The organism is Marinobacter sp. MMG032, assembly GCF_040112695.1.
GTDB classification, from domain to species: Bacteria; Pseudomonadota; Gammaproteobacteria; order Pseudomonadales; family Oleiphilaceae; genus Marinobacter; species Marinobacter salsuginis.
Genome location: NZ_CP157802.1, coordinates 3,778,842 through 3,836,512, shown reverse-complemented (window position 1 = coordinate 3,836,512; position 57,671 = coordinate 3,778,842). Strand labels below are relative to the sequence as shown.

General features: G+C 56.4%; 50 protein-coding genes and 4 tRNA genes (1 of these 54 only partly in view). 19 read left to right on the top strand and 35 right to left on the bottom strand.

What is annotated here, in order from left to right; translation table 11 throughout:
- The first annotated feature begins 31 nt into the window (after positions 1-31).
- A complete protein-coding gene (locus ABNF92_RS17610; RefSeq protein WP_349342889.1) occupies positions 32-736 on the top strand; it encodes an SIMPL domain-containing protein in 705 nt (234 codons plus the stop codon).
- A 2-nt stretch (positions 737-738) separates the two neighbouring features.
- Here ABNF92_RS17610 and ABNF92_RS17605 read toward each other — a convergent pair whose 3' ends face one another.
- Together ABNF92_RS17605 and ABNF92_RS17600 are read right to left on the bottom strand one after the other, a co-directional pair.
- Positions 739-4,500: a translocation/assembly module TamB domain-containing protein gene (locus ABNF92_RS17605; RefSeq protein ID WP_349342888.1), complete on the bottom strand. Its 3,762-nt coding sequence runs from the start codon at positions 4,498-4,500 to the stop codon at positions 739-741.
- Entirely contained in the window at positions 4,497-6,251 is a 1,755-nt protein-coding gene (locus ABNF92_RS17600) for an autotransporter assembly complex family protein (protein ID WP_349342887.1), read from the bottom strand. The genes ABNF92_RS17605 and ABNF92_RS17600 overlap by 4 nt, the downstream gene beginning before the upstream one ends.
- A gap of 186 nt (positions 6,252-6,437) precedes the next feature.
- On the opposite strand from ABNF92_RS17600, the gene ABNF92_RS17595 reads away from it, so the two are divergent.
- Positions 6,438-7,445: a hypothetical protein gene (locus ABNF92_RS17595; protein WP_153633628.1), complete on the top strand. Its 1,008-nt coding sequence runs from the start codon at positions 6,438-6,440 to the stop codon at positions 7,443-7,445.
- A gap of 45 nt (positions 7,446-7,490) precedes the next feature.
- Positions 7,491-8,978, top strand: coding sequence for an amidase family protein (locus tag ABNF92_RS17590; protein WP_349342886.1), 1,488 nt, complete (start codon positions 7,491-7,493; stop codon positions 8,976-8,978).
- A gap of 54 nt (positions 8,979-9,032) precedes the next feature.
- On the opposite strand, the gene ABNF92_RS17585 is transcribed toward ABNF92_RS17590, so the two are convergent.
- Both ABNF92_RS17585 and ABNF92_RS17580 read right to left on the bottom strand, forming a co-directional pair.
- Positions 9,033-9,109 (bottom strand) — tRNA-Met (locus tag ABNF92_RS17585).
- Between the two features lie 99 nt (positions 9,110-9,208).
- On the bottom strand, positions 9,209-10,546 hold the full coding sequence (locus ABNF92_RS17580; RefSeq protein WP_349342885.1) for an acetyl-CoA C-acetyltransferase: 1,338 nt from the start codon (positions 10,544-10,546) through the stop codon (positions 9,209-9,211).
- A 321-nt stretch (positions 10,547-10,867) separates the two neighbouring features.
- Here ABNF92_RS17580 and ABNF92_RS17575 point away from each other — a divergent pair, with 321 nt between their 5' ends.
- Positions 10,868-12,274: a 3-oxoacyl-ACP reductase gene (locus ABNF92_RS17575; RefSeq protein WP_349342884.1), complete on the top strand. Its 1,407-nt coding sequence runs from the start codon at positions 10,868-10,870 to the stop codon at positions 12,272-12,274.
- A 41-nt stretch (positions 12,275-12,315) separates the two neighbouring features.
- Here the strand turns inward: ABNF92_RS17575 and ABNF92_RS17570 are convergent.
- The 6 genes from ABNF92_RS17570 to ABNF92_RS17545 form a co-directional block, all read right to left on the bottom strand.
- Positions 12,316-12,391 (bottom strand) — tRNA-Val (locus tag ABNF92_RS17570).
- A 22-nt stretch (positions 12,392-12,413) separates the two neighbouring features.
- Positions 12,414-12,490: transfer RNA gene (locus tag ABNF92_RS17565), tRNA-Asp, on the bottom strand.
- Positions 12,491-12,556: 66 nt separating this feature from the next.
- A tRNA-Val gene (locus ABNF92_RS17560) sits at positions 12,557-12,632 on the bottom strand.
- 162 nt (positions 12,633-12,794) lie between these two features.
- On the bottom strand, positions 12,795-13,040 hold the full coding sequence (locus ABNF92_RS17555) for a hypothetical protein (protein WP_069183164.1): 246 nt from the start codon (positions 13,038-13,040) through the stop codon (positions 12,795-12,797).
- 49 nt (positions 13,041-13,089) lie between these two features.
- Positions 13,090-13,962, bottom strand: coding sequence for a DUF2846 domain-containing protein (locus ABNF92_RS17550; RefSeq protein ID WP_349342883.1), 873 nt, complete (start codon positions 13,960-13,962; stop codon positions 13,090-13,092).
- 139 nt (positions 13,963-14,101) lie between these two features.
- Positions 14,102-15,073, bottom strand: a complete 972-nt coding sequence (locus ABNF92_RS17545; RefSeq protein ID WP_349342882.1) for a hypothetical protein — start codon at positions 15,071-15,073, stop codon at positions 14,102-14,104.
- Positions 15,074-15,368: 295 nt separating this feature from the next.
- Here ABNF92_RS17545 and purE point away from each other — a divergent pair, with 295 nt between their 5' ends.
- The 6 genes from purE to ABNF92_RS17515 all read left to right on the top strand — a co-directional run bounded on the left by purE (position 15,369) and on the right by ABNF92_RS17515 (position 22,811).
- Complete coding sequence (gene purE, locus ABNF92_RS17540) at positions 15,369-15,860, top strand: 5-(carboxyamino)imidazole ribonucleotide mutase (protein ID WP_349342881.1); 492 nt, start codon at positions 15,369-15,371, stop codon at positions 15,858-15,860.
- Positions 15,861-16,074: 214 nt separating this feature from the next.
- Entirely contained in the window at positions 16,075-17,193 is a 1,119-nt protein-coding gene (locus ABNF92_RS17535; protein ID WP_349342880.1) for a 5-(carboxyamino)imidazole ribonucleotide synthase, read from the top strand.
- 71 nt (positions 17,194-17,264) lie between these two features.
- Entirely contained in the window at positions 17,265-17,843 is a 579-nt protein-coding gene (gene sodB, locus ABNF92_RS17530; protein ID WP_136631545.1) for a superoxide dismutase [Fe], read from the top strand.
- A 288-nt stretch (positions 17,844-18,131) separates the two neighbouring features.
- Positions 18,132-20,192, top strand: a complete 2,061-nt coding sequence (locus tag ABNF92_RS17525) for an EAL domain-containing protein (protein WP_349342879.1) — start codon at positions 18,132-18,134, stop codon at positions 20,190-20,192.
- Between the two features lie 22 nt (positions 20,193-20,214).
- Positions 20,215-20,802 (top strand): LemA family protein, encoded by a 588-nt coding sequence (locus ABNF92_RS17520; RefSeq protein ID WP_069183158.1) that lies wholly within the window; start codon positions 20,215-20,217, stop codon positions 20,800-20,802.
- Between the two features lie 11 nt (positions 20,803-20,813).
- Positions 20,814-22,811 (top strand): M48 family metallopeptidase, encoded by a 1,998-nt coding sequence (locus ABNF92_RS17515; protein ID WP_349342878.1) that lies wholly within the window; start codon positions 20,814-20,816, stop codon positions 22,809-22,811.
- 8 nt (positions 22,812-22,819) lie between these two features.
- On the opposite strand, the gene gspD is transcribed toward ABNF92_RS17515, so the two are convergent.
- The 6 genes from gspD to ABNF92_RS17485 form a co-directional block, all read right to left on the bottom strand.
- A complete protein-coding gene (gspD, locus tag ABNF92_RS17510) occupies positions 22,820-24,772 on the bottom strand; it encodes a type II secretion system secretin GspD (RefSeq protein ID WP_069183672.1) in 1,953 nt (650 codons plus the stop codon).
- 32 nt (positions 24,773-24,804) lie between these two features.
- Positions 24,805-25,659: a type II secretion system protein N gene (locus tag ABNF92_RS17505; protein WP_069183156.1), complete on the bottom strand. Its 855-nt coding sequence runs from the start codon at positions 25,657-25,659 to the stop codon at positions 24,805-24,807.
- A gap of 1 nt (position 25,660) precedes the next feature.
- On the bottom strand, positions 25,661-26,452 hold the full coding sequence (gspN, locus tag ABNF92_RS17500) for a type II secretion system protein N (protein WP_349342877.1): 792 nt from the start codon (positions 26,450-26,452) through the stop codon (positions 25,661-25,663).
- A gap of 164 nt (positions 26,453-26,616) precedes the next feature.
- Complete coding sequence (gene groL / locus ABNF92_RS17495) at positions 26,617-28,269, bottom strand: chaperonin GroEL (RefSeq protein WP_153633641.1); 1,653 nt, start codon at positions 28,267-28,269, stop codon at positions 26,617-26,619.
- A 78-nt stretch (positions 28,270-28,347) separates the two neighbouring features.
- Positions 28,348-28,635 carry a co-chaperone GroES gene (gene groES, locus ABNF92_RS17490; RefSeq protein ID WP_008171363.1) on the bottom strand — a complete coding sequence of 96 codons (288 nt, stop codon included), beginning with the start codon at positions 28,633-28,635 and terminating at the stop codon, positions 28,348-28,350.
- A 193-nt stretch (positions 28,636-28,828) separates the two neighbouring features.
- Positions 28,829-29,377 carry an FxsA family protein gene (locus ABNF92_RS17485; RefSeq protein WP_349342876.1) on the bottom strand — a complete coding sequence of 183 codons (549 nt, stop codon included), beginning with the start codon at positions 29,375-29,377 and terminating at the stop codon, positions 28,829-28,831.
- 282 nt (positions 29,378-29,659) lie between these two features.
- Between ABNF92_RS17485 and ABNF92_RS17480 the strand changes: the two genes are divergently transcribed.
- Positions 29,660-30,421, top strand: coding sequence for an SDR family oxidoreductase (locus ABNF92_RS17480; RefSeq protein WP_349342875.1), 762 nt, complete (start codon positions 29,660-29,662; stop codon positions 30,419-30,421).
- A 41-nt stretch (positions 30,422-30,462) separates the two neighbouring features.
- On the opposite strand, the gene ABNF92_RS17475 is transcribed toward ABNF92_RS17480, so the two are convergent.
- The 3 genes from ABNF92_RS17475 to ABNF92_RS17465 form a co-directional block, all read right to left on the bottom strand.
- Complete coding sequence (locus tag ABNF92_RS17475) at positions 30,463-30,768, bottom strand: MGMT family protein (RefSeq protein ID WP_349342874.1); 306 nt, start codon at positions 30,766-30,768, stop codon at positions 30,463-30,465.
- Positions 30,768-32,105, bottom strand: coding sequence for an MFS transporter (locus ABNF92_RS17470; RefSeq protein WP_349342873.1), 1,338 nt, complete (start codon positions 32,103-32,105; stop codon positions 30,768-30,770). Before ABNF92_RS17470 ends, ABNF92_RS17475 begins: the two co-directional genes overlap by 1 nt.
- A gap of 78 nt (positions 32,106-32,183) precedes the next feature.
- The gene (locus tag ABNF92_RS17465; RefSeq protein WP_349342872.1) at positions 32,184-32,666 is read right to left on the bottom strand and encodes a YajQ family cyclic di-GMP-binding protein; all 483 of its coding nucleotides are present in this window, start codon (positions 32,664-32,666) and stop codon (positions 32,184-32,186) included.
- 111 nt (positions 32,667-32,777) lie between these two features.
- On the opposite strand from ABNF92_RS17465, the gene ABNF92_RS17460 reads away from it, so the two are divergent.
- Entirely contained in the window at positions 32,778-33,749 is a 972-nt protein-coding gene (locus ABNF92_RS17460; RefSeq protein WP_041645339.1) for a response regulator, read from the top strand.
- 298 nt (positions 33,750-34,047) lie between these two features.
- Positions 34,048-35,073, top strand: coding sequence for an AraC family transcriptional regulator (locus ABNF92_RS17455; protein WP_349342871.1), 1,026 nt, complete (start codon positions 34,048-34,050; stop codon positions 35,071-35,073).
- Here the strand turns inward: ABNF92_RS17455 and ABNF92_RS17450 are convergent.
- The 5 genes from ABNF92_RS17450 to ABNF92_RS17430 form a co-directional block, all read right to left on the bottom strand.
- The gene (locus tag ABNF92_RS17450; protein ID WP_349342870.1) at positions 35,070-36,281 is read right to left on the bottom strand and encodes an argininosuccinate synthase; all 1,212 of its coding nucleotides are present in this window, start codon (positions 36,279-36,281) and stop codon (positions 35,070-35,072) included. The two genes, ABNF92_RS17455 and ABNF92_RS17450, sit on opposite strands and share 4 nt — an antisense overlap.
- Positions 36,282-36,450: 169 nt before the next feature.
- Positions 36,451-36,849 carry a flagellar export chaperone FliS gene (gene fliS, locus ABNF92_RS17445; protein ID WP_349342869.1) on the bottom strand — a complete coding sequence of 133 codons (399 nt, stop codon included), beginning with the start codon at positions 36,847-36,849 and terminating at the stop codon, positions 36,451-36,453.
- A 36-nt stretch (positions 36,850-36,885) separates the two neighbouring features.
- A complete protein-coding gene (gene fliD, locus ABNF92_RS17440; protein WP_349342868.1) occupies positions 36,886-38,874 on the bottom strand; it encodes a flagellar filament capping protein FliD in 1,989 nt (662 codons plus the stop codon).
- A gap of 247 nt (positions 38,875-39,121) precedes the next feature.
- Positions 39,122-39,556 carry a flagellar protein FlaG gene (locus ABNF92_RS17435; protein ID WP_349342867.1) on the bottom strand — a complete coding sequence of 145 codons (435 nt, stop codon included), beginning with the start codon at positions 39,554-39,556 and terminating at the stop codon, positions 39,122-39,124.
- A gap of 70 nt (positions 39,557-39,626) precedes the next feature.
- Positions 39,627-41,018, bottom strand: coding sequence for a flagellin (locus ABNF92_RS17430; RefSeq protein WP_349342866.1), 1,392 nt, complete (start codon positions 41,016-41,018; stop codon positions 39,627-39,629).
- 384 nt (positions 41,019-41,402) lie between these two features.
- On the opposite strand from ABNF92_RS17430, the gene ABNF92_RS17425 reads away from it, so the two are divergent.
- The 4 genes from ABNF92_RS17425 to ABNF92_RS17410 all read left to right on the top strand — a co-directional run bounded on the left by ABNF92_RS17425 (position 41,403) and on the right by ABNF92_RS17410 (position 45,782).
- Positions 41,403-42,905, top strand: a complete 1,503-nt coding sequence (locus ABNF92_RS17425; protein WP_349342865.1) for a flagellin — start codon at positions 41,403-41,405, stop codon at positions 42,903-42,905.
- Positions 42,906-43,049: 144 nt separating this feature from the next.
- On the top strand, positions 43,050-43,289 hold the full coding sequence (locus ABNF92_RS17420) for a type II toxin-antitoxin system prevent-host-death family antitoxin (protein WP_349342864.1): 240 nt from the start codon (positions 43,050-43,052) through the stop codon (positions 43,287-43,289).
- A 1-nt stretch (position 43,290) separates the two neighbouring features.
- Complete coding sequence (locus tag ABNF92_RS17415) at positions 43,291-43,677, top strand: type II toxin-antitoxin system VapC family toxin (protein WP_349342863.1); 387 nt, start codon at positions 43,291-43,293, stop codon at positions 43,675-43,677.
- 104 nt (positions 43,678-43,781) lie between these two features.
- Positions 43,782-45,782 (top strand): hypothetical protein, encoded by a 2,001-nt coding sequence (locus ABNF92_RS17410; RefSeq protein ID WP_349342862.1) that lies wholly within the window; start codon positions 43,782-43,784, stop codon positions 45,780-45,782.
- A 76-nt stretch (positions 45,783-45,858) separates the two neighbouring features.
- Here ABNF92_RS17410 and ABNF92_RS17405 read toward each other — a convergent pair whose 3' ends face one another.
- The 4 genes from ABNF92_RS17405 to ABNF92_RS17390 all read right to left on the bottom strand — a co-directional run bounded on the left by ABNF92_RS17405 (position 45,859) and on the right by ABNF92_RS17390 (position 48,982).
- Positions 45,859-46,200, bottom strand: a complete 342-nt coding sequence (locus tag ABNF92_RS17405) for a HepT-like ribonuclease domain-containing protein (protein WP_349342861.1) — start codon at positions 46,198-46,200, stop codon at positions 45,859-45,861.
- On the bottom strand, positions 46,190-46,513 hold the full coding sequence (locus ABNF92_RS17400) for a nucleotidyltransferase family protein (protein ID WP_136632236.1): 324 nt from the start codon (positions 46,511-46,513) through the stop codon (positions 46,190-46,192). Before ABNF92_RS17400 ends, ABNF92_RS17405 begins: the two co-directional genes overlap by 11 nt.
- Before the next feature lie 96 nt (positions 46,514-46,609).
- Positions 46,610-48,055 carry an exodeoxyribonuclease I gene (sbcB, locus tag ABNF92_RS17395; RefSeq protein ID WP_349342860.1) on the bottom strand — a complete coding sequence of 482 codons (1,446 nt, stop codon included), beginning with the start codon at positions 48,053-48,055 and terminating at the stop codon, positions 46,610-46,612.
- A 48-nt stretch (positions 48,056-48,103) separates the two neighbouring features.
- Complete coding sequence (locus ABNF92_RS17390) at positions 48,104-48,982, bottom strand: hypothetical protein (RefSeq protein ID WP_349342859.1); 879 nt, start codon at positions 48,980-48,982, stop codon at positions 48,104-48,106.
- Between the two features lie 352 nt (positions 48,983-49,334).
- On the opposite strand from ABNF92_RS17390, the gene ABNF92_RS17385 reads away from it, so the two are divergent.
- Together ABNF92_RS17385 and ABNF92_RS17380 are read left to right on the top strand one after the other, a co-directional pair.
- Positions 49,335-50,363, top strand: coding sequence for a response regulator (locus ABNF92_RS17385; RefSeq protein ID WP_349342858.1), 1,029 nt, complete (start codon positions 49,335-49,337; stop codon positions 50,361-50,363).
- 3 nt (positions 50,364-50,366) lie between these two features.
- Complete coding sequence (locus ABNF92_RS17380; protein WP_349342857.1) at positions 50,367-51,320, top strand: diguanylate cyclase; 954 nt, start codon at positions 50,367-50,369, stop codon at positions 51,318-51,320.
- Between the two features lie 37 nt (positions 51,321-51,357).
- On the opposite strand, the gene ABNF92_RS17375 is transcribed toward ABNF92_RS17380, so the two are convergent.
- The 7 genes from ABNF92_RS17375 to pseF form a co-directional block, all read right to left on the bottom strand.
- Positions 51,358-51,726, bottom strand: a complete 369-nt coding sequence (locus ABNF92_RS17375) for a histone-like nucleoid-structuring protein, MvaT/MvaU family (RefSeq protein WP_014577682.1) — start codon at positions 51,724-51,726, stop codon at positions 51,358-51,360.
- Positions 51,727-51,903: 177 nt separating this feature from the next.
- A complete protein-coding gene (gene tviB / locus ABNF92_RS17370; RefSeq protein WP_349342856.1) occupies positions 51,904-53,166 on the bottom strand; it encodes a Vi polysaccharide biosynthesis UDP-N-acetylglucosamine C-6 dehydrogenase TviB in 1,263 nt (420 codons plus the stop codon).
- Between the two features lie 43 nt (positions 53,167-53,209).
- Positions 53,210-54,598 (bottom strand): MBL fold metallo-hydrolase, encoded by a 1,389-nt coding sequence (locus tag ABNF92_RS17365; protein WP_349342855.1) that lies wholly within the window; start codon positions 54,596-54,598, stop codon positions 53,210-53,212.
- Between the two features lie 70 nt (positions 54,599-54,668).
- The gene (gene pseI, locus ABNF92_RS17360; RefSeq protein WP_349342854.1) at positions 54,669-55,721 is read right to left on the bottom strand and encodes a pseudaminic acid synthase; all 1,053 of its coding nucleotides are present in this window, start codon (positions 55,719-55,721) and stop codon (positions 54,669-54,671) included.
- An 18-nt stretch (positions 55,722-55,739) separates the two neighbouring features.
- The gene (gene pseH / locus ABNF92_RS17355; protein ID WP_349342853.1) at positions 55,740-56,246 is read right to left on the bottom strand and encodes a UDP-4-amino-4,6-dideoxy-N-acetyl-beta-L-altrosamine N-acetyltransferase; all 507 of its coding nucleotides are present in this window, start codon (positions 56,244-56,246) and stop codon (positions 55,740-55,742) included.
- The gene (gene pseG, locus ABNF92_RS17350; RefSeq protein WP_349342852.1) at positions 56,239-57,354 is read right to left on the bottom strand and encodes a UDP-2,4-diacetamido-2,4,6-trideoxy-beta-L-altropyranose hydrolase; all 1,116 of its coding nucleotides are present in this window, start codon (positions 57,352-57,354) and stop codon (positions 56,239-56,241) included. Before pseG ends, pseH begins: the two co-directional genes overlap by 8 nt.
- A protein-coding gene (gene pseF / locus ABNF92_RS17345; protein ID WP_349342851.1) for a pseudaminic acid cytidylyltransferase crosses the window boundary here: on the bottom strand, positions 57,347-57,671 show its 3' portion. Its footprint extends 377 nt past the window's final position; only the last 325 of its 702 coding nucleotides appear in the window; its start codon lies off the right edge, out of view; the stop codon is at positions 57,347-57,349. Before pseF ends, pseG begins: the two co-directional genes overlap by 8 nt.

The following is a 57,671-nucleotide window of genomic DNA, read 5'->3' as shown; positions in this document are numbered from 1 at the left end:
TCCATCAACGGTTGCCAAAGGAGGCAATGTCATGAACGGAAGGAACCCCAAGCTCCGTTTTAACCTGAAATCCCGTTTCCTTATTGCCCTGGCCCTCACAGTGCCAACCCTGGCCATGGCGGGCGAGGTGACGCTCACCGGTGAAGGCAGTGTCCGATACGAGCCGGACAGCGCCAGGCTTCAGTTTACTGCCAGTGCCGAGCACGAATTGCCGCAGAAGGCTACTGAACGTGTAGCTGCGCTGATGGAGCAATGGCGGGAAGGGATTGGCAAATACCGTGACCAACTCAACGACTATTCCGACGCCACCGTGAACCTGTACACCCGAACCTTGCCTGCACCCGAGCGGGATGAGGAGCCTCGTAAACAGGCCGTGGCTTCACAAACCATCAGCTTCAGCATAAGCGACCTTAACCTGCTCAACCCCCTCCTCCAGCAAGCCCAGTCTCTGGGCCTGGATTACCATCTGGGCCCACACCAGTTCTTCCACTCGGATGAGACCGGGATGGAGCAGGAAGCACTTGCCAGGGCAATCGCAGACGCGAAGGCCCGGTGCCAATTCGTGGCCAATCAGCTCGACCAGACCTGCGGCGATGTTGTCACCATCAACATCAATGGCGGGCACCGCCCGGTTCCGATGATGATGGCCGAGGCCAAATCCATGTCGGATACAGTCGCAAGCGTGGGGGAGCGGGAAATCCGCGCTTCCGTGAGCGCGACCTTCGAACTCGACTGAGTTCAGAAATCCCGCGTGTAGAAAATATCCAGGGAGGCCGCCAGACCACTGGCCGCCTCCAGGTAGAAGTATCTGCCCAAGTCGTAGCGCAATGCAACGGTCGTGATCGGCTCGAAAATGCCGACACCATAGCGAACACTCAGCTCATCCGTCAGGTAGCCGCTGGCCACCACCGACGTCTGATCGCCCGAGCCCTCTGCCTCAAGTGTCAGTTGGCGGATACCGAACTCCTCACCAATCTGCCCGGTTACCTTGCTGGCCTGGGTCAGCCCCAGCGAAAGCGCAGCCCGGCTCATCTGGCCTTCGTCGCCCTGGCTTTGGGGGGGCCTGCCAAGAATCACGTAGGACAAAGCTTCAGTCTGCGGCATATCGGGATTGGAGAACACCTCGGTCTCCGGTGATTGCACCGGCCCCGTCAGACGGATACCGGCAACCACGGTATCAACCCGCCGCACGGCTTCAATATCCAGATAGGGCTGAGCAAGATTGCCAACGAACAGGAGCCTGGCACGCCTGAGTTCGAGTTCCTGACCGTAGGCCTCATACTGGCCATTAACCAGCTGGAGTGTTCCCCGGGTATCCATATCGTTGGTGATCCTGAGGGACCCTTCGAGATCGCCTGTCACGCCGAAGGCCGAAAACGTCACCTGATCCTCACCCACCAGGACATTCACATCCATGTTCAGTGAGCGAACTACGGGTTCCTCCTTCTCAACACCTACGATGACTTCGTCTTCAGAAACCGACACGGCCTGCTCAGGCAGCCCCTTTATCTCGATGTCCCCTCTTGGGACTGCAACCTGCCCGGTGATTTCCAGGGTGCCTTCACGGAAAACCAGGGTCAGGTCCGGCTCCACCTCAACCTGGGCATAGGGCTCCACACTGAACGGTACGCGCTCCCCGGAAATCGTGATTTTCCCCCGCGGCGCCTGTTGCCAGTCGACCTCGCCATCCAGGATGGTCTGACTCCGGGCATTGCTCTGGATCCTGCCGCTGATCTGTGCCGAATAGCCCGAGAATTCAATAGTGGCAATCATCTCCTCAATGGGCAGCGGCAACCGGGGATCTGAAACCCGTCCAGCCACCAGATGCAATTCGCCGGTCACAGCCGGCTTCATCAACGGGCCCGAAAGCTGACCCTGGCCATTCACTTTCCCCGCCACCTCATCAAGCCCGGACAGCAATCCTGCAAGGGCGATATCAAGCCCTTCCAAATTGAACGAACCCTCGACGTTGCGATTTTCGGAGTTCGGGTCCAGCCCCATGTCCAGCTCAAACCTGCCCAATTGGGGGCCAGCCAGACGAACGGCGACATCGGCCTGTCGAGGTTTGAGGGTGACCTCGGTGGTAAAGGCATCATAGTCGAGGTCTTCCCACTCACCATCGACCAACAGCTGGAATTCGCCATCACCGGCATCAAGATACACGCGACCATCCGGCCCTTCCGCCGTGGTGGTAAAATCGATCTCGCCATTTAACCGCGCATTCCAGCGCACGGTTTCCGGAAACAAGGGCGCCAGAGCGAGCGTTGGGAACCGGCTGATTCGGTAGGCGATATCGGGAACCGGAAGCAATGTCTGATCGTCGGCGCAAACGGTGCTCTGTTGCCAACGCCAGCAATGGTTGCCAAAGGTCAGTTCACCGTTGGCACCATAGGCGAGGGTCGCTGGTGAATCCAACTGCCATCGCTGCGACTGTTCAGGAACATTTATCACCCCGGTTGATAGCTGCCCCTTCCAGGTTTTCCATTCGGAACCAGCACCACCCTCGAAAGCCAGTTCCAGGTCGGCTTCGGAATGCTCAGCCCTCAGGCTCACGGTGTGCTGCCCCTGAGTGCCATTCGCCTGGAGCGTGAGCGTTTCAAGCTCCTGACCGCCCCCACCTATATTTTCCGCTTGCAACTGGCTTGTGAGCCTCAGCCCGTCGTCCAGCTCGGCCTCAAGGCTCAGGGTTTCAATGGTCAGCTGGTCGCGCCAGGCAATGTTTTGGCCGCCCGCTCTCAACTCTCCCACCGGACGCTCCGGCGTTCCTTCAGCCATCAGGGTCGCTTCCAGATTGCCGGTCAGGCCGGGGAGTACGATCTCGGGCTCAGGCAGGCTCATGGCCAGATCGCCCCGCAACAGCTCTCCCCAGGTACCACTCCCTTCTACCCGGTTGGCACCGATCGCCAGACTCAGCCCAGACAACTCCCAGCTACCGGATGAGGTATCAAGGCGCCCTTCGAGGGATGCAGGATTGGAACGCCAGTCACCCTCGAGGTTCCAGGTGGCGTTCATGGCAGGAATGGGACCGTCCCCGAGCTGCCCTTCGGTGGTGACATCGCCACTCAGGCTGGCTTCAAGAACCGGCACCCAGTATCCCGGATTGAAATTCTGAAGGGCCAGGGCTGCCTGCCAGGACAGCGGGCCGGCAAAGTTGACCGATCCGTTTCCGGTCAGCGACCCGGCGCCAGTGCTGATTCTCAGATCGGTCAGCTTGGTTTGCTCGTTGTCACCATCCACCGTGGTAGACAGATCAGCACGGCCCTGAGGGCCGTCAACGCCTGCTTCAAGCTCCGCATGGTAGCTTCCCTCTCGCCAGGACACCGTACCATCGAGCGACTGGAGCGTAACCGCCGGCTCTTCAAGGCCCGGGACCAGGGTGTACCAGGGAAACCCGCGCAAGCGGACATCGGCACTGGCCTCCAAGACCTCACTCCAGGCCACACGTCCGTTGGCCACCACCGTATTCCGTTCACTGCCATTTGAGCTATCCGTGGCCAGTTCAATACGGATGCCCTGAGCCGCCTGTGTGGTCACAAGGCCCTCAAGCGCCAGCTGCACCGGCCCGGTTGTGCCGGGCAGTCGTGCTCGCCCCTGTGCACGGAACCCCTTCTGCAGACTGCCACGGGCCTCCACAGACCAGTCGTTGAGCACCAGGGTCTCCGGCAGCGCCTCAGCTGCCCGGAACTGGTCCGAGGTTATCCTGAGTCTTGCTGGCAGGCTGGGATCGAGCGGCGCGACCTGCCCCGAGAGTTTGGCATTCAGATAGCCGCGACTCGTGGCTGCCACCATCAGATCCCGCACGCTGCCAGAGAGTGTTGCATCCAGCGTCCACTGGTCACCGTAGGGAGGTGGAACCTCGGCCCTGACCTCAAGATTGACGGGCCAGTCCCGTCGGGTTTCTATCCGTCCGTTGGCAGAAACCGTGTAATCACCCAACCGATACCAGGCGCGATCGATGGTCCAGTCAGCACCCGATCCGCCCGCGTCCAGCTCAAGCCGGTCCCAGACCCTGTTGCCATTGAAGGTGAAAGGGCCCATCCGGACGCCGCTGACATTCAGCGCCAGAGGCAAGTCGAGCCCTGGCAGCGTTATTGCACCGCCATCCCCGGATTTATCCGCCGGGGGCAATTGGGTAACCGCAAGAGAGTCTGCTTTCAGACCGTCAACACACAGCTGTTTCCTGAAGAGGCAGGAGGGTGACCAGTCCACGAAAGGCGATTCAACAATAACCTCTACCCCATAACCTCGCCATTGCAGACGATCAGCCTCCCACTGGCCAAACAATGAGCCACGGTCGTTTTCGACCTGTAGCCCCGGCACCTGTTCAATGACCCACGCGGTCCCGGTCTCGGAACGCAAGGCCAGCAGGACCGCTGTCAGCAACAAGATGGGAGCGAGGATCAACACCCCGAGACATACAATCAGCCAGAAGCGAAGCCGGTGTGAGCGGGCCGGCTGGTCCTGTTGGTTGTCTTCGTGTCTGTCCGGTGTCTGCGTCAAAGCTCGGGCCCCATGGAAAAGTGAATCCGCCACTCCCCGCCAAATTCGCGATCCAGCCCTTTGGCAACGTCGAACCGCAACGGGCCCACCGGGCTGATCCAACGAACGCCAATGCCGACGCCGGTTGCCAGGGGGTCGTTCAGATCGTTGATGGCATTGCCATGATCGACGAACACCGCAGCCCGCCATTGGTCGGCAAACTGGTACTGATACTCACCGCTGCCCACCATCAAAAAACGGCCGCCCACCGGCACACCATTTTCGTTTTCAGGCGAGAGTGTTTCATAACCATAGCCCCGGACGCTTTGATCGCCACCGGCAAAAAAACGGAGGGACGGCGGCACATCCGAGAACCGGTTTGTGGCAACGGCTCCTGCCTGAAACCGGCCGACAAATCGCTGCTTACCAGCTAAGGTAAACAAGCCCTTAACCAGCGCATTCACGTGCAGGATATCCACATCCGAGAGCACAGCCCGATGCGAGCCGGTAACATCAAACTGCAAACGATAGCCGCGGGAAGGGTCCAGGGGCGAATCCGCGTGAATCTTGGAGTAGCCTGCGCCCGGGAGCAGAAGCGTGCTCGTGCCCTTCTCGTCGTTGCCGATATTGAACCGTTCGCCCTCCCAACGTAGTGAGAGTACCTGGAGCCAGCCATTATCCAGCTGATGCTGCCACTGCTGGCCTAAGGTCAGAAGTTCCGATTCAACATTCTCGATATCCTCCCGCTGATATCCGGCCGTCAGACGGATCAGATCCGTCATGGGCGGGTCCAGAGGCAGTTCGTACCAGGTACTCAGATTCTGACGTGGCACCGAAAGCTCTGTCTCCGCACCCCGCTTGTGCCCCATGGGATTGATCCAGTGCTCTCGCCATGTGCCGCGGAACCGCGGACCCACGTCGGTCGAGAAACCGACGCCGGCCGATACCGAGCGTGCTTCGCGCCGAGTCAGTCCTACGCTAACGGGAATGACACCATTTTCGGCTTCTTGCGGTGAAATATTGATGTCGACATTGCTGAAATAGCCGCTGTTAAGCAGATCCTTGTTCAGCCGCGCAATCTCGTCGGCATGATAGGGGGTCCCCGGTTCAAAGGTGACGAAATCCCGCAGAAGCTCGATCTCGAACCAATGTCCCTCCTCGAAAGTGACCTCTCCCAGCTGATATCGCTGACCACTCTCATAAATGAGCGTGATTTCGGCGCTGCGCCTCGCCGGATCCACCTCCAGGGTGCGAGTGACAAACCTGCCGTCGAAATACCCCCTGCGCCGGGCACGGGTCTGGATGGTGTCTCTCAGGTTGGCGTAGTCGCCGTGATTGAGAATATCGCCCTCTGCCGGATGTGGCGGCAGATCAGAGGTAAGCCTTGCATCAGCCGCAGCCTCGCCCCGTATCTCCACGATCCGGGAGCTGACTCTCACCGGCTCACCGGGGGTAATGGACAGGGTGAGCGTCGCCGTTGTGCCCGAGTCGCCCTCTTCTATCCGCCAGTCAATCAGGGGCCTGTAATAACCCAAGGCACGCAGGGCTTCCCGGGCCTGATTGACAGCCGTTGGGGCATATCGCCTCAGATTGCCGGCGCTTCGGCCTTCAACCTCACCAATGAAAGCCTCAGCGTTGGATTTGAGCTCTGGATAGTCACCTTCCACGTTAACAACCACCTGTTGAGCAGAAACCCACGACGGCAGCCAGCAGAGCAGCAGGATCAGAAGCCGGACCCGGCCCGAATTCACGACTTGGTAGATTGATAGCATCCGGCTATTTCAGTGTTGGTGGTAACAAGAAGGATTTACGTTAAAGCGTGGGAGTTTAATGGCAGACGGTCAAGTTAATCCATGGTTGACCCTCAGGCACGCGTCAGGCGGCGCCAGGGCAAGTCGTTTGTGGCTTCGAAATAAGCTAACCTGTCAGATACTTAGCAACAGACCGGACCCAGGCGAATGCTGAAAATAAATCGAGAAAACCTGAAATCCAGTCACCAGCTTATCTGGTTCATCATTGATTTCCTGATGCTGGGGCTGCTGATCATCAACCTTGCCTTCATTATCTGGGACTCGATCTACAACTTTGTCGCGGTTCAGAATCTCCTGAAAGAACACGCCCCCGCTATTCAGTCCGCCTACCATCCCATTCATGAACGCTTCATCTTTTACGATCTGATCTTTGTCAGCATCTTCCTGACCGAGTTCTTTGTTCGGTGGGGTTATGCCATAAAGGCCAAGGTGTATGACCGCTGGTACTTCTACCCCTTCATCCACTGGTATGACCTGGTGGGCTGTATTCCCGTAGGAAGCCTGCGTTTCCTGCGTATTCTGCGGGTGATCTCGATCATCTATCGCCTGCACCAGTACAAGATCATCGATATCACCAACACCAAGATCTACCGGTTCGTAAATTTTTATTATGAAGCCTTTATGGAAGAGCTCTCGGACCGCATTGTGCTCAAGGTTCTGAGCGGCGTGCAGCAGGAGGTCAGACGCGGCTCACCGCTATTCGACAAGATCCAGGAGGACATTCTCTACCCCCGGAGGGACATGCTCTCAGACTGGATTTCCAAGCGCGTTGCTGAGGCAGCCCAGGAGGGCTACGTACCCAATCGCGGCGCTCTGCGCAGCTATCTGGAGGACCGAGTCGATAACGCCCTGAAGCAGAATCTTGAACTGTCGCGGCTGAAATACCTGCCGGTGGTCGGCCCCACCATTCAAGAGACCCTGGAAGAGGCCGTGGGAGACATCGTTGCCAACGTTATCCACCAGATTCTGGAAGACCTGGCCTCGGCTTCCAATCACGCCTTTATTGAAGACATCGTGAACGTGTTCCTGCCGACACCCGGCGAAGTGAGAGCCGACGAAACCCAGAACGAAGCACTGATCAATCTGATTATCGAGATCATTGATGCGATCAAGGGGCAGGTTAAAGTGAAACACTGGCGGTCCGAGTTGCCTTGACGAACCGGCGAGATTTTCCAGAAACCAACAACAAAGAGAACATCCATGGATGCATCGCACTTGCCACTGCACTACCAATCCGCCCATGACCTTTTGGCGCAGCTGGAGGCGGGCAGTCTGACCAGCGAAGCCCTCACTGCAGCTCTTCTGGACCAGATCCGGAAGCACAATCCGGCCATCAATGCCGTTGTGACCCTGGATGAACAGCGGGCACTCGCAAACGCCCGTCAGGCCGATGAACAACGGGCAGCTAACGCGGTGAAAGGCCCTCTCCATGGACTGCCGCTTACCCTCAAGGACACCTGGGAAGTGGCTGGTATGACTTGCACCGCAGGCGCGCTGGCCCTTAGAAACCACAACCCGGAATACCACGCTGATGTTGTGCAGAAGCTGGAAGACGCCGGCGCCATTATTCTGGGCAAGACCAATGTCCCCATCTACGCCACGGACCTCCAGAGCTACAACAAGCTGTTCGGGGTCACCAACAACCCCCACAACCCAGCTCACACTCCGGGGGGCTCCTCGGGCGGCGCAGCGGCTGCTCTGGCCGCTGGCATGACGCCGCTCGAAGTGGGCAGCGACCTGGCCGGCTCCATTCGCACACCGGCCCATTTTTGTGGTGTGTTCGGCCACAAGCCAACCCGCTCCCTGGTCTCGTTTCGGGGCCACATTCCCGGACCGCCCGGCACCCAATCCCGGCCCGACCTGGCCGAGGGCGGCCCAATGGCGCGCAGCGCCCGGGATCTGGAGCTTTTGCTAAAAGTCATTGCTGGGCCACGGCCAGCCGAAGAGCGAAGCTGGGCGCTTCACATGGCACCGTCAGTGCTCCAGAGACTCGACCAGGCGCGCGTCGGCTTTTGGCTTGAAGACCCACTGTGCCCGGTAGAGCAGGAACTCACCGAAGGCTATCAGGCCCTGGAAAAATCACTGGCAGAGCGGGGCGCACTCGTCACCGAAGTGAAGCATCCATTACTGAGCCTTGAGCATATCCTGCCCGCTTACTTCAACCTGCTCGGCACTCTGCTCAGTACCTCCCTGAAACCTGCGCAGCGCCGGCAAATGAAATGGATCGCGCGACTCGAACCCTGGCTCAAATTCCTGGGCCCGATGACACCATTTATTGGTGAATACGGTAGGGGCGTGAACCAGCCCGTTTACCAGTGGATGGCCTGGAGCGAAATGCGGGAGAAAATGCGCGCCGAAATCGAATCCCTGTTTCAGGAAGTGGACGTTCTGCTGACGCCGGTCACACCAACCACCGCCATCCGGCATGACCACTCCCACCCTGTCTTCAAACGCCGAATCACCGTCGCCGGCCAGCCACGGGCCTACATGGACCAGTTCTGCTGGATCGCCTTCGCCACTCTGCTGGGGCTGCCCGCCACCTCCGTGCCCATTGGCCGAACCCAAGAAGGCCTGCCTTTCAATGTTCAGGTAATCGGTGCACCGGGGATGGATCTGACTACGATCGGGTTTGCGGGACTGCTGGAAGACGCGGGACTGGCGGGATTTGTCCAGCCAGAGGGATTCTGAAAATGCGGAAGTAAAAACGAGAAAAGCCCGCAAAAGCGGGCTTGACTTCAATAGTGGTAGCGGGGGCTGGATTCGAACCAACGACCTCCGGGTTATGAGCCCGACGAGCTACCAGACTGCTCTACCCCGCATCAAACTGGTTGTTTCTCAGGGAACCCCTGATCAACGTGGCGCGCATGATAAGGGGTGTGATCGACACTGTCAAAGGAAAGTTCCGGGTTTAACCAAACCTACCTCTCCAGAATCGCAGTAACCCCCTGGCCACCCGCAGCGCAGATGGAAATAAGGCCCCGACCGCTGCCCTTCTCCTCCAGCAACTTGGCCAGAGTCGCAACAATACGGGCACCGGTGGCCGCAAAGGGATGGCCGGTCGCCAGGCTGCTGCCTTTCACATTGAGTTTGTCGCGGTCAATGCTACCCAGGGGCTTGTCCAGACCCAGGCGCTCCTTGCAGAAAGCCGGATCCTCCCAGGCTTTCAGAGTGCAAAGGACCTGAGCGGCAAAGGCTTCATGGATTTCATAGAAATCGAAATCCTGCAGTGTCAGCCCAGCCTTCTCCAGCATCCGGGGTACCGCATAGGCAGGCGCCATCAGCAGGCCTTCCTTCTTGTCCACGAAATCTACCGCCGCAACCTCCGAGAACGTCAACCAGGCCTTGACCTCATAGTTGTTGGCCTTGGCCCATTCCTCACTGGCCAGCAGCACGCAAGACGCGCCATCCGTCAGCGCCGTGCTGTTGGCCGCAGTCATGGTACCGTTTTCCCGATCAAAAACCGGCTTGAGCGTCGCCAGCTTCTCCAACGAGGTATCCGGCCGCAGAATGTTGTCCTTTTCCAAACCTGCCATCGGCGTCATCAAGTCGTTGAAGAAACCTTCCTCATAGGCCTTGGCCAGCTTCTGATGGCTCTCGAAGGCCAGCTTATCCTGATCCTCCCGGGCAATGTCCCACTCCTTCGCCGTCACCTGGGCATGCTCGCCCATCGACATGCCAGTGCGGGGCTCGCCATTTTCAGGAACCTCCGGCTTGAGATGCCCCGGCCGAAACCGCCCTAGAATCTTCAGCCGCTCGCCCGCCGTCTTGGCCCGGTTCAAATCCAGCAAAATCTCCCGAAGCCCCTCACCCACGCCAATCGGCGCATCGGACGTGGTGTCGGTTCCGCCAGCGATGCCGCACTCGATTTGCCCCAGGGCAATCTTGTTGGCCACCAGAATCGCCGCCTCCAGCCCCGTGCCACAGGCCTGCTGGATATCATAAGCCGGAGTCTCCGGAGCCAATCCACAGCTCATCACCGCCTCACGGGTAAGATTAAAATCCCGCGAGTGCTTGATAACCGCCCCGGCAGCCACCTCACCCAGCCGCTGCCCCTCAAGACCATACCTGTCCACCAGCCCCCGCAGAGCCGACGTCAGCAACTCCTGGTTACTGATCTTGCTGTAGGATGTATTGGAACGAGCGAACGGAATCCGGTTACCGCCCAGCACAGCCACGCGACGAATAGCCGAAGGGCCAGCACTGGTCTTCTTTGATGTAGCGGTTTTCTTACGTGGAGTATTCGATGCTTCTGCCATGATCAATTCATCCGTTTTGAAGTAACCGTGATGTCAGGGGGAACATTGGGGGAAGGCTTCCCAGAACCGTGGAGCGCCAAGGATGGCGCGACCGAGCCCTACATGGATGTATTCACGGGCGTGTTCTGGGAAGCCTTCCCCCAATGTTCCCTGCACCCAGGCTGAGTTGTTAATGTCGACAGTTTAGCGACAACCCGAAATGCCTCATTGGCACCCCTGACAACACCCTACAGGCATTGAGTCAATCCAAAAACTATCCGATTCTTTACCCTGTAGGACGATTCGCATCCAGCAACCCGAATGCAAAACAAGGAAGCCACCATGTCTGACCTCTATCTTAGAATAGTAAACACCCCGGTAGGTAAAACCGCCGCACAATCCCTCGGTCTGCCAGCGCCAGTACCCCTGAAACGCCTCAAACGCACCGACCAGCCCTTTATTGAGGGCGACGTGCTGATTGGTGCCGCAGCCGGTGGCAAAGCCATCGCAACCATTGGCAGCACCCTCAGCGCCAGTGCCGCCACACTGCACCATGCCAGCGGCAACGAGCGCCTGAACGATTCATCCAAAGCCGGCAACAAAGCCCGACCATTGGACCTGGGGTCGGACATCGACCACAAATTCTCGGCCCTGGTGTTCGACGCCTCTGGCCTGAAAGGCCCCGACGACCTTCGAGCGCTCTACGACTTTTTCCACCCCACCATCAAAAAGCTCGGCAGCAACGCTCGCGTTCTGGTCGTTGGCCAGACCCCCGCCACCTGCAGGAAAGCACCCCAGGCCGCGGCTCAGCAGGCACTGGAAGGATTTGTTCGCAGCTTAGGTAAGGAGATCGGCAAGAAAGGCTCAACGGCAAACCTGCTGTGGATGGCGCCCGGAGCAGAGAAGCAACTGGAGTCCAGCGTTCGATTCTTCCTGTCTGCCCGCTCTGCCTACGTGTCCGGCCAGGTCGTCAAGATCGGCAAAAGCGATGCGGCGCCGGCAACCAACCCCGTCGCCCCACTGACCGGCAAGGTTGCATTGGTCACGGGCGCCTCCCGTGGCATAGGCGCCGCCATCTCAGAAACGCTGGCACGGGACGGCGCGACCGTCATTGGTCTGGATATTCCGCCAGCCATGGAAGATCTTCAAAAGGTCACATCCGCCATCAAGGGCAAGGCCCTGGCCTGCGACATTACCGACGACAAAGCACCAAAACTGATCGCCGACTTTATCGACGAGCATTTCGGCGGGGTGGACCTGGTGATTCACAATGCGGGAATTACCCGCGACAAGACCCTGGGCAACATGCCTGAACACTTCTGGGATATGACCATCGCCGTAAACCTGACCGCCGAAGAGTTGATCGACGAGGAACTGGCCAAGCGTGAGCTTATGAAAGACAACGGGCGCATTGTCTGCATCTCCTCCATCAGCGGGATTGCTGGCAACTTCGGGCAGACCAACTACTCAACCGCCAAATGCGGAGTCATCGGATACGTGGAAGCCATGGCCCGGCAACTGAAAAACGGGGTGACCATCAACGCCATTGCTCCCGGGTTTATCGAAACCCAGATGACAGCAGCAATGCCGGTCACTATCCGCGAGGCAGGTCGCCGGATGAACAGCCTTTCCCAGGGCGGCCAACCGGTGGATGTGGCTGAAGCCATCGCCTGGTATTGCAGCCCGGCATCCAATGGAGTGAACGGCAATGTTGTGCGGGTTTGCGGGCAATCGTTGATTGGCAAATAAAAAAAGGGCCGATCCTTGCGGATCGGCCCTTTTTCGAAATTTGGTGGGTGGTACTGGGATCGAACCAGTGACCCTCGCCTTGTAAGGGCGATGCTCTCCCAGCTGAGCTAACCACCCGGGAATACTTTCTAAATAAAAATGGCGGAGCGGACGGGACTCGAACCCGCGACCCCCGGCGTGACAGGCCGGTATTCTAACCAACTGAACTACCGCTCCGCATCAATTCGGCCCTCGGGCTCGAACCTGAAACCGGATGGGGTGATCCGGTGATGCATTTGAAAGTGGTGGGTGGTACTGGGATCGAACCAGTGACCCTCGCCTTGTAAGGGCGATGCTCTCCCAGCTGAGCTAACCACCCACTTTCAAGCCTTTCAAAAGGCATTCACTTGCTTGGCAGCCGTGCTGTCTCAACCAAGTGAGAGGCGCATTTTAAGCATTTGGCTGGCGGTGTCAAATATTTTCCCGGAATTTTCTTTAAAAACCTGCAAGCCATTAAAAAGCGTACAGTTTTTAAGCAAATTCACTTCCGCCGCGAGGTTTTGACGGCTCGCACAACCGGACGATCCTGCCCCGCCTGCTGGGCTTTCTCCTGCAGGGACAACTCGCTGACACGGCTGCGCCTGTCTTCAGGCACGGCCCGATTGGCCAGGGAACAATTCAGGTCATCCAGCCTTTTTTGCAGATCGCCCCAGCTATCGAGAAGTTGGGGAACAACATCGTCCGCCAGCTTTTCAAATCTGAGTTTAAGAGAATCCTTGAGAGCCATTGTTTTCGAATTTCCCGCGTCTTTCACCTGACGTCAGTGTAGTCAGCGCTCAGAAAATCCACCAGCCACCTCCGGATTCTGCCTCTTCCCTTCGCTCACGCTCCTGCTCCAGTTCCGCGTACTCCTGCTCAAGCTTCTCAATCTTGCGATCTGTCTCCAGGGGAACAGTGGGGCCACCGCCGAATGGCCAGAACCAGGGAGCGGATTCGTATTTGCCTTCTTCCTTCATCCGCTCGATCTCAAGCTCCCGCTCCTCTTCCAGCAACACCAGTTGCCGCTCGTAATCCATGTCTTCATTCACTTCCACAATCGAGGTCGCAGCATGGTTCGGTGCCAAAAGATCACTGTTGAGGAATCGAGTGGAAACGATCTCCTCTGCCTGCATGGCATATTCCCGGGTAACCAGCTGCAAGTCACCCTGGGTCAGCGGGTGATCCGGATCCAGATCAGGATGTCGCTGGCCCGGCTCGGAGAGCTCGTTATAGCGCAGGTAATAAATCTTTCCGGGCTCAACTTCCAGCGTGGCATCGGCGATCAGGCTCAGACTGAAGGAGTTCATTCCCTCCAGCCCCAGCAGCGGCCGACGCATGGCGATATGGCGCTCCCCGGGGCTCACCTCCAGCCAGGTGAAGCTGTCGTTACGGATGTTGAAATAGTGGGTATCGTCTATGTAGACACTTGGGGCTTCGATCTCGTCTGCAGCCCACTGGGAATGGGTCCGATAGAAATACAGCACGGCGTTGCGCCGGTCCCAGCTGTCGTTATCAATGTGGACGAAATCATGGCCGGAAACCGGGTGCAGGAACGAACCGACGCTTTTACCAATGGACTGATAAACCGTACACCCGGACACCGCCAGCAACAGAAGAAACGCGACCAGCGGCCTGAGCAAGGGAAAAACGGAAGGCACTCGGGTTTTCATTGTTGTTAACTCTTCATCCTGATTGCGAGTTGCCTGATCATAACAACTGCAAATCCGCAGAAATGAGAGCTACCGCAAGGGATGGCTACAAACCGTTACAAAACCCGAAATGCGATGACCGAAACGCCTTGCGGGACAATTACTGCCCGCTGACCTGACTCCGCAGCTGGTTCACTTCTTCAGACAGCCGAACCAGGCGGGAAGTCAGCTGTGAACGGGAAGCATCGATCGACTCGACCGTTCGCTTCAGACTGGCCACCTCGTTCCGGAGTGCCTGAACCCGGCCATCGCCGGCCAACTCATCCGTCTCCCGCTCCAGAGCCGAAATCCGCCCCTCCATACCACTGATTCCAAGCTTCTGCTCCTGCTCGAATCGCCGGATACGGCTCTCGATCACCTGATCCACATCCGCCAGTTGCTGACTCAGTTTCGTCAACTGATCCGTTGCCTGCCGGTTCGCCTCCTGCAGTGCCGCAATCGACGTCTCCGTCTGCTGCTTCAGAGCGGCAATATCGGCAGAGAGCGATGACCGGGCCTTCTCTACCGATGCCTCAAGTGCACCAATGGCCTGTTTCCCTTCCGCAAGACCGGATTCCAACGCAGCAATCCGCTCCTGCTGATCATCCAGACGCTTCTTGTTGCGCTCATTTGCAATGGCCCAAAGCTTCCGGATCTCACTGTCTGCCGTATCCAGGCGCTTGGTGTGCGCCGCGATCTGCTCCTCCAGAGTCGCTCCCCGCTCCTGCAGGTTCTCCCCCGTTTCCGAAAGCTCCCCCTCAAACCGGGCCAGCGCCAGCTTGCTCTGACGAGCCCAGTAATCTGCCTCCTCAAGCTGCCCTTCCAATGCCTGAACCCGCTGCTCCTGCGAATACCAACCGGCACCGCCCGCCACGGCCAGCACGATCAAGAGCACCCAAAGCATGGCCGAGCTGCCACGACCACTGCCGCCGTTACCGCCTTTGCGCCCTTTGGGAGGCTTCGCTGGCGCCGACGGTTCGCCCTTCCCACCGGACGATGGCCTGGACTTTTTCTCCGCCGCTTTCTTCGGCCCGGCACTACCAATCGGTCGTTCAGCCCTCAGCTCATCATCATCTGGACGAATGGGTTCCATTACAGCTCCTGACTATGGACGGTTAAAACAATAAGGTCCGATAATACCTGTACTTACAAGCAGGGTGAAATAAAGGCGTGTTATTGGCGGACCACACTGAGCTAAGGGGCGTGGTTGGGATTTCTTTTCCAGAAATGTCTGAAGCCAGGGATGGCTTCAGTCAAGCGCACATGGAAGTGCTCGTAGCGGTTTCTGGAAAAGAAATGCCAACCACGACCTGCACCAGGCTTTGTTGCATGGTAGGTAGGCAAAACATACAATGGCCGGCTTTCCAATTATCACAGGACTGTTGCATATGCAGCCGCTTGTAGGACTCATCATGGGCTCCAAATCCGACTGGCCCACCATGGAACACGCCGCCGACATGCTCGAAAAACTCGGCGTACCCTATGAAACCAAAGTCGTCTCGGCCCACCGCACCCCGGATCTGTTGTTTGAGTACGCCAAAACCGCCGCAGACCGTGGTCTGAAGGTTATTATCGCCGGCGCTGGCGGCGCCGCGCATCTGCCGGGCATGGTTGCTTCACAAACCGCCCTACCGGTCCTGGGTGTGCCGGTTCAGTCCAAAGCCCTGAACGGTCTGGATTCGCTACTGTCCATCGTCCAGATGCCGGGTGGCATTGCCGTCGGCACCCTGGCCATTGGCAAAGCCGGGGCCACCAACGCTGGTCTGCTGGCGGCACAAATTATCGGCACCTCAGACGACAATGTTCGCAAGGCTGTGGAACAGTTCCGGGCCACACAGACCGAAACGATTCTGGACAATCCTGACCCTCGAGATCAATGATTCAAGTTGGGTGAAGGGAGCCTTCGACGGGAGCTTTTCCAAAACACGCTACAAGCACGTCCCTGTGCGCTTGTTTCGGGCCATCCCTGGCCCTCTACAGTTTTGGAAAAGCTCCCGCCAAAGGCTCCCCGGACTTTTGGTGGCATCCCCAAAATGGTCACTACCGCAGTGAGAAGCCAGAAGATTTAACGCCAAAACAGGCAGGAGAACACAAATGAGAATTGGTGTACTGGGCGCCGGCCAACTCGGAAGAATGCTGGCACTGGCCGGATACCCACTGGCCAAGACCTTTGTTTTCTATGACATGTCTGGCAGCCCCAGTGCCGGTCTTGGTGAGGTCATCATTGACCGGGACGGCGAGTACCTGGATGACTTCCTCTCTCGCGTCGATCGCGTTACCTACGAGTTTGAACACCTGCCGGTCGAGGTGGCGGAGAAGATTGCCGCCCACAAACCAGTGCATCCCTGCCCCCGGGCATTACAGGTGTGCCAGAACCGGGAAGCAGAGAAGACCCTTTTCGGCCAGCTGGGCATTCCCACGCCAGAGTGGAAGATTGCCGACGGCGCAGCCTCACTGAAAGCCGCTGCCGAGGAGCTTGGCTGCCCGGTGGTGGCGAAGTCCAACACCGAAGGTTATGACGGCAAAGGCCAGGCTGTGCTAAGAACGCCCGAGGAAGCAGAGGCTGCATGGGCGTCCATTGGCCACCCCCGCCTGATCGTAGAAAAGTTTGTCGACTTCCGCCGGGAAGTATCGATTATTGCAGTGCGCGCTGAGAACGGCGAACTCGCGTTCTACCCGATGGCCGAGAACACTCACCACGAGGGGATTCTGCGGTACTCGATTGCACCGGCGCCAAAACTCGAAAAGCATGTTCAGGAAGATGCGGAGCGCTACATAAAGGCACTACTGAACGAATTGGACTATGTCGGCGTATTAACTCTGGAGCTTTTCGAAACAGCCGATGGCCTGGTGGCCAATGAAATGGCCCCGCGGGTTCATAACTCCGGGCACTGGACCATCGAGGGCGCGATGACGAGCCAGTTCGAGAACCACATTCGTGCGGTCAGTGGCCACCCGCTGGGCAACGTGGCACCCCGTGGCCTCAGTTGTATGATCAATATTATTGGCGAGCATGGCGAGATCGATCGCATTCTTGAACTGCCCTATGCCCATGTTCACCTCTACAATAAAGGTGAACGACCGGGCCGGAAGTTGGGCCACGTAAACATTCTGGCCGACAGCTACGAGGAACTGGTTTGGCGGGTAAAGAACTGCGCGCAGTTCCTGCCCGGCAGCCCCGAGTTTAAAAGTTCTTTGACAGCAAAGGGTTGATATAGCTCAAAGCGCCCTTATATTGGGCGAGTGAACATCCACATAAACAGAGAGACAGGGAGAACGACCTCATGGCATTTGAACTTCCCGCACTGCCTTATGAAAAGAACGCACTGGAACCGCACATCTCTCAGGAAACTCTTGAGTACCATTACGGCAAGCATCACAACACCTACGTCACCAAGCTCAATGGCCTGATCGAAGGTACTGATAACGCCAACAAGTCTCTTGAAGACATTATCAAGAGCGCCAGCGGCCCGCTGTTCAACAACGCCGCACAGGTTTGGAACCACACCTTCTACTGGCACTGCCTGAGCCCGAACGGCGGCGGTGAGCCGACCGGCGCAGCCAAGGAAGCCATCGAGAAGGCGTTCGGTTCTTTCGAAGACTTCAAAAAAGAATTTAACGACAAGGCCGCCAACAACTTTGGTTCTGGCTGGACCTGGCTGGTTAAGAAAGCCGACGGCAGCGTTGCCATCGTTAACACCAGCAATGCGGAAACGCCGCTGACCGGCGCCGACAAGCCGGTGCTGACCGTCGACGTTTGGGAGCACGCTTACTACATCGACTACCGCAACTCCCGTCCGAACTATCTGGAAGCGTTCTGGAACCTGGTCAACTGGGATTTCGTGAACGAAAACCTGGCTTGATCGAAGCCCTGCTTCCAGACACAGACTGCAAACACCGCAGTGTGTTAAAACGCCCGCCCCTGGCGGGCGTTTTTGTGCCTGTCATACCTGAGCAATTACAATTTGATACAAGCACACCCTGAAATCTTTGAAAAAATCGCCGATACTCCATGAAGATATCGGAACTCTGAACCATACTTAGCACCAACAATCAGGGTGAGGCCCCAAGCACATCACCCGAAGTGCGACATTTTCGCCCTGAACAGTGCGGAACGCTCGCCCTGGATAACCGGAACAAGACAGGCTTGAATGCAAAAATCCTTCGAGGTTGAACATCGCCTGGGCTATCGAATCTTACGGTGGATTCTTGCCGTAGCCCTTGTCAGTGGCGTTATTGTGAGCACCATACAGGTCATCCTGGATGCCCAGCGCGTGTCCACGGGGCTGGACAGCGACGCTGAGCAGACCATTGCGATGGTAAAAGACGCCGCCACCCAGGCAGTATTCAGCATCGATGCCGAGCTCGCCCAACAGGTAGTTGACGGTCTCTTCGCCAAGGAAGCGGTTCACACGGCCCGAATCGTTCATCCAGACGGCGAACCACTGGGCAATCGCGACCGCCCGTTGCAGCAAACCGCGTTTCGCCCGGTTACTGACCCCTTCTTCGATGATGAACGCCTCTTCCGCGAACCCCTATTCCGGGAAGGTAATCCAGAAGACGTCTATGGTTATCTGGATGTTCACTACGATACAGCACCGGCAGCGCGCACCTGGCTGGACAGGGCGGCGGTCACCTTCGCTTCTGGCATAGCGACGGCCCTCATCCTCGGGATGGTGCTGTTTTATGTCTTCCATCTGCTCCTAACGCGCCCTCTGCTGCGGATTGTCAGTTCCGTGAAACAGGTAGACCCGGCACACCCGGACGACCGCCTGGTCACAACGCCACCCGGCCATCAGAGCGACGAACTGGGTCTGTGGGTAAACGCCACGAATAATCTTTTGGTCGCCATTGGTGACAGCCAGAAACGTCATCGCGAGGCGGAGGATCGGGTTAGCCGTCTCTCCCGCTACGATCAGCTTACCGGCCTGCCCAGTCGGGATACCTTTATGGAATTGCTGATACGGGACATTGAGGAGGCCAACAAGCGCCACTCACAACTGTCTCTGATTGTCTGCGGCATCGACGACTTCAAGTCGGTGAATGAGCAGTGCGGGTTCCGCTCTGGCGATCTGATCCTGCAGACTGTCGCAGACCGGCTGACCAACAAACTGGACAACGCCCGCTTTACCATTGCGCGTCTTGGCAGCGATCAGTTCGTAATTGTGCAGAAAGGACTCCGGGACGGCTTCCAGGCAGCAGACACGGCCGAGCGAATTCTTGCTTGCATCAGCGCACCCATGCTTGTGGAAGATCAGAGCATTTCCATGACGGCCACCATGGGGGTTGCACTGTACCCGTCTGACACCAACCAGGCAGACCGTCTGCTCCAGAGTGCCGAACAGACCATGACCCTGGCCAAGCAGAACGGCCATAACCACTTCCAGTTCTACGTCGCCAGCATTGACCAGGAAATCCGCGACAGGAAGCAGCTGGAAAAGGACCTGTCCCAGGCACTGGCCAACCATCAGCTGCATCTGGTTTACCAGCCCCAGATCAACCTGGAGAGCAAACGGGTGATCGGAGCTGAGGCGCTACTCCGTTGGGAACACCCGGCTCGGGGTATGGTGCCTCCCGACACATTCATACCTGTCGCCGAAGCGAATGGGTCTATCGTTGAAATCGGCCAGTGGGTCCTGGATCAGGCGTGCTGGCAGGCGGCTCGGTGGGCAGCCGATGGCACGCCACTGCGTATTGCCGTTAACCTTTCGGCAGTACAGCTGCGCCAGGAAACCATCGTCGATGACATCCTCGATACCCTGCGAAGACACAAGATTCCTGCCGGGCGGCTGGAGCTTGAGGTGACCGAAACCAGCTTCATGACCAACCTTTCTGATGCGGTGGCCAAACTCCACAGGCTGAACAGAGCCGGGATAAGCATCGCAGTGGACGACTTCGGCACCGGCTACTCTTCGCTCACCTACCTGAAGCAGATGCCAGTTCAACACCTGAAGATCGACAAACAGTTTATCCAGGATCTGCTTGTCAACGAAGAAGACACCCGAATCGCCAACACCATTATCGATCTCGGCAAGAGCCTGAACCTGTCGGTGGTTGCAGAGGGTGTGGAAACGGCAGAACAGGAATACTATCTGAGCCAGCGCGGTTGTCAGCTGGCTCAGGGTTATTTTTTCAGCAAGCCGCTGCCGCCGCGTGAATTTGAGACCTTCGTAAAAGGTTTCCACGAGCAAATCGTGGAGAATAACGCCTGACCCATTACCCTGAGGAGTTGCCATGGGAACCACCGTTATCGGCCTGATTGTCATTGCCGTCGTTGTTTTCTACCTGGTCTTTATCTACAACCGTCTGGTTTCCCTCCGTAACCAGTTCAAGAACGGGTTTGCCCAGATTGACGTTCAGCTGCAGCGCCGGCACGACCTGATCCCGAACCTGGTGGAAGCGGCAAAGGCCTATCTTACCCATGAGAAAACCACCCTCACCCAGGTGATGGAAGCCCGCAACAATGCGGTCAGCGCCCAAAAAGATGCCGCCAAGGATCCTGGCGATGGCACCAAGATCCAGCGACTTGGCAGCGCGGAAAACCTGCTGACCAAGGCACTTGCCAACTTTTACGCCGTGGCCGAGAACTACCCGGAGCTGAAGGCCAACGAAACCATCCAGCAACTGATGGAAGAACTCTCCAGCACCGAGAACCGTGTCGCCTTTGCTCGCCAGGCCTACAATGACGGCGTGATGAGCTACAACATCTTCCGGGAGCAGTTCCCCAACAACATCGTTGCCGGCATGTTCGCGTTCAAGGAAACGTCGCAACTGGAACTGGAATCACCGGAAGCCCGTCAGGCACCGAAAGTGGCCTTCTGAGGCCCTGAGGCATGGCTCATCCCGGTTTCTTTCAGCGCCAGGCCCATGCCCGGCGCAACACCAGTCTGCTGGTCTTCCTTTTCCTGACGGCGGTTGCGTTTATTACGCTCGCCGTCTGCCTCGTAGGGTATTTTGTAACCCGCAGTGAATCCTCAGGCCTCGCCTTCCACCACTGGCTGCTATCCAACCATGGCCTTTTAACGGCCGTTACCGTTGTCGGGCTGATTGTTCTTGGCTCTCTGCTCCGCTGGGTCGACCTTGCCGGCGGCGGCGACCGGGTTGCCAAAATGGTTGGCGCACGACCGATTGATCCGGATACCCGGGACAGTGACGAACGTAAACTGCGCAATATTGTCGAGGAAATGGCCATTGCCAGCGGTGTGTCTGTACCGGAACTTTACGTGATGGACCAGGAAACCGGTATCAATGCCTTCGTGTCAGGCTACACTCCCGGCGAAGCCGTCATGGTCGTCACTCACGGAGCCATCACCCAGCTATCCCGGGACGAACTGCAAGGCGTGGTCGCCCACGAGTTCAGCCATATTTTCAACGGGGACATGCGGCTCAACGTCCGGCTCATTGCTTTGCTCGCAGGCATCCTGATGATCGGTCAGATTGGCGGGTTCCTGCTTCGAGCTTCCTTTTATCGTGGCCACAGGATGGGTCGATCCCGAGACGGAAGGGCTCAGGCGGCCATGGGCATTATCGGCCTGGCGCTGTTCGTGATCGGCTATGTGGGAGTTTTCTTTGGCCGGCTCATACAGGCGGCCGTCTCCAGGCAGCGAGAGATGCTGGCCGATGCCTCGTCCGTGCAGTTTACCCGTAACCCCGAAGGCATCGCCGGCGCACTTTTCAAGATCGGCATGAAGGGCGGCTACCTGGACACTACCAGCCACGCCAGCGACATGAACCACATGTGTTTCGGCGAGAGTGCCCGAATGAAGTTTACCTCGCTGCTGGCCTCCCATCCGCCCATCGACGAGCGCATCAATGCCATCCAGCCCGGCATGCTGGCCAGATTGCGCAGCCGGCTGAGGGATACCGAACCCGGCGCCGACCTGTACCGCAGCTCCGCATCGGCGCCTGAAACCGGCGCATCGGGATTCACCGGGGCGGCATCCGACATCCTTGGACCGGTTACCAGCAAGAGCGGGAGAACCTCGCCCCTGGCGTCGAGCGCCGAGGCGCCGATCAAGCCGGGGCGGAAATTCTCAGACCAGGTTGGAACCATCAACCGGAAAAGTGAAGATTTCGCGCTGCGCTTCCTGGAACGCCTGCCAGCCACCTTCCGGAACCTGCTGTACACCCGGGCTGGCGCCTCACAACTTTGTTACGCCATGCTGATCTGTGAATTGCCGCGACCGCAGCAGGAGGAACGACTGAACCTGCTGCCGGCTCACCCGGTATTGGGCAGCCAGCCGGACCTGCTGGAAAAGCTCTTACCCGCACTGAAAACCATCGGGGAGGGCGTCCGTTTTCCTGCCCTGGAACTTGCCATGCCGGCGCTGCGCAAGCTGGATCCGGAAGAACGGGAGATGCTGATTACCAATGTCCAGAAGCTGGTTGCGGCGGATAATCGGGTCACCCTGTTCGAACTCGCCTTGACCAGTTTCCTGTCCCGCCATCTGGGCGATGAGGCAGCCAGAGTGGTTCCGGTTCGCTACAAGAGCTACAAACCGGTCATGCCGGCCCTCCAGCGACTTCTGAGCCTGATGGCAAGGGCGGGGTCTGCGTCCCAGGCTGACGCCGAGAAGCTTTATCGGGAAGCCATGGCAGGCTTCATGAATGCGAAGGATGGCAATGAGCCGGTTCTGGAGAAAGTCACCATGCGCCAGCTAAGAGAGGCCTTAACGGCCCTGAACGGCCTCTCGCCTTTGCTGAAACCGGCGATCATTGATGCCTGCGGGTACTGCATCACCCGCGACGGCAAGGTGGAAACGCGGGAGTATGAGTTGATGCGCCTGGTGGCGGATCAGATGGATTGTCCGATGCCGCCACTGGCTGTCTGAACGCTTACTTACTGTACGCGGGTGCTTTCGCCTTCAAACAGTGCGTCCACCGTCGGGCGCTGCTCTTCGGTAGGCATGCCCAGCTTTTCTCGGATATTCAGGTTAACGTCCCACAGCTGATTGAACTTGTCAGAGGTGGCCGCAACGGCTTCCTCTTTACCCAACATAATTTTCGGGCGCAGGAACACCAGCAGATTACGCTTTACCCGACGCTCCGATTCCGATGAGAACAGACGCCCGACGAACGGAATATCACCCAGCAGGGGCACCTTGCTCTTGTTGATCTGATAATCATCACGGGTCAAACCGCCCAGCACGATGGTCTCACCGTCATCCGCGAGCACCGTGGTCTTGATTTCCCGTTTGTTGGTAACGATGTCTGACGCATTTTCAATGCTGTCTGCCACGCTCTCCGTGGTCTGCTCCACCACCAGACGGACCAGGCCATCAGCACTGATGGTCGGGGTTACCTTGAGGGTCAGACCGATATCGCGACGCTCGATGGTGGTGAATGGATTGGTGGTGCCATCGCCGGTAACGGTGGACTGGCCTGTCCGGAACGGCACGTTCTGGCCCACAATAATTTCCGATTCCTGGTTATCCAGGGTGATGATGCTGGGCGTGGACAACAGGTTGGCTGCCGCAGAAGTGGACAGCGCTTGCAGCAGAATGCCCCAACTGACCCCGTTCTCGTTACGCTGGCCGGCGCCAATGGTGATACCACCTGTTGCCGGGGTAATGGCAGATTCAGTCAGAATCGCACTCAGCACCTCACCGAGGCTCCGGCCCACATTACCGAAGTTGGTGCCCGCAACCGGCGTCGATTCGCCGGACTCGTCACCCACGGCAACCTGAACGCCCAGATCCTGGCCCAGCTCGTCACTGATCTCGACAATGGCTGCCTCAATCATCACCTGGGCACGACGCACATCCAGCGCGGCAACAATCTGTTCGGCTTCCTGCATCAAAGAGGGCTCACCACGAACCACCAGCGCATTCAGACCCTCATCGGCGAAGACCGCGAAGCTACTCTGAGGCTTCGCGCCACCCCCGGCGCCACCCGAGCCAGCGCCCTCTTTAACCAGCTCGCCCATAACCCCCTTGAGAATCTCAGTGAGGTTTTTGGCGTCGGCGTGTTTGAGCCTCAGGACTTTGGTGGTACCGCCGGTTGCCGAAGGCTGATCCAGTTGCCGGATCAGGCCGCGCATCTTGTCCCGGAAGGTTTCATCGCCCCGCAAAATCAGCCGGTTACTGCGCTCATCGGCGGTTACACTGTATTTTCTGGCGGCATTTTCGCCGCCGGCCCGGCCCAATTCATCGGGAGCCAGTTCCTGCAGCAGAGTGACCATATCACCCACCCAGGCTTCCTGAAGCTGGATAACCTCCACTTCGTACTTGGAGGGGCTATCCAGTTCCCGTACAATCTGCTCGATTCGCTGGATGTTGGAAGAATGGTCGCTGATGATCAGCGCGTTGGCAGCGGCTACACCGGCCAGGTGGCCATACTTGGCCACCAGCGGGCGAAGAATCGGAACCAGCTCCAGGGCATTTGCGTTATCAATCTGTATGACCCGGGTGATCAGCTGTTCCGAGGGCGTTTCCGGAAACCGCTCCAGAATCTCCGCCGACTGCTTGGCGTCAACCTGCTGCACCACCTTGATCACTTCTTCGCCAGGAATGGCCGTAAACCCGTGGACGTTCAGAACCGCCAGGAACAGGTCATAAATCTCATCCTTGTTCATCGGCGCGCTGGAAAGCACGGTAACCTTGCCCTTCACCCTGGGATCCACCACAAAACTGTACCCGGTAATATCGGCCACCTGGGTCACAAAGGCGCGGATATCGGCGTCCTTGAGATTCAGCCGCCATGTCTCGGCTTCCTGCCCGTGCGCCATGGACATAAAGGGCAGGAGAACAAGCAGGACAATAGCCCGCAAAAGATTGATCTTGTGGTTATACATCTGGCGATTTCGTCCTGTTTCAATGAACCCGATCAGCGCCACTGTTCGGGTATGGCATAACTTATGGTGAGGATGGATCCGTCACGCTCGATTTCGATCTCCAACTGTGCCTGACCGCGCCAGTTCTCAAGCAGGGCCTTGTCCTGACTGATATCTCCCAGTCGCTGGCCGTTGATCGCCGTTATTACGTCACCGGCCTGCAGGTTGACAGCATTCAGCATGGCATTGGAGCCGTCGTATACGTACCCTGACATGCCGCTGTCATCCACCGGGCTCAACCCGAAAGGCGCGAGAGCAGCAATGCCCTGGCTATCAATCTGCTCGCGGGCGCTGGCCAGAAACTCATCAGGTCCTGATTCTGCCGGCTCGGCAGTTACTTCTGCAACCAGATCTGAAGACACCTGCTCCTCAAATGTCAGGGTCTCGTACTGTCCGCCCCGACGAATCAGAATTCGACCCGGCTCGACTTCGGCAAGCTCGGCGTTGCCGGGCAACATTTCCCCGACCCGGTAATACGCCGTTTCACCATTGCTTCCAGCAACTATAGCACCGGAGTCCTCCGGGCGCTGCGCTACCAGCACCCCTTCGAGCCGAAGTCGAAGGCGGGTTTCCGGAGCCGAGCGGCGAACGGCTTCCGCCACCTGAACCGGCTGCTCCGAACGCCCGAAGAAATCGTAAACGGCCATGGAAGTCGTCAGACCGCTGCTCCCGGCCATGTTCCCGGCACTGTTCGACGCTGGCGCACTTGGGACCGGCCTGTCCTCCCAGGCGAACAGCCAGGTCATCCGGGCGAGCGTGACAGCCAGATACACCACCAATACCAGCAACAACAGGTTCGCCAGAGTCCGCGAAATCCGGCGCTGGGCCGGGGTACTTAACATAGCCATACTATCGCGCCCCCGGGACAAGAGGCTGGCGCACCCGGAACACCACATCGCCGGGGCTGGCAGAATCCGGCCAGGGCTGACCTGCCAGGTCCACCATTCGCTTGTAGACACGCAGTTCCAGCATTCCGTTCCAGAACACCGTGGCATCTGCCGCCGGACCCTGTCCGCCCTGTTCGGAAACGCTCAGGGCAACGCCCCCCTGGGTGGTATCCATGGTCGCCTGCATGGGCGGAAACTCCGCCCGACCCCGCTGGTCGCCCATGGGCCAGGTCACCAGACCGCCATCCCAGCGCCCCAGGCCTTCAGCGCGTGTAATCCGGTTATCGGCCCAGGCCATAGTCAGCCGGTCGATCATCACCTCGCCTTCGATCATTGCACCGCCACTCTGGCGAATCAGGTCTTCAAACTCGGCTACCATAACCCGCCCACTCGCATCCAGCTGCGCACTGGCAGGCCAGCCAATCGTAACATCGCCATTAAGCGAGGATTGTGACGACTCGACAGAAATTGTCATTGGCCATTTCAGGCTGGTGACCTTTGGCATGTGAAGACGCCAGTCAACACGCAGCGGGAAGCCGGCAACCACAACCCCGGCCTCACCATCCCATACTTTTCCGGCAACCTGTCGCACCTGAACCTGGGGCGGCAAAGAAACGTGAGCAGAAGCCTGCTGCCAGACCCACCCAGCAGGTACCAGAAAGACCAGTGACAGCAGATAAACCAGAGCGCCCAGCAGCAGGAGCAGAAACACCTTGCCGGGGCGAAGAAAAGTTTTGGGTTCAGCGTCACTCATTCGGCGTTGCACAGATAATGGACCGGAAGCCGAGTCTAGCAAAGGCATTGCCCAAGTTCATGACAAAAAAACAAAAACCCCGCGTTGGCGTGAACCAACGCGGGGTTTTCAGTGGTGATCGGGCAGCGCCCCAAAACTTCGGAGCGCCTGGGATCAGGCCGGCATTACATCATGCCGCCCATGCCTCCCATGCCGCCCATGCCACCCATGTCCGGCATACCGCCGCCGGCTTTCTCGTCTTCCGGCTCATCGGCAACCATCGCCTCGGTGGTGATGATCAGGGACGCAACGGAAGCAGCTGCCTGCAGCGCGGAACGGGTAACCTTGGCAGGATCCAGAATACCCATTTCCAACATGTCGCCATACTGCTCAGTAGAGGCGTTGAAGCCGAAAGAGCCTTCGCCTTCACGAACCTTGGCAACCACCACAGAAGACTCACCGCCTGCGTTGTACACGATCTGGCGCAGCGGAGCTTCCATGGCACGGCGCAGGATGTTCACACCGGCTTTCTGCTCTTCGTTGATGGCATCTACCTTGTCCAGAGCCGCAATAGCGCGGATCAGGGTAACGCCGCCGCCCGGCACAATGCCCTCTTCAACCGCAGCGCGGGTGGAGTGCAGTGCATCTTCAACGCGGGCCTTCTTCTCTTTCATTTCCACTTCGGAACCGGCACCAACCTTGATGACGGCAACACCGCCAGCCAGCTTGGCAACACGCTCCTGCAGCTTCTCCTTGTCGTAATCGGAAGAGCTGTCTTCGATCTGCTTGCGGATCTGCTCAACGCGAGCTTCGATGTCCGCCTGTGCTCCTGCACCGCCGATGATGGTGGTGTTTTCCTTGGTCACGTTGACACGCTTGGCTGTGCCCAAGTCATCCAGGGTGGTGTTCTCGAGAGTCAGGCCGACTTCTTCGGAGATCACGGTACCACCGGAGAGAATCGCGATGTCCTGGAGCATTTCCTTGCGACGATCACCAAAGCCAGGCGCCTTAACAGCGTTGACTTTCACGATGCCACGCATGTTGTTCACGACCAGAGTTGCAAGCGCTTCGCCTTCGATGTCCTCAGCGATGATCTGCAGCGGCTTGCCAGCCTTGGCTACAGCTTCCAGCACCGGCAGCAGCTCTCGGATGTTGGAAATCTTCTTGTCGACCAGCAGGATGTAAGGGTCTTCCAGCTCGGCAGACATGTTGTCCTGGTTGTTGATGAAGTACGGAGACAGGAAGCCACGGTCGAACTGCATACCTTCAACCACATCCAGCTCGTCTTCCAGGCCACGGCCTTCTTCAACGGTAATGACGCCTTCCTTGCCAACCTTTTCCATCGCGTCGGCGATGATCTTGCCGATGGTCTCGTCGCCGTTGGCAGAGATGGTGCCTACCTGGGCAATCATCTTGCTGTCGTCGCAGGGCTTGGCCATCTCGCGGATCGCTTTGACCGCTTCGGTCGTGGCCTTGTCGATGCCGCGTTTCAGATCCATCGGGTTCATGCCGGCAGTAACGGCCTTCACGCCCTCGTTAACGATGGACTGGGCCAGAACAGTTGCAGTAGTAGTACCGTCACCAGCCGTGTCGTTGGCCTGGGAAGCCACTTCTTTCACCATCTGGGCGCCCATGTTCTCGAACTTGTCAGCCAGCTCGATTTCCTTGGCCACGGAAACACCATCTTTGGTGATGGTCGGCGCGCCGAAGGACTTTTCCAGAACCACGTTACGGCCTTTCGGGCCGAGGGTCACTTTAACCGCGTCTGCCAGAACGTTGACGCCCGCGACCATGCGCTTCCGCGCGCTATCACCGAATTTAACGTCTTTTGCTGCCATGTCTTCTATTCCTGTTCGTTAAACCGAAGTAACTGAATTAATCGGATTAATGAGAGTTCGTGCGATTCGCCTCAGCGATCACTCAAGCACGCCGTAAATATCGCTCTCGCTCATGATGAGGAGCTCTTCGCCGTCGATCTTGACGGTGTTACCGGCGTACTGGCCGAAGACCACGGTGTCACCCACCTTGACCGCCAGTGAGCGGGTTTCGCCGTTTTCCAGAATGCGACCGTTACCAACGGCAATCACCTCACCCTGGGAAGGCTTCTCTTTGGCGTTACCCGGCAGCACGATGCCACCCGCAGTTTTCTCTTCTTCTTCCTTACGGCGCACGACAACACGATCGTGTAGCGGACGAATTTTCATTGCTCGGTTTCTCCAATAGTCAGATTAATGTGGCAATGACATTGTTGATGTTGGTCGGATCGGCAAAACCGGACCCGACAAATTGCCCGGCTGGATAACCAACTGTTTTCAGTGGAAATCAGCCTGCAGCGAACTTGTGGTTCCTATTTGGGGTAGCGGGTAGGTGTTTTCAACACCCCGGAGAGAAATTTTTTCACTTTTTTTCGATCCGGTCCCGATCGGATTCCGTCTCGTCCTGATACTCGCCTTCTATGATGTCGCCGTTACTGTCCCGGTCAAACGGGCGTTGCCGACCGAAGGGATTTTCGCGGCCACCGAACGGATCCTGCCCGAAAGGGTTCGACCCGCCGCCAGCACGGAAATAGAAGCTGCTGCTCCGGCTTTGCCCAGCCACAACCATGCGCTTGAGCGCCTGGGCTGCCAGCCAGTGACGGGACCCGGGAATCAGGCACAGAAAACCGACCGTATCGGTAATAAAGCCCGGCGTAAGTAATAGGGCACCACCAATGGCCAGAATCAGCCCCTCGGCGACCTCCTTGGCAGGCAATTCCCCACTGTTCAGCCGCTGATTGGCCTTTAATAGCGTGGCAAGGCCCTGCTGGCGAAGCAGCCACGCACCGATCACGGCAGTCAGCAGCACCAGCCCGATGGTATTGAGCACACCAATCATGCCGCCTACCTGAATCAATACCGCCATCTCGGCGATTGGCATGATGATAAAGAGAAAAAGAAACACTGACATCGGGACCTCAAGGTCTGAGCAGGAATTTCAGAAGGTCTGGTATACTCGCAGGCCTTCAGTTTCTAACAAGAAGCCATGCACATGGCTCAACGCATCAGTGACACCGGGCCTCCGTGGAATGTTGGAGGCCAAGGATGGCCGGAAACAAGCGCACATGGACGTGCTCGTAGCGGTTCCACGGAGGCCCGGTGTCACTGGTGCCAGCACCCAAGCCGGAAGGCCGAGGGCAATAAGACGCACAGCAACCGTAAAACCACCTGATAACAGTAGTTAGGGCAAAACATGAAACTTCAAGATTCCGTGATTGCAATTACCGGCGGCGGCCAGGGCCTTGGCCGTGCCATGGGCGAATACCTTGCCGCCAAAGGTGCCAAAGTCGCGCTGATCGACCTGATGCCGGAAAAGCTGGATGAAGCGGTTGCCGCATGCAAAGCCGCCGGCTCCGAAGCCAGAAGCTACGTTTGCAACGTCGCGAAGGAAGAAGACGTCGAGAAAACCTTTGAAGCCATCGTAAAAGATTTCGGCCACCTCAATGGCCTGGTCAACAACGCCGGTATCCTCCGCGACGGCCTGATGGTAAAAGTGAAGGATGGCGAAGTCGAGCGCCGTATGGAGCTGTCCCAATGGCAGGCAGTTATCGACGTAAACCTCACCGGGGTATTCCTCTGCGGCCGCGAAGCAGCCACCCAGATGATCAAGAACGGCGATCAGGGTGTGATCATCAACATCGCTTCCATTTCCCGTGCCGGCAACATGGGCCAGAGCAACTACTCCGCCGCAAAAGCCGGCGTCTCTGCCCTGGTTCCCGTGTGGGCCAAAGAACTCGCCCGTTACGGCATTCGCTGTGCCGGCATCGCCCCGGGCTTCATCGAGACCGAAATGACAGCGTCCATGAAGCCTGAAGCCCTGGAGAAAATGACCGCAGGCATTCCGCTCAAGCGCATGGGCAAGCCGGAAGAAATTGCCTCGGCGGCCGCGTTCATCTTTGAGAACGACTATGTTTCCGGGCGGATGATCGAGGTGGATGGGGCTCTTCGGCTCTGACCCGTCGGGCTACCGGCGAATGGGGCGCCCAAGGCGCCCCATTACCACCGAAACCTCGACATCGAAACCCGCCCATCAACGACCTCAACACCCTCGGCCTCAAGACGGCTAATCTGCTCTTCAAATTTCTCGGACCCAACGGGAAAGGCAATCTGGCCGTTACTACGAATAACTCGATACCACGGCACGACATGGCCTTCTGGCAGCTTACCCAAGGCCTTTCCGATATACCTGGCCTGACGACCCAATCCAGCCATCTCTGCAACCTGCCCGTAACTGACCACCCTACCCTTTGGGACGGCCAGTACCACTTGCCAGATTTTCTGGTCTTTTGTTGGTTCGGACATCAAGAGCTCACCGCTTCTGCGTCAGGCTTTGATTCATGTCGAGGCGCTAACGCATCCAATCGATCACCATGTCGAATCATAAAAATGGCCAACAGGATGGCCGGCACACCCATTATGCCCGCCACCAGAAAGAACTCTGCGTAACCGAAACCAGCCACAACTATGCCTGAGAAACCACCGATGAACTTGCCAGGCAGGGTCATCAGCGAACTGAACAGAGCATACTGGGTAGCTGTAAATGAGGCACTGGTCATGCTGGAAAGCCAGGCAATCAGCGCCACGTTGGCAATGCCGCCACTGAGGTTATCGGCGCTCACCACGGCGGCCAGGGTAATGATGTTGGGCGGGTACTGGGCCAGAACGACAAACAGAAGATTGGTGGCGGCGGTCATGATTGCGCCAAGCAGAAGAATCCGGCGAACCCCGTAGCGAACCACCATAACCCCACCAACCAGCGAACCGGCGATGGTCATGAAGAAGCCAAAGATTTTGGTGACATCCGCCACCTGGGTTTTGCTGAACCCCATAAAATCCAGGTAGAACGGATTGGCCATCACGCCCATGGCGATGTCGGAGATCCGGTAGACGGCAACCATCAGCAGAATAATGAGGGCCAGCTCTTTGTACCGGCGGAAGAAGTCCAGGAAAGGGCCGGCCACGGCGGCGTAAAACCAGCCAACCAGCCTCGCCAGGCGGGGATTCAGATGTGTGAGCTTGGCGGCCTCCTGCTCGATCTTGTGGGCAATGTCCCGGGCGGCGGCAAAGTGGTTCACACTGGGCTCACGCACAATGAGCACCGTGAGCGCGCCAACTCCCACCAGGGCCGCCATGACCTCATAGGAAACTTGCCAGGACCAGAATTCCGCAAGGTAAAGAGCACCGGCGCCGGCCACCAGAAGCGCGAGACGGTAGCCAAAGATATACGTTGCGGCGAGGGCGGCCTGGAGCCGTTCCTCGGCAATCTCAATGCGGTAGGCATCAATGGCCACATCCTGGGTAGCGGAGGAAAAAGCCACCAGCAGACCCCAAAGCGCCATCATTTCTGGCGCCGCCGTGGCATCCACCTGAGCCATCAGGTACAGCCCCGTGGCGATGCCCGCCTGCGCAAAAATAATCCAGCTACGTCGTTTGCCCAGCAGCCGATCAAGCAACGGCAGTTTCAGGCGGTCCACCACCGGCGCCCAGAACACCTTGATGGAATAAGTTATGCCCAACCAGCTGAAAAACCCGATGGTCGCGGTTTCGACCCCGACATCCGCCAGCCGGGCATTCAGGGTGGAGAACACCAGCAGAAAAGGCAAGCCCGCCGAAAAGCCCAGGAACAACAGGGCGATCACCTGCCAGCGGGTGTAGGTGTAGAGCGTATCGCGGATCAGCGTCAGGCGGGTGCCGGTTAAGATAGTGAAGCCTCCGGATCAATCGCGGAAATTATTGAACTGCAGCGGGATATCCAGCTCGGCCTCGCGCAGCATTGCGATCGCGGTTTGCAGATCATCCCGCTTCTTGCCGGTTACCCGAACCTTGTCGCCCTGGATACTGGCCTGCACCTTGAGCTTGGCATCCTTGATCATCTTCACGATCTTCTTGGCCATGTCGGTTTCAATGCCCTGCTTCAATAGCAGGTGCTGTTTGACCAGCTTGCCGGCCTTGCTGTCGCCGTCTTCTGCCAGCGCACGGGCATCGATATTCCGCTTGGCAAACGCCATCCGCAGCATATCCAGCAACTGTTCCAGCTGGAACTCCTGCTCCGCACTGATGGTAATGCCCTTGTCGTCCAGCTCGATGTCGGCTTCAACGTTCTTGAAGTCCCAGCGATTGCCCAGTTCGCGCTTCGCCTGGTCGACCGCATTGGTCACTTCGTGCATATCGATTTCTGAAACAATGTCAAAAGAAGGCATGGTCGTTATTCTCCAACAGGGTAAGAAGGTATACTTCTTCAATCTGCCGGGGATGATACCAACCCCCGGCAGCTCCCGCACCTGACAACGGACTGGTAAAAGTAGAAAACAATGCCAAATCTGGACCTGCCCATCCTTGTAGTAGACGACGCGAAATTCAGCAGTATGGTGGTTGGCCGCACGCTGCGAAATGCCGGCTATCGCGACGTACGCATCGTCAATAACGCACCCGAAGCCCTGCAGCTGATTGAACAGCGCCCGGTCAGCGTGCTGATTGCCGACTGGCTGATGCCCGAGATGGATGGCCTGGAACTGACAGACCAGGTGCGACAACAGGACGAGCAGAACAATCATTACACCTATGTGATCCTGCTCACCGCCCGCGAAAGCGTCGAAGCCCTCTCGGAAGCCTTCGACCGGGGCGTGGATGATTTCATCTACAAGTCCGATATGACCAAGCAGCTGATACCCCGCATCTTTGCGGCCGACCGGATGGCGGACCGCCAGAACACCCTGCTCCGGGCCAACTCCCTGCTGATCGAAAACAATCGGGAACTGGAATCCACCAACATCATTGATCTGGAAACCGGTCTCTGTAACACGAAATACGGCCGTGAGCGGCTGACCAAGATGCTGCGCCACGCTGAATCCCGCGGCGGCTGCTCTGCCTACGTGCTGTGCGGCATTCGCAACTGGCAAGAGCTCAAGCGCAAACACCCACCGACGGTGATGAGTGAACTGGCCATCGGCATCGCCCGCCGCCTGAGCACTCTGATTCGGCCCATTGATGCCCTGTGCCGCGTTGGCGACAACCAGTTCGCCATCATTGCCTACTTCCCGAACAGCGACCACTGCACCACCACCGCTTTCCGGCGCGTGTTCGACGGCATCAACCACAAGGCTCTGAAGACGACTGCCGGCTACATTTCCGTGGAAGCGGGCATGGTGCTGTGCAAAGCCGACGCCCAGAACGGCACCCCGTCAATCCAGGATATGGAACGGGCCGCAGTGCAGGGACTGGTGGATGCCTACGATACACGCCGGTTTACCGAGACCGCACCCGAGATCGGAGCGACGGCCTGAAGCGGCGACACACTCGGTAACACTGATACACACTTCACAAACAGACAGGAAGGCCCGGAAGACTTATTCTGCAATCGTGGATTTAAGCAGTATCCCCCATGGTGGAGGAGCCGAGTAGTACCTCCGCCGCCATATGGGGAATCGAATCCACCGGATTAACGAATTTTTCAGGCACTTTCGTTCTTTCCTTGTTTTTAGGCCAGCTTTTTAGCTGGCCTTTTTATTTTCTGCCCCGGACGTTTCCGCGCCAGTTCCGTTATACTCCCGCTATAACGATTCCAAAAACAGTGCTGTAACCATGAAAACCCTCGGAACCGCTTCTGTCGCCGCCTTGCGCCAATACGTTCGTGCTGCCGAATCCACTGACGTGGACATCCATCGCCTTTTCGTCCAGGCCGAACTGGACCAGAGAATACTCGACACTGACGACGGCCGAATCAACGGCGAGCAGTTCCAGCACTTTATCCGTTTATTGTGCGAGCAAACCGGCAACCCGATTCTGGGCCTGGAAACCGGCGACTTCGTTCAACCTGGCTCCTACAGCGTGCTTGGCTATATCACCATGAGCTGCGCCACCCTGGGCGAGGCCGTGGCACGCATTGCGCCGTTCGAAAAACTCGTCGGAGATATGGGCACCACCAGCCTCGCCATGAAAGGCGAAGACATCAAACTGACCTGGAACTGCAACTACACCGATCCCGTCGTCCGCCCGCAACTGGTGGACAACGTATTTGCCTCCTGGGTGAACTACGCCCGCTGGCTTGCAGACAATCAGGACGCGTCGCCTAGCTCGGTAAAGCTCCGCCGATCCTCGCCAGGCTCGGAATTTGAAATGGCCTACCGGGAGCGCTGGCACTGCCCGGTGACTTTCTCAGCCGATGAGGACAGCATCACGCTCAAGAAAAGCCTGCTGGAAACCCGCCTGCGGCAACCAGACCCCCTGCTCCGAAAAACCCTGGAAGCCCATGCCCTGAGCCAGCTGGCCTCTCTGGATACCGACAGCGACCTGACCTCAAAAGTTCGCCACAGTATTCAGCAACAGCTGATGCAAGGTGTCACAAGGCAGGACATGGTGGCCGAGGACCTTGGCATGACAAGCCGGACTCTGCAGAGAAAGCTCGGGCAGGAAGGTGTGTCTTATCAGAAGCTCTTGGATGAAGTGCGGCAGAAAATGGCCGAGGACTATCTACGAAACAGCGAGTTGGCCATTCCGGATATTGCGCTAAGGCTGGGATACAGTGAAACCACGTCGTTTCACCGGAAGTTCAAGGCGGTAACGGGGAAGACGCCCGGAGAGTTCCGGGCGTCCAAAGAGCAGACTTAAAGCTTGCGGCCTTTGCCAGCAGCAATCCGAAGCCGCAGCGCATTCAGCTTGATAAAGCCTTCGGCATCCTTCTGATCGTAAGCACCCTGATCTTCCTCAAAGGTGGCAATCTTCTCGTCGAACAGAGAATCCTCAGACTTACGGCCAACCACATCCACATTGCCCTTGTAGAGCTTCAAGCGAACAGTGCCGTTTACATAGGTCTGGGTCTGATCGATCAGCGCCTGCAGAGCCTCACGCTCCGGGGACCACCAGTAACCGTTGTAGATCACCTCGGCATAGCGAGGCATGATGCTGTCTTTCAGGTGTGCCACTTCACGATCCAGGGTAATGGACTCGATGGCACGGTGAGCACGCAGCATGATGGTGCCGCCCGGGGTTTCGTAACAGCCGCGGGACTTCATGCCCACGTAGCGGTTCTCGACGATATCCAGACGACCAATACCGTTCGCACCCGCCAGCTTGTTCAGGGTTTCCAGAACCACGTGGGGCTTCATGTCCTGACCGTCGATGGCAACAATGTCGCCCTTCTTGTAGGTCAGCTCAACGTAGGTCGGCTCATCCGGCGCAGCTTCCGGAGAGACACTCCAACGCCACATATCTTCCTCGGCTTCCGCCCAGGGATCTTCCAGGTTGATGCCTTCGTAAGAGATGTGCAGCAGGTTGGCATCCATGGAGTACGGGCTCTTGCCCTTCTTCATTTCCACCGGAATATTGCGCTCTTCGCAGTACTTCAGAAGCTTCTCGCGGGAATTCAGGTCCCACTCACGCCAGGGCGCAATCACCTTCACACCCGGCTTCAGCGCGTAGGCGCCGAGCTCGAAACGTACCTGATCGTTGCCCTTGCCGGTCGCACCGTGGGAAATCGCATCGGCACCGGTCTCATTGGCGATATCGATCAAACGCTTGGCAATCAGAGGACGGGCAATGGAGGTACCCAGCAGGTACTCACCCTCGTAGATGGTGTTCGCGCGGAACATCGGGAACACGTACTCGCGCACAAACTCCTCGCGAAGGTCCTCGATGTAGATTTCCTTAACGCCCAGCGCCTCGGCTTTCGCCCGCGCCGGCTCAACTTCCTCGCCCTGGCCAATGTCGGCGGTAAACGTCACCACCTCACAGTTATAGGTATCCTGCAACCACCGAACGATGACGGAAGTATCCAGGCCACCGGAATAGGCCAGCACCACCTTTTTGATATCAGACATGCCCTTGCTCCAGACTGAACAGAATGGATGTGTTGAAAATAAGGGCGTCATTGTACGGGAGAGCGGGGGGAATGGCTATTGGGCCGAGGTATTAGGCGGGCATACGACAACCAAGGGGACAGATGAAAGCCTTCATCTGACCCCGATTTCACGGCAGAGGTTAGCGAACTCAAACAGCCTGCTGCTGCCCAATAGCCTCTTCGCGAATGCCGTCCCAGCCTTCTTTAACAGAGCGCAGAAGGGTCAGAACCTCATCCAGCTTGGCCAAATCGTTCTTGGCACTAGCTTCCAGAAGCGCCCGCTCCATGTAGTCATAAAGCGCCTCAAGCCGCGCAGCCAGATCACCACCCTGCTCGAAATCCAGGAACGAGCGGAGTCCACCAATGATCTCAATGGCCTTATTGATCAACTGGGCCTTGCCAGCGTAGTCCTTTGCCTGGATGCGGGACTTGGCCATATTGATCCGCTCGATGGCGCCGTTGTAGAGAAGCTGGATCAGCTTGTGCGGATCCGCATCAGTGATACTAGTTTGGGTGTTTACGTGCTGGTATGCCTGTAAACCGTTCATACTCGACCTCTTGGTTCGCTAATCGGCCCAGGCCGATCAGTTGTTGTTCCGGTTGTTTTGGGGTGCAAGCGCAGCTAGCTGCTGGCTTACGTAATCCTGTGTGCTGTTGAGCTGGGAAATCAGGGAGTCTGCTGCTGTGAACTGGCTGACCAACCGTTCACGATAAGCAGCAATGCGCTCCTCAAGACGAGCCTGATTTTCCTGAATCTGCTCAAGATCTCGGTTGAGGCTTTCAGTTCGGGATTCAATGGCGCCATCAGCACCAACAAAACTACTGACCAGATCGACGGTTCTTTCGGCAACCCCTTCCACAAAGGTAATAGAGCCGCGACTACCAGTCTGATCGCCAAGAATACGTACTTGGAGACCAGAAGCACCGCCGTTACCATTTCCGAGAAAAAGCACTTGGCCGTCGCCTTCCGCGGTTCGACCACCAATCGTTCCGGCCACATCGACACCAGACGTACCCGTGGCAACGGACAATCCGTAAGCAGAACCATCTTCTACTGAGGTCAGGCTAACGTTCGAATCACTGCCATATTCTGAAGACGTAAATGTAAGCTCGCCGCCACCGCCAACGCTAACCTGCACACCAGAACCAGACGCATTGAGAGCATTATTGGCATTTAACTGCGCCTGAATCTCGTCTGCCAGCTCTTGGGCTGTATTGTAGGTTTGCTGAGTGAGCTGAACGCTCACCGACGTTTCACCATTAACCTGGAACGTCAGCTCGTCATTGCCAGCGCCGATAGTCACAGGGGCAGTGAACGCAGCCCCAGACAATGAACCCTGCGTTGCCGCCTGGGTAATATTGATATCGTAACTACCCGGCTCAGTGTTCATGCCACTACGGACGAACTCGACTTGGCTATCAGTTGTCCGGCCTTGCTCAGCAAACAGTGCCGTCACATCGTCCGGGTTATTCTTCAGCTGCTCTTCAAACTTGGCGCGATCAAACTCCAGACCACCTGTTTCGAAGTTTGTCGTAATTCCCACATCCGCCAGGCTGCGGACACTGGAATTCTCCAGGCCCGGCACAACCCGTGTCAGCACCTGCCTTAATTGATTCTGGATCGACCGAACAGTGCTGTCGCCCGTGAGCAAGCTGCCAACGCCAGCCTCGGAGTTAAAACCTGCGAGGCTATCAATGGTCGCCTGAAGTGAATTGAATTTATCGACGAAGCCTTGAACCCGATCAGCAACCGCGCCGAAGTCTTGCTGAACCTTGATGACGGAGGAACCAGTCTCCGTAATATCAAAGGTTAAGCCGTCGATCACGTTCTCAAAGCTGTTAGTCGACCGGGTAACTTCAACACCGTTTATCTTCATAACGGCATCTGATGCAGCAATGGTCTCTTTCAGACCGGAATCTGCATCCATGCCGGTATTAAACGCAAAACGGGACAGCCCCTGGTTATCAGTGTCTGTGCCACCCGTATCGCCAGAAACTGAGATACTTACAGCGTTGGCAGTACCAGTCTCATCCGCAGAAAGGACCAATTGGAAGCCGTTCCCCGTATCGATCACTCCTGCAGAGACACCCGCATCCGAATCATTGATTGCGTTGGCAAGCCCCTGCAGCGTGTCGTTACTGTTATCGACGGTGATATTTGTGGTTTTATCGCCAACATTCAGTGTCAGCGTGCCCTGCCCCACACTGGTTGCGTCGCGATCGGCGAACACATCCCGGGAAGCCAAAGCCTGCGCACCAGCAAGACTGGTTACCTCAACACTGTAAGTGCCACGGCTGGCCTTGGTGCTGTCCACCGAGACCCCAATGCCTTCGTTAGAAGAACTTGCAGAAAACGCTTTGAGATTATCCGGGGCGCTGAGCTGGCGCATGGGTAGGCGCAATTCGGTAACAGCGCTTCGGAGCTTGCCATAAGCAGACAGCAAAGCCTGTGTTTGCTCTGTTTTCTGTGTAAGCCTGTTTTCCGTAGGTGCACGCTCGGCCTGAACCAACTGGTCCACAAGATCAGAGGTCAGAACACCTGAACCTATACCCAACGATGAAATGCTTGCCATGCTCATGCCTCCTCAAGGGGGCGAATCTCGTCATTGTTCAGTTTATCGGCAAAAAGCGGCAAAACTTTGCCTTTTTCTTCCGTCAATTTGTAACACCCTGTAACAGCTAACAACACCTCCCCTCTCACCTCGCGGGAGAGGGGAGAGGATTCTCCCTCTCGCCCCAAAACGCAGAACACCGCCGCCCCCTCTCGGGTGCGGCGGTGCTGAAATACCGTAGTTTATATCCGCATAAAAGCCAAAGCCCTTACACTTTGATATTAAACAAGGTCAGCGGCTCATCCTGCTGCAAGTTTTCTGCCAACCTCAATGCTAGCTCATCCGGAATCTGACGAATAACTTCTTTAGTCGACTGATCAACGACTTTCACGATGGTCTGACCAAGGTCGTTATCCACCTCAAACTGCAAATCCCGCTGCACATTCTGAACAAAATCGTTCAGTTGGCTCACCGCATCATCCAGTTGTTCCCGCTGGGCTTCACTCCGCGCCTGCAGCTTTTCAGCTTTAGACACGTCTGAAGTTACCTGTGGATTCTGGGCCTGGCTGACCGCGGCAGACGAACCAGCAAGGTCGGAGGCATTCCTGCCTTCGGCCTGAGATGACGAAATTGCCCGCGCCGGTGCTTGTTCACTGGTTCGAACCAGCTTCAGATCCGGGCTGTTCAGGTTAACGTCATTCATAGCTTTACCTCGCTATCCTCAAACGGCGTCAAGCCGGAACCCGAAGGTTCCGGCTGTTACCGCTAGCACCTTACTGCAGGAGGGACAGAACCTGCTGCGGACGGGCGTTTGCCTGAGCAAGGACGGAGATACCGGCCTGCTGCAGTACCTGGGATTTGGACAGCTTCGCGGTTTCTGCGGCGAAGTCTGCATCCAGGATTCGGCTGTTGGCCGCGCTCAGGTTCTCTGAGGTTGAGGCGAGGTTAGAAATGGTGGACTCAAAGCGAGCCTGGACCGCACCTAATTCAGCCCGAAGGCCGTTAACCTTATCCAGCGCGAAGTCAATTGTTTGAATGGCTTTGCCCGCATCTTCGCGGGTTAAAACGCTAACGCCGTTCACTGTACTGTTAGACTGACTCGCACCAATGGCTGTCCCGCCATCTTGAACCGTAAAAGTGTCAGCAGAAACTGAGAAGTCAGAGGAATCAACATCACTGGCCAACTGAATACCAGCATAAAAATTCTCAGGTGTATTACTGTCAAAGTTGGCGCCAGCCACCTTAATCGTTTCGCCGGTCGAGTTGGAGAGACGAAGCTCTGAATCACTGTTCGAGAGAGTGGCCGTAACGCCAGTTTTGTCGGAAAGAGCATTTATGTTGGCGGCCGTCTGCACGAGGTCGACAGTAGTATCAGAGTTCCCGCCATCGGCTACCACAATTTTTACGCCGTTTATGGTGATTTCACCATCAGCATCAGACGCACCAGAAGTCAAGTCACCTGCGATATCACCCGTTTTTACCTCGTTGGCCAATGACGCTGTAACGCCCGTTTCGCCACCCTTCGTATTAATCGCATCGACCACGTCAGCCGAACTAGTCGCGCTCGACGTATCTATGTCAGTACCTTCGATTACCAGCCCGGAAATTGAGGCAATATCCGAACCAGCAATAGAGGCGCTTGTAGATACACGCGCACCCAACTGGTCACCAGTACTGTTCAGACCCTCTACCTGAATTACCTGCCCCTGATTAGCACCTACTTGGAAGTTAAGTTCAGAAAGGTTTCCATTAAGAATATTCTGACCATTGAACTGAGTAGAGCCAGCAATCCGATTAACCTCTGCCACCAGTGCTTCCACTTCTTGGTTCAGGGCTTGACGGTCAGATGCTGAATTAGTGTCGTTCGCAGACTGAACGGCCAGGTCACGAATTCGTGAAAGTGCGTTTGTCACTTCACCGAGGGCGCCTTCCGCAGTCTGAGCATAAGAAATACCGTCGTTGGCGTTTCGCTGGGCCACATTAAGACCAGAAATCTGTGCACTGAAGCGGGTGGAAATCGCCAGACCAGCAGCATCATCTTTAGCAGAATTGATTCTTAAGCCGGAGGACAGACGCTCCAACGCTTGATTGCTCAAATCCTGTGATTTCTGAAGCTGGTTCTGAGCAGACAGTGACGCAACGTTAGTGTTAATACCGAGAGCCATTATGCTTCTCCTTCGACTGATGTCGTTATTTCATGGAAAAGGTCAGGCGCCCGTTTTCAGTTTGGGAGCGCCGCCCTGTTACACCACTTAACGGCGCCATTTCCGGTTGCTTTAGAAAAAAAAACGCCGTTTTTGTTAACAAATGTAAAACCGGCAATTCAATTCCCGTCAGAGCGGCAGCGCTTTGGCACAAGAATTCATAAGACCGACGCAGAGACCATTAAAATCCGATTATAAACAGACACTTAAAAGCAAACCATAAAAACTGGCACACCCTTCGCTTGCCTCCCTGCAAAACGGCAATTTAACGAATTTCAGCCGGCAACGGTTCCCAAGAAAGATCGGGCACCAGGCTTCCGGCACCTCTGAGCAGGGAGAATTGATATGCCTCAGATCATCAACACCAACATCGCGTCACTGAATGCACAGCGGAACCTTAATGCCTCACAGGGTGATGCGAATGTTGCACTTGAAAGACTTTCGTCCGGACTTCGCATCAATTCCGCAAAAGATGATGCGGCCGGCCTTGCTATCTCTGAGCGTTTCACATCTCAAATTCAGGGGCTCAATCAGGCGATACGGAACGCCAACGATGGCATCTCGCTCGCGCAGACAGCTGAAGGTGCTCTAGACGAATCTTCGAGCATTCTTCAGCGTATTCGCGAATTGGCCGTTCAGTCGGCTAACGCCACGAACTCTGCTTCAGACAGGCAAGCCCTTCAAGCTGAAGTTAATCAGTTGAAAGGAGAGCTCGAGCGCATAGCAACAACGACTGAATTCAACGGACTCAAGCTGCTAGACGGCAGCTTTCAGGCACAGAAGTTTCAGGCCGGCGCGAACGAAAACCAATCTATTTCCGTATCGATCACCGGTGCGCGAACGACCGACCTTGCCAATAACACCGTCGACAACCCGAACACGATTGCTCGCCAAGGCAGCGGCTCTGTTACAGCTGCAGGTGCCGACTCAACGGGTTTCAATACCATCGCTGCCCAGCAGTTGTCCGTATCCAGCTCCATAGGCAGTGCCACCGTTACTGTTGATCAGGGCGCAACTGCTGAAGAAATTGCGAACGCTGTTAATGACAAAATCGAGTCGACTGGCATCGAAGCCAGTGCCAGAACAACCGCTGAAATGTTCAACTTTGGCGGCACCGGCACCTACACGATGAAACTGTCCAGCGGCGGCGAGACTGCAACAATCTCTGCACAGATTGCAGATACGAACGACTTACGTCCTCTGGCCAGAGAAATCAACGCTGCCTCCGGCACAACCGGGATTTCGGCGGAAGTAGAAGGTGGCGTTCTCACGCTCATACAAGATGAAGGCAAAGACATCCTCGTGGATGATTTTTCGGGGAACGCAGGTAGCCCTGTCGCCGCTTTCAGAGGCAGCGCTGAAACTGGGGCGATTACTCTCAATGGTAGTGACCCGAACGCAGACAGCTCTCGAGCCTCGGGAGAAGTTACCTTTGATTCGTCCGTCAGCTTTGCAGTCAGTTCGTCAGTGGCTGCTGGATCTGGCAGCATTTTCAACGCTGCCGCCAACACGGCTGTCGGTTCAAACCCAGAGGACATTAGCAGTGTCAGCATCGGCACATTCGAAGATGCAACAAGGGCATTGGGCATTGTCGATGCCGCTCTGGAGACTATCAGCAGCATTCGAGCAGATCTGGGTGCCGTCCAAAACCGACTCGAATCGACAATCGCAAACCTGAGCACTACCTCAGAGAACCTTTCGGCGGCCCGTTCACGAATCCGCGATGCAGACTTTGCAGCAGAATCCGCCGAACTGGCCAGAACCCAGGTCCTCCAGCAGGCAGGGCTGTCCGTTCTGGCACAGGCCAACGCAAGACCCCAGCAGGTATTGCAGTTGCTGCAGGGTTAACGGTGCAGAACTAAACAGTGAAACCAAAACGGCCGGGCTAATTGCCCGGCCGTTTTGGTTTTATATTGCTCTAAATTCTCGGTGACTCGGATAAAAACCAGATGCTAGACTAAGTTTGATTAACTAAGTTTAGGAGCGCAAACCATGGAATCCATCAACATGCACGAAGCGAAAACCCGGTTGTCACAGCTTGTAGCTCGTGCAGCCAAGGGTGAAGCCTTCATTATTGCAAAGGCTGGCAAACCGGTTGCCCGCGTAACCGCATACGATGCCCCCGAAGCAGGTCAGCAGAAGAGAATCGGCTTTCTGGCAGGAGAATTTACTGTGCCGGATGATTTCGACCGGATGGGTCAGGATGAAATAGTCGACATGTTCGGGGGCTGACGTGAATCTGCTTCTGGATACTCACATTCTGCTCTGGGCGGCGGCTGAGCCCTCCAAGTTATCCCCTCAAGCGACAGAACTGATCGGCAATGAAGAGAACCGCCTGTATTTCAGTGCCGCCAGCCTTTGGGAAGTCGTTATCAAAAATGGTCTGGGCCGGCCGGATTTTAGGGTTGACCCTCATTTGCTGAGGCGCGGGCTTGTCGATAACGGCTACTCGGAATTACCGATCACCTCGCAACACACACTTGCGGTAAGCCACCTCCCCGATATCCACAAGGATCCTTTTGACCGGATTCTGGTTGCCCAGGCAGAGACAGAGGGCTTTTTGCTACTCACCTCGGATGAGCTGGTTGCACGCTATCCGGGGCCTATTCGGTTGATTTAGAGAACTGGCACACCTTTCGCAACACCTCTCTCAAAGCACGGCAAACCGTCCAAAACTGCAGACCTTTGCCGCTTCCCATTGCGGCTGTATTCACGAGGTGTCCCATGCAAGCCAAGCATCAAGTCCAGGTATCCCAGTCCCAACAGGCCCAGGTTGCCCGCCTGCTTCTGCAGGCCAATCTTGCCTACGGGGAGTCCAACAGCAGTGGCCTCAGCCATATCCAGCGTCTGAAGGCCCGGCAGGAATGTCGGGGCTATCTGAACGAGGCGCTGGCTCTGGAGCCGGAGAATGCGGGTGGGCTGGGCCTACTTGGCCGCGTGGAGATGGACTACGGGCAGCTTGAGAAGGCACACACCCTGTTCAATGCCAGCCTGAACCATCAGCCTGGCCAGGCGCAGCAGTACTGCAACCTGGGTTACTGGGCCCTGAAAACAGAGCGACCGGCGCTTGCAGAGCAATATTTCCTGCAGGCCCTGGACTGCGACCGGCAATCTGCCGCCGCTTTCTGTGGTGTTGCCCATGCCAAGCGGTTGCGGGGGCAGTTTGATGTGGCCTACCTGCATTATCGCAAACTTCTGGAAACCGGCGCTGAATGGGATTCCGTATACAGCGGCATGCTGAGCTGTGCCCAGCATCTGGAGGTGAACAAGGCCGATTCCGCCCTCGCCCACGATGCGATCGCCTTGCTCCAGCGGGATGGTTTGCCGCATCAGGAGCTGGGTCGGTTTGTCGGCGCGATTATCCATCAACAGTATGATTTGGATAACCAAGATGCACAGATTTTCCTGGATGCTGCCAGCGAAGACGAACTGCTGATCCTCGCCCTCCAGAAAACTCTGATGCCCAATCCGGCGGTGGAAGAACTGGTTACACTGCTGCGTCGAGCGATCATCGCCGAAGTCGCACAAACCGTTGAACTTCGCGACGAACTGCAGCGCCTGACACTGGCCATTGCTCAATACGCCGACAGAACCGGCTATGCCCTGGCCGCCGAAGACGATGAAGAACGACTGGTCTCGGCCATCAACGACAGCATCCAGGCCCAGTTTGCCCTTGGCGAGGAGCAGGACGGACTCATCGGCTCACTGATGATCAGCGCAATGTACGGCGCCCTCTTCCACCAGCCCTTCGCCGTACAACTCGGCCAATGGAACCTGGTGGACTGGCCTTTGGCACTGCAACCGGTTCTGGCCGCGAGCTATTACGACCGGGCCGAAGAAGAAGCCATCAAACAGAATTTCGATGAAAAGGCTGACGAGCTCTGCCTGGATAAGACCGATGTTCCCCAGGCATGGCCGTCCTGGTCCCAGTTGGCCTACCGCACCGAAAGCAGTCTGAAAACATTGATGGCCACAGAATTGGGGCTGGACACGGAAAATCTCCCGGCCACCCTTCGAATCATGGTTTGCGGTGCGCAGTCCGGTCAGCGGGCGATGGAACTTGCGGGCTATCTGGACGATGTAGAAGTGATCGCCGTGGACGAATCGTTAGCCAATATTGCCAAGGCCACACGTATGGCGAACGAGATGGGTATGGACAACATCGTGTTCTGGCCCTGGTCTATTGCCCAGCGTTTCGTGGCGGATGGCCACCAGGTGCACTGGATTGAAGTCGGTCGCCTGCCCTCACCGGCCATGACGAGCCTGTCTCTGGCGGCCCTGGTCAACGAAGCCACCGGCTCCGGCGCTGTGGTGCACATGCATACCGCCATTGCCGAGCAAACATCGGGTGACAAACAGATCCGCAAACTGGTTGACGAGCATAAGCTTCAACCCAGCCGCCAGACACTGCGCCAGCTCCGCCGGATGGTTCTTGCCAATCGACACGACTCAACCTGGCAAGAATTGACCTCCGACGCCGATTTCTACAGCCTCGGCGGCTGCCGGGACCGATGGTTCCGGCCACAGGACACAGCCCAGCTGAAAGAGCTGATGGCTATGGCGAGCAACGAGGTGGAATGGAAACTCGTGAAAGCACGGGATGTGGATGGCCACAGTCTGGCAACCGGGCCGGTTCAGCAGCAGATTCAGGCGGAGGCGCTGGGTAGTGAGGTACAGAGTCTGATGGGGCAGAATTTGAGTGTTTATTTTGTGAAGCGTCGGTGATTTTGAACTTGGGGTCAGAAGAAAAGTTCTTCTGACCCCGTCTTCGAAACACTCCTGCAATGTCACCTGTCGATTATTAATCAGCGCTCAAAGCCTCACGCGCCTGATTCAAAACATCATTCAGATTGCTTTCCACCACGCCCCAAACGATCACCGGATCGATAGTCGCATAGCCGTGAATAAGCACGTTCCGAAATGCGATCATCTTTTTATAATCGACAAACCGCTCAGCCTCTCCCGGAGCGATCTTGTGTAACTTACCCATCGCCTCTCCGATAATTTCGAACTGGCGCTCAACAGCAGACTGCAACAACTCGTCACTCAGATAATCGTCTTCACTGCTACCAGCAATAAAACGCTGAACCTTCTCAGCAGCTGCAAGAATATCGTAAAGGTACTTGAGAGCCTCACGCTGCATATAAGGAATGCCGCTCTTCTAGAACCGAGTCTCTGAAATAAGGATTGGTCAGTGAGGACACCGTGACCAAATCCACTGGGCGAGAAAACATTGATTCCAGTTCTTCTTTTAGCCCGAAAAACGCCGCAGCCTTTTGAGTAGCTGTTAGAGCTGGATCAAAATCCACAAGAAAATCCAGATCACTGGTCTCATTGAAATGCCCTGTCGCAGCAGAGCCGAAAACACCGAACGACATTACCCTGTGCTTTTTACAAAGCAGGCGAATCTCGTCCTGTTTTCCTTTCAACATTTCCAGTGCATTAAATGCGGCCATACTTCACTCAGTAGCTTGCAGTATATGTCTGGAGTTTAAACCTTGCCCCCCAAACAATAAAGAAAGCGGCGGCCGGAACGGCCAACATCCTTATCCTCAGATATAAGGAATCAAAGACTCCCCATACAAATGCAAATCTTCCAGAATATGCCGCCTCTGCGGCGTCAACTCCGGATCCGCCGCCAGGCGCTGTAGTTCCTGGGCATAGGCCTCCAGAGACCGCCAGCCCTTTTTCGGTTGCATTAGCCTCTGGCTACGGAACTCCTCCCACCGCTCCAGCTCTTCGCCCATCAGGCTGCCTGGATAGTTCCGCGCCCGATAGCGAAACAGCAGCTCCTGCAGGCGATTGTCTTCGAACGTCACATCCAGCTCGCCAAGCGTCTCGACCGGCTGCTCCAGCACCCAGTTCAGCTTCTCTCGATCAGCTTTACTGATGAAGCCACCTGCATAGAGCTGCTCATCCGGGTCTGTCAGATCGCTTTCGTGGGGCTGGTCGAAGGCCTCGGCAATCCTGGCTGGCAGATCCGGCGCCTTGCGCAGCATGGCGAGATTGGCCCGCAGGGTATCCCCGTCCAGGGCCAACTCTTCGAGACGCTCCGGAGAAAGGGTGGAAAGCATGTTCGCCGGTGCCAGTACCGGGCATTTGTTCAGCTGCACGCCTTTAAGCGGAAAGCGGCTCACGCCCTCCCCCAATTCTGCCTGGGAAGTAAACACCCGCTCACGAATCTGATCAGCGCTGGCATTGATTAACTCGCTTGGGTCTTCGCGCAGGTCGTAAACAATCACCAGGTTCTTATTGGTGGGATGCTCGGCCACCGGGGCCACCATGGCACAGCATCCTCGGCTGGCCGGGTACTTGGCGGATATGTGGAATACCGGCTTCATGGCAGCCGTATCCAGCATCGCCCGAGCCGAGTGTTTGTCTTTGTTCTGCAATACAAAATCAAAGAGCTTTGGCTGCTTCTCCTTGATCAGTTTGGCCACCGCAATGGTTGCCTCAACATCCGACATGGCATCGTGGGCCGCCTCGTGTGCGATTCCGTTGGCAACCGTTAGCTCCTCCAGTTTGAAACTGGGACTTCCATCTTCTTTGCGGGGCCAGTTGATGCCCTCAGGGCGCAGCGCATAGGTGAGGCGCACCATATCAATGATGTCCCAGCGGGAATTGCCATTCTGCCACTCGCGGGCATAGGGATCCCGCAGGTTGCGGTAGAGGGTGTGGCGAGTCACTTCATCATCAAAGCGCAGGCTGTTGTAGCCCACCACACAGGTGCCTGGCTGGCTGAAGGCCTCGTTGATCTGGGCGATAAACTCGGCCTCTGGAAAGCCATCTTCCAGTGCCTTCTGGGGCGTAATGCCGGTAATGAGACAGGCTTCGGGCGATGGAAGGTAGTCGTCCGCTGGCTTACAGTAAATCACCAGCGGGTCTTCGATGATGTTGAGATCCGCATCCGTTCGCACGCCGGCAAACTGGGAAGGCCTGTCGTGAACCGGGTCTACCCCGAAAGTTTCGTAATCGTGCCAGTAAAACGAGCGGATCAAGGGATTAGGCTCCTGCCGAATGAATTTGCACTGGCAGGAGTTTAGCATTTAAAACAATCGAGTACCCATATCGTCCCGATGGGTCTGCAGCCGGTCCACACCCTGGGTGATCAATTGGCTCATATCCACTTTCATGCTTGTGGGCAGATTAATAAACACGCCCTTTCCAGCATTTATCACGGTGGCGCCATCCGGGCTCTGCCAGTCCACCCCTTCACGCTGGAAACCAATGAAGAAGTCGCTGGTGAAATCAGTCACCCCATCGACACCCTCTTCCCCAACATACAGCGACTGCAGGTGGGTTAATGGTGCGCAGTTAGTGCCAGAGGCACAGTCTGCCGTTCCATCGTCAATGCCTATATGACTGGCCCGGTATTGGGTGGCCTGAGTGTTCCCATCAAACAGGGTCGCATCGAATTCCTGCCCGGAGCCATCCACCAGTTTCAGGCCAATATCGCCACTGAAACTGCTGGTGATTGAGGAAACAGACCCCCGGGCCTGGCCAAAGCCCAACCTGAATCCAGCAAGCTCACCAGCGCTGTCGTTCGCCAGTTCGATGTATGGCTTGGCTGCCTCAAAATGAACAGTATCGCCCGCGCTGTAGGTGCGGCCGTTGAATTGATCGCCGTCATCCCGGGCGATATGCCCCAGCGCCAAGTGCTGGGCAGCGAAGTCCATGCCGCCGTCGATTTCGCCGGCTGTCGCATCGTCGATATTGACGCGGGTCTCGACGTCCATGCCCAAAGTCATTCGAGTAAACTGATGTCCATCGACACCGCCGTCAATGTTCTCAATCTGCATAAAAGCCTGCCCGGTCACCTCACCCATTGTTTCCTCTGAAATGGGCTTCAGCTCAGCCTGGGCAACGGGCGCAATACCCAGGCAGAACATGGTGACGGCAGCGTATCCGTACGCTCGCTGTCTCATAATCTTGCGTCTCTGAATTAATCGTTAAGAGTCAGTTTCCGACGCCCGACTCCGCTGCAGCCCGGTTTATTTTTGGATTTCCGGTGCTCACAGGCGGCAGTGTTTGACATTATTTTTTATTTGCCGCAAACACACTATAACCAAGGCAGATCGGTCAATAGAGTGAGCAGGGTCACACTCACCATTTACAATTCAGTAATACTCAACCAACTTTGAATACAGTCACAAAACCTTTGGTTTAAAATACTTACAACAACTCACCCATTGACACGAATGCTGTAGCAAACGTGTACACAACAAATACTGCTGGTATACTTTCGCACCTTATGACCAACCCTCTACGGCCTCATCAATGACCACCCGCATTCTGATCTGCGACGACTCTGCCCTGGCCAGAAAGCAAATGGCCCGAGCCCTGCCAGAGGGATTGCGCGGGGACGTCAGTTTCGCGAAAGACGGTGTGGAAGCTCTGGAGAAACTGCGGAGACACGAGGCCGAGCTGATGTTCCTGGATCTGAACATGCCGGAGATGGACGGCTACCAGGTGCTGGAACAGGTTCGAAAGGAAGATCTGCCGGTGATGACCATCGTGGTTTCCGGCGATATTCAGCCTGAAGCCCGGGAACGGGTCAAAAAACTCGGCGCCCTCGACTTCATCAAGAAGCCAACCGAAACGTGCATTGTGCTCGACCTGCTGGTGGAGTATGGGGTGTACCGCCCCGGAGAGCTCGAAGACACGGCGCTTCAGGACACCAACCTGAAAAGCACGGCCAGCCCCGCTCCGGAAATCTCCGTTTCCCTGAACGACTACCTGCAGGAAATCTCCAACGTTGCCATGGGCCGGTCTTCGGATCTTCTGGCCCGCCTGTTACGGGTTTTCGTGAAACAACCGATTCCGAAGGTTGCGTTCCTGGCCAACTCCGAACTGCACATGGCCATTTCCTCGGTCAGCGACAGCGACACCTATTCTGCGGTGTGCCAGGGATTCACCGGGGCCGGCATCGCCGGAGAGGCTCTTCTGCTGTTTGCAGATGCCAGCTTCCGGGAAATGGCAGAGATGCTTCACTACGACACCCTCGAAGGCGAGGCGGTCAACGTGGAGGTGCTGATGGACATGTCCAGCATACTCTTCGGCGCCTTCCTCAAGGGCATCGGCGACCAGCTGGACCTGAAACTCGGCCTTGGCCACCCCACCGTGCTCGGCCAGCATCGGCAGATCACCGAATTGCTCGAACACCACAGCGCCCGTGAAGAACAGTTGCTGTGCATCGAAATCTGCTATGCCCTGGAAGACCGGGACATCGAATGCGACATGCTGATCCTCCTCACCGAGGATTCAGTGCCTTTTCTCGAAGATCGCCTGCAATATCTGGTGGACTGACTCATGGCCATAGAAGAATCTGAAGCCAACTCCTTTCACTGGCTGATGGACATGCTGGAATCCGTGGAAGTGGGCCTTGTGGTGCTCAACCTGGATTTCAGAGTGGAAGTCTGGAACGGCTTCATGGAGAACCACAGCGGCATCACAGCGAGCAAGATCCAGGGCCAGGTGCTGTTCGACGTATTCCCGGATATCCCAAAAGCCTGGTTGACCCGTAAGGTGGACGCCGTCGCCTTGCTTAATACCAAAGCGTTCACCTCATGGGAGCAGCGCCCTTACCTGTTCCAGTTCCGCAATACCCGGCCCATCACCGGCACGGAAGAGTACATGTTCCAGAACCTCACCATCAGCCCGCTCTCCGGCACCAACGGGGAAGTCGAGAAAGTGTGCCTGATGGTGTACGACGTTACCGACATCGCCAGTAGCAAAATGGCCCTGGAAAGGGCCAACGAGCAGCTGGCCAAACTGAGCATGACAGACCGCCTCACCGGCCTGCTTAACCGGGGCACCTGGGAAAACCTGGTGGACGCAGAATTCGAACGCTTCCGCCGCTATGGCCACACCACCAGCCTGGTGATGTTTGACATCGACCATTTCAAGCCAGTGAACGACACCCATGGCCACCTGGCCGGGGATGAAGTAATCAAACACACAGCCAGGGTCACCCGCAATGCCATCCGCCAGTCCGACAGCGCCGGCCGCTACGGCGGGGAGGAATTCGGGATCATACTGCCGGAAACCGACGCCGAGGGCGCACGCATCATTTGCGAGCGGATACGGGAAAGCATTGAACAGAGCGTGGTGGAAACCAGCGCGGCATCCATACGCTATACCATCAGCATCGGCATTGCCCAGTTAACGGACGAGCCTGAGAACTATATGCAGTGGATGCAGAAGGCAGACGAGGCACTATACGCGGCAAAGGAAGGTGGTCGAAACAGGGTAATGGTGGGTTAAAAGCCCCTCTCCACGCAAGGAGAAGGGCCAACTGACATCAGTCCTGCTGCCAGCTCTGCACAGCTTCCTTACCATGCTTCTGACGCCATTCATTCAGCGTCTTGTGATTGCCACCGCGAGTCTTGACCACTTCACCGGTGTGCGGGTTCTTATAAGTCTTCATCGGGCGCTTCGGGCGGCTACCGGCCGTTGAATCGGCTTTGCCGCCTGACACGGAAGGATCGATTGCAGAAAGAATCTGAAGTACATCCTTGGGTGACTTGTCATACTCCTTCATCAAGGCGCGAACCTTGTTTTCAAACTCCAGTTCACCTTTTAGAGCCTGGTCTTTTTCAAGCTGTTCCAGCTCTGCAGCAAGCTTTTCCATAAGCTGTTTTTTCTGATAATAGTCGTTAATCTTTGCCATGGAATTAAAACCTTATTCAAATAGGGGTTTTAAAAAACTTAAATGGAGTTGACTAAAAGTCGCCTACGATAATAATAAAATAACTGTGAGCTGGCAAAATTATTTATTTACGAACCATTAATAAAAAATCCGATCAACATGATCGGATTTTAAACATACACTGTACAAAAATTGCGCTTACAATCTTAAATCCGCTTCACCTAATGGCAAAACACCCTTCAGATCAAAGAGCACGCCATTGTCTTTCAAATAAGCACGCAGTTCTTTCGAAGATTTGGCGGCATATTCACGGTGAGGCACCGCAAGAAACACTGCATCATAATCTCCGCCGCTCGGGGATTCCACCAGGGAAATACCATATTCATGTTCAGCTTCGGCATTATCCGCCCAGCAGTCCGTTACATCCACGCAACAGCCAAAATCTTCCAGCTCCCGAATAACATCAATAACCCGAGTGTTCCGTAAATCCGGGCAGTTTTCCTTAAAGGTAAGACCCATTACCAGCACTTTTGATGATGCCACGGTATGCCCGGCCTTGATCATCGCCTTAACCAGTTCGGCTGCTGCATAGGGTCCCATATTGTCGTTTACCCGCCGGCCAGACAGAATAATTTCCGGGTGGTAACCAATGGCCTGGGCTTTGTGAGTAAGATAATAAGGATCTACTCCAATACAGTGGCCACCGACCAGGCCGGGCTTAAACGGCAGGAAATTCCATTTTGTGCCCGCCGCAGCCAGTACTTCATGGGTATCAATTTTCAAGCGTGAGAAAATCATCGAAAGCTCATTCATCAGTGCGATATTCAAATCGCGCTGTGTATTTTCGATAACTTTTGCCGCTTCAGCCACTTTAATGGAGCTGGCTTTGTGGGTCCCTGCAGTAATAACACTGGCGTAAAGTGCATCGACTTCATCGGCAATTTCCGGAGTGGAACCAGAGGTCACTTTCATAATGCTGGTTACGCGGTGCTCTTTATCACCAGGGTTAATTCGCTCAGGACTGTAGCCGGCAAAGAAATCTCTGTTGAATGCCAGACCGGAGACTTTTTCAAGAACGGGCACGCAAACTTCTTCCGTTGCGCCGGGATATACCGTGGATTCGTAAATTACGATATCGCCCTGCTTCAAAACCTTGCCAACGGCTTCGCTCGCTTTTACCAAGGGCGTTAAATCCGGTTTTTTGAATTCATCAATTGGAGTTGGAACGGTCACAATGTAAATCTGGCAACCGCGAATGCCTTCAAGATTATCTGTAAAAGACAAACCCGATGCTGCAGCTAACTCTTCCCGGGACACCTCACGGGTGAAATCAGCACCATCTTTCAACTCGGCAATACGTTTTTTGTTGATATCAAAACCGACGATTTCCCGCTTTTCGCCAAAGGCAGCGGCAAGAGGCAGCCCCACATAGCCAAGACCAATAACTGCAATTTTCTTCATTTGCATTCCTTTCCCCAGAAGCAAAACCCTGCGTCGTTCCGCCCTATTCAGATGGGATAATTATGTCTGTACCCGTCAGAGATTGAAAACACCTTTTCAACGCCAGTTTGGCGACCTGATCACCGTGGACAATTCGAATCTCTCGGGGAGAGAAAGGTATACCTGATACAAACTCCACCAGATCCGATTGCCCCGCATGGGCCGAGTACCCCCCAACCTGATGAATCCGCGCTCGAATATCATAGCGGTTACCATCCAGCTCAACCCAGCCACCACGAGGACCGTAAGTGAGAATATTCCTTCCCGGCGTGCCTGCGGCCTGGTAGCCCACGAACAGGACATCGTTTCGTTTATCGCCCAGCATAGCCTTCAGATAATTCACAACACGACCACCGGCACACATGCCGGAACCGGCCAGAACCACACAGGGACGATGAGAGCGGGAAAGGTAATCCACCGCATTCAGGTGGTCTTCGTGGGAGTTGATGACGGTGAGTTGCTCGAACGAGAGCGGATGCCGGCCCTGGCGAACCAATTCGGAAGCCTCCGCGTCCCAAAAGGGCTTGAGGTCACGATAGATTCGGGTGAATTCGGCGGCCAGGGGCGAATCAACAACGATTTGCAGATCGCCCCACAGCTCTCCTCCAAACTCATGGATCAGGCCCTCAATCTCATACAGCAACTCCTGCGTCCGCCCAATACTGAACGCTGGTACCAACACCGTGCCGCCATCTTCAAGAGCACGCTCCAACACGGCCTTCAATCGATAGCGCCGCGTTTCCCGGTCCTCGTGGTCCTTGTCGCCATACGTACTCTCAATAACCAACCGATCTGCCCGCTCCGGGGATTGAGGGGCTGGCAACAAGGGAGCATGGGGCGCCCCAAGATCGCCACTGAACACAATTCGCTCTGCAACATCCCCCATTCGAGCATCACACTCCACATAAGCCGAACCCAGGATATGCCCTGCTCTCTGAAGCCGAACCGAGAGCAAACAATCGCCATCATCAAACACCGAGTGCCAATGGGCATAAGGCACCGGCACCAGGCGGGAACGAATCAGCCTCAGAACCCGCTCAATCAGCTGACGGTCACGGGTAAAGCCGATTTTCAGGGCATCTTCCAGAATTTCCGGCAGCATAATGGCCGAGGGTTCGGAACAAATGATGGGGCCTTCGAAACCTGCAGCCAGCAAATAGGGGATGCGCCCCACATGGTCGATATGTACATGGGTGACTACCAAGGCCCGGATGTGTTCGATGGGGAAATCAATGGAGAGATCGGAAGCGGAAGCGCTGCGGCCCTCGTCCTGGCCCTGAAACAGGCCGCAATCTATGAGGATGCCTCTTTTTTGGGATCCCTGAGCCAGCGAAAGTTCGTGGCAGGAGCCGGTAACACCAGAGGTGGCGCCGTGGTGAGATATTGAAATCATACTTGAACGTCCTTGTTGATAATTCTGAACCCGGCCCAGTCCCGGGCCAGATTTTCTATTCGCTTACAGGTTACCGAAAATCCTCTTCTCTGACCGGAGAGTTCCTGCTGATATCATGCCGTGCGACCTTGCCAACAACGGTTTTCAGATGCTTTGGCGCCAGCCCGAAACCAGGGCGAACACTGCGAACATCTCCCCCGGATATGACTTCCCCCGCCCTGATATCATTCACAAAGTACAAGGAACGGCGAAACAGCGCGTTTCCCTGCTCGCTGGATTTCCTACCGTAATCAACCTTTCCTAAAGCTTTCCACGCAGTCTTGCTGTCCCGGCAAAGCGCTTTGAGATCCTCAGGCTCGAGGGAAAAGCTGTCATCAGGCCCGCCACCAGATCGGTCGAGCGTGAAGTGCTTTTCAATGATCGACGCACCCAGAACAACGCTGGCAATCGCCGTTGTATTGTCCAGGGTATGATCCGACAACCCTGTAATCAGACCAAAGCGCTGCTGCATGTCCACAATGGTTCGAAGGTTATAATCTTCCGCTGGCGCTGGATAGCCACTCACGCAGTGAAGAATCGCCAGCTGTTTACAACCCGCTCGCCGCGCTGCATCGATGGCCTCCTGGATTTCTTCAGCATCCGCCATCCCGGTGGAAATAATCATCGGTTTGCCGGTGCGGGCCACGTACTCGATCAACGGCAGATCCACCGCCTCGAACGAGGCGATCTTGTAGGCCGGGGCGCCGAGTTCCTCAAGCAGATCTACAGCAGTAGTATCGAACGGCGAACTGAAAATCGTGATCCCCAGCTCCCTAGCTCGCTCAAACAACGGTTTGTGCCACTCCCAGGGCATGTGAGCCTCTTCATACAACTCATAGAGGGTTCGACCGTCCCAGAGCCCACCTTTGATTTTGAAATCATCAGCATCGGAGTCCAGGGTGATGGTATCAGGCCGGTAAGTCTGCAACTTTACCGCGTCTGCCCCGGCTTCAACCGCCTCATCAATGATTTTTAGAGCCGTTTCAAGCTTCCCGTTATGATTAGCAGACAGCTCTGCAATTATGTAAGGCGTCTGAGATGATGAAATCTCGCGACCATCAATGACAATTTTTGCTTCACTCATAAACACGCCCTTAAATCTTTATTTCGCGTTTTTCCACTCGGCAGCCAGAAGGCCGAAACAGATAACGTCGTGATAACGCTCGCCATCGTAGTGCTGCTCTCTAAGGACACCTTCCCGGGTGAATCCTAGGCGCTCATGGAAGCGGATTGACCGTTCGTTAAAACCAAGAGCCTGCCCGCAGAGTTTATGCATTTCCAGCTCTTCAAAGGCGTAATTCAAGGCAACCTCACCAAGCGACCGCCCGGTTCCTGGCTCTGAGTCCGGCGCTAGATAGAAGCCCCAGTCTGCAACCTGGGCGCAGCGGGTCGAAGAGAAATTTACGAAGCCGACCGGAGCCGAATCCACTTCGTAGATCAGCAGCCACACACCGGAGGCTTCACTGTTCCGAGCAAACCACTGCTCATGCTCTTCGGGGGAGATTTCATGGCTGGTGTACATAACCTGTCGCACATCGGAATGATTTCGCCAATTGAGAACCCGCGCCAGGTCCCCGGAGCGCATAGGTCTCAGCAGCCCCCTACTCATCCGAAACCTCCCGGAGGGCATCAGCCACGCGCCGCACACCCAAGCCATCGCAGATTGCAGCAGCATTCTGGCTCATTTCAAGCAACCTTCCGGGCGCGAATACGTCACTTATCGCCCGGGGCAATGTCTTTTCAATAGCGTCCGGCCAACCCAAGCTGAGTGCTGCGCCCGCTCGTTTCAGTGCCTCAGCGCCCGGCCGCTGGTTGTCAGCCATTACCACGAGCAAACTGGGCAAACCAAGGCAGCAGCGTTCCCAGGCAGAGCCCCCAGCGGCACCAATGGCAAGATCTGCCTTGCTCATCAGCTCCGCCATGTTGTTGGCATTTACTACTACCCGTGCATCCAGACGCATTGATTCAGCTTGCTCTATCACCTCGTCGATATGAGGACAGGCGGCCCCGAGAACGACGGTAACCCGATAAGCGGGAACAACCTCGATGGTATCCAGTACCCGCAGAACATCGCCGGTGACATTCGCCCCATCCACGCCACCCATACTAACGAGTATGTTTCGGGGCTCCCGGGTTTGCCGTGCTTCAAGGGACATGGCACGTGCCCGGCGGAACTCGGGCCGAAGCAACGCGTAATCAGAGCCAATCAGCTTTTTGGCGTGGCCCGGTATCAGACCATCGTAATCATCCGGTTTACGACCAAGATTCTGGTCCAGAAGCAAATCACACTGGTGCTTTCGGTCTGCAAGATCATCAATAGCCATCAGGCGACGGCAAGAACCAACAAGATCAGACTCCCAGCGATTATCGAGTGCGTAGTGGTCTACCACCAGCCAGTCCAACTCTATTCCTTTCAATGCCTGCAGAGTTTCAGAGGCATCGGCTTTCCAACCCACTCCCAGCCAGCCGGCATGGGGTGGCTCACTTTCAGAACGACGAGCGCTTTTCTCCGTCCCGCCCGATGAAAGCATCAAAAAACGATGCCCCCTGCTGCGCACTGCGCCCTCCAGACTTCCCGGTTCCTGGCGCATTACGAAAAAACATCTGGCACCGGCTTCCGACAGTGCGTCTGCCAGTGATAGGCAGCGCATCACATGGCCAGAACCCATAAGCGTGGAGGCATCAACCCGGAAGGCGACGGCAAGCGAATCAGTCATTGCGCGCTCGGGTTCTTAACGCTTCGAACATATACTCTGCGTTCTCCCAATCCTCATGGGTATCGACGTCCTGAACACGATATCGAGGAATAGGTACTCCGATCGAGTCCCGTCCAAAGATCATCCGCTCCTCAAGCCAGGCCTCCGCGGTTCCCCAATAGAACTGACCGGCATCGTGCCAGGCTTCTTCCAGATCCTGGGAACGTGTCGAAAACTGCTCCGGGTGCATCATTTCCACCCGGCCGCCATCGGCAAGGCGCAGTGCACGCTGGATAGGAAAAGCAAAGCTGGTCACAGAAAACGCGAAGCTGCAGCCC

Coding starts and splice junctions, on each gene's coding strand:
- ABNF92_RS17420 (WP_349342864.1), top strand. CDS start 43,050: ATGGAATCCATCAACATGCACGAAGCGAAAACCCGGTTGTCACAGCTT.
- ABNF92_RS17610 (WP_349342889.1), top strand. CDS start 32: ATGAACGGAAGGAACCCCAAGCTCCGTTTTAACCTGAAATCCCGTTTC.
- groL (WP_153633641.1), bottom strand. CDS start 28,269: ATGGCAGCAAAAGACGTTAAATTCGGTGATAGCGCGCGGAAGCGCATG.
- ABNF92_RS17450 (WP_349342870.1), bottom strand. CDS start 36,281: ATGTCTGATATCAAAAAGGTGGTGCTGGCCTATTCCGGTGGCCTGGAT.
- pseG (WP_349342852.1), bottom strand. CDS start 57,354: ATGACTGATTCGCTTGCCGTCGCCTTCCGGGTTGATGCCTCCACGCTT.
- ABNF92_RS17410 (WP_349342862.1), top strand. CDS start 43,782: ATGCAAGCCAAGCATCAAGTCCAGGTATCCCAGTCCCAACAGGCCCAG.
- ABNF92_RS17475 (WP_349342874.1), bottom strand. CDS start 30,768: ATGTCCGAACCAACAAAAGACCAGAAAATCTGGCAAGTGGTACTGGCC.
- pseH (WP_349342853.1), bottom strand. CDS start 56,246: ATGAGTAGGGGGCTGCTGAGACCTATGCGCTCCGGGGACCTGGCGCGG.
- ABNF92_RS17480 (WP_349342875.1), top strand. CDS start 29,660: ATGAAACTTCAAGATTCCGTGATTGCAATTACCGGCGGCGGCCAGGGC.
- ABNF92_RS17555 (WP_069183164.1), bottom strand. CDS start 13,040: ATGGCTCTCAAGGATTCTCTTAAACTCAGATTTGAAAAGCTGGCGGAC.
- ABNF92_RS17365 (WP_349342855.1), bottom strand. CDS start 54,598: ATGATTTCAATATCTCACCACGGCGCCACCTCTGGTGTTACCGGCTCC.
- ABNF92_RS17505 (WP_069183156.1), bottom strand. CDS start 25,659: ATGGCTATGTTAAGTACCCCGGCCCAGCGCCGGATTTCGCGGACTCTG.
- fliS (WP_349342869.1), bottom strand. CDS start 36,849: ATGAACGGTTTACAGGCATACCAGCACGTAAACACCCAAACTAGTATC.
- ABNF92_RS17390 (WP_349342859.1), bottom strand. CDS start 48,982: ATGAGACAGCGAGCGTACGGATACGCTGCCGTCACCATGTTCTGCCTG.
- purE (WP_349342881.1), top strand. CDS start 15,369: ATGCAGCCGCTTGTAGGACTCATCATGGGCTCCAAATCCGACTGGCCC.
- ABNF92_RS17405 (WP_349342861.1), bottom strand. CDS start 46,200: ATGCAGCGTGAGGCTCTCAAGTACCTTTACGATATTCTTGCAGCTGCT.
- ABNF92_RS17515 (WP_349342878.1), top strand. CDS start 20,814: ATGGCTCATCCCGGTTTCTTTCAGCGCCAGGCCCATGCCCGGCGCAAC.
- ABNF92_RS17600 (WP_349342887.1), bottom strand. CDS start 6,251: ATGCTATCAATCTACCAAGTCGTGAATTCGGGCCGGGTCCGGCTTCTG.
- ABNF92_RS17550 (WP_349342883.1), bottom strand. CDS start 13,962: ATGAAAACCCGAGTGCCTTCCGTTTTTCCCTTGCTCAGGCCGCTGGTC.
- ABNF92_RS17465 (WP_349342872.1), bottom strand. CDS start 32,666: ATGCCTTCTTTTGACATTGTTTCAGAAATCGATATGCACGAAGTGACC.
- tviB (WP_349342856.1), bottom strand. CDS start 53,166: ATGAAGAAAATTGCAGTTATTGGTCTTGGCTATGTGGGGCTGCCTCTT.
- ABNF92_RS17520 (WP_069183158.1), top strand. CDS start 20,215: ATGGGAACCACCGTTATCGGCCTGATTGTCATTGCCGTCGTTGTTTTC.
- ABNF92_RS17460 (WP_041645339.1), top strand. CDS start 32,778: ATGCCAAATCTGGACCTGCCCATCCTTGTAGTAGACGACGCGAAATTC.
- ABNF92_RS17590 (WP_349342886.1), top strand. CDS start 7,491: ATGGATGCATCGCACTTGCCACTGCACTACCAATCCGCCCATGACCTT.
- ABNF92_RS17545 (WP_349342882.1), bottom strand. CDS start 15,073: ATGGAACCCATTCGTCCAGATGATGATGAGCTGAGGGCTGAACGACCG.
- ABNF92_RS17455 (WP_349342871.1), top strand. CDS start 34,048: ATGAAAACCCTCGGAACCGCTTCTGTCGCCGCCTTGCGCCAATACGTT.
- ABNF92_RS17580 (WP_349342885.1), bottom strand. CDS start 10,546: ATGGCAGAAGCATCGAATACTCCACGTAAGAAAACCGCTACATCAAAG.
- sodB (WP_136631545.1), top strand. CDS start 17,265: ATGGCATTTGAACTTCCCGCACTGCCTTATGAAAAGAACGCACTGGAA.
- pseI (WP_349342854.1), bottom strand. CDS start 55,721: ATGAGTGAAGCAAAAATTGTCATTGATGGTCGCGAGATTTCATCATCT.
- ABNF92_RS17595 (WP_153633628.1), top strand. CDS start 6,438: ATGCTGAAAATAAATCGAGAAAACCTGAAATCCAGTCACCAGCTTATC.
- ABNF92_RS17385 (WP_349342858.1), top strand. CDS start 49,335: ATGACCACCCGCATTCTGATCTGCGACGACTCTGCCCTGGCCAGAAAG.
- ABNF92_RS17435 (WP_349342867.1), bottom strand. CDS start 39,556: ATGAATGACGTTAACCTGAACAGCCCGGATCTGAAGCTGGTTCGAACC.
- ABNF92_RS17375 (WP_014577682.1), bottom strand. CDS start 51,726: ATGGCAAAGATTAACGACTATTATCAGAAAAAACAGCTTATGGAAAAG.
- ABNF92_RS17380 (WP_349342857.1), top strand. CDS start 50,367: ATGGCCATAGAAGAATCTGAAGCCAACTCCTTTCACTGGCTGATGGAC.
- ABNF92_RS17430 (WP_349342866.1), bottom strand. CDS start 41,018: ATGGCTCTCGGTATTAACACTAACGTTGCGTCACTGTCTGCTCAGAAC.
- ABNF92_RS17525 (WP_349342879.1), top strand. CDS start 18,132: ATGCAAAAATCCTTCGAGGTTGAACATCGCCTGGGCTATCGAATCTTA.
- gspN (WP_349342877.1), bottom strand. CDS start 26,452: ATGAGTGACGCTGAACCCAAAACTTTTCTTCGCCCCGGCAAGGTGTTT.
- fliD (WP_349342868.1), bottom strand. CDS start 38,874: ATGGCAAGCATTTCATCGTTGGGTATAGGTTCAGGTGTTCTGACCTCT.
- ABNF92_RS17400 (WP_136632236.1), bottom strand. CDS start 46,513: ATGGCCGCATTTAATGCACTGGAAATGTTGAAAGGAAAACAGGACGAG.
- gspD (WP_069183672.1), bottom strand. CDS start 24,772: ATGTATAACCACAAGATCAATCTTTTGCGGGCTATTGTCCTGCTTGTT.
- groES (WP_008171363.1), bottom strand. CDS start 28,635: ATGAAAATTCGTCCGCTACACGATCGTGTTGTCGTGCGCCGTAAGGAA.
- ABNF92_RS17535 (WP_349342880.1), top strand. CDS start 16,075: ATGAGAATTGGTGTACTGGGCGCCGGCCAACTCGGAAGAATGCTGGCA.
- ABNF92_RS17485 (WP_349342876.1), bottom strand. CDS start 29,377: ATGTCAGTGTTTCTTTTTCTCTTTATCATCATGCCAATCGCCGAGATG.
- ABNF92_RS17425 (WP_349342865.1), top strand. CDS start 41,403: ATGCCTCAGATCATCAACACCAACATCGCGTCACTGAATGCACAGCGG.
- ABNF92_RS17575 (WP_349342884.1), top strand. CDS start 10,868: ATGTCTGACCTCTATCTTAGAATAGTAAACACCCCGGTAGGTAAAACC.